The sequence below is a fragment of the Paenibacillus sp. FSL A5-0031 genome, assembly GCF_001956295.1.
Taxonomy (GTDB): domain Bacteria; phylum Bacillota; class Bacilli; order Paenibacillales; family Paenibacillaceae; genus Pristimantibacillus.
This window is the reverse complement of sequence record NZ_MRTD01000016.1, coordinates 1-57,671: the sequence shown is the minus strand read 5'-3', so window position 1 is coordinate 57,671 and position 57,671 is coordinate 1. Positions and strand designations below refer to the sequence as shown.

The following is a 57,671-nucleotide window of genomic DNA, read 5'->3' as shown; positions in this document are numbered from 1 at the left end:
AATAACCGTCAGTGGAATGACCGAGCTCCTCAGAAAGCTCCATCCCTTCGTTTGCAGGCGTTGTTCCAACGTGTTTTGTACTGTTGCCGAGCTTATCGGTTGTCTGTAGTCCTTCCTTCACACGTTTGCCATATTCGGGATCCGCTTCTGTGAAATGCTGAATCATTTGATCACGAATAACTGTGCTGCATGTGCTGAGTGCATCTACCAAATTTTCGATAAGCTCATCCTTCTCCCAGTCCTCGAATTTGCGATAGGTCTCTCCAGCTTGTTTGAAATTGTTTTGGCGATCGATAGGCTGTTTTACGAGTTTTGCGGAATAGGAGGGCTCATGAGGCTCACCCGATTTTGGTGATTCTGTTAATCCGCCCATTGTAGACGGCTCATAATTGACATGCGGATTTTGGCCGGGAGCAATGTCAATATAGAAAGCCATTTGTCCGTCACGCTGATTGGTAGCGACACGTTTCTTCGGTGCGTTGATCGGCAATTGAAGGTAGTTGGAGCCGACGCGGTGGCGCTGAGTATCAGAATAGGAAAAAGTCCGGCCCTGCAGCATCTTATCGTCAGAGAAATCTAGACCATCTACGAGTACGCCTGTGCCAAAGGCCGCTTGCTCGACTTCTGCAAAGTAGTTTTCCGGGTTTTTGTTTAAGACCATCTTCCCAACGGGCAGCATCGGGAATAGTTCAGGGTCCCAAAGCTTTGTGTCGTCCAGCGGGTCAAAATCAAGCTCTTCATGCTCGTCATCACTCATCCACTGCACTTGTAATTCCCAAGCTGGAAATTCACCACGTTCGATGGCTTCATACAAATCTTGGGTTCCGTGATTGAAATTTTTCCCTTGGATTTGCTCTGCTTCACTTTGTTTTAAGTTGCGAATGCCTTGAAGCGGCTCCCAATGGTATTTGACGAGTACGCCTTCGCCTGCGGCATTAACCCATTTGTATGTATTGACGCCGGAGCCCTGCATTTGCCTATAGTTTGCGGGTATTCCCCATGGCGAGAACAAAAAGGTAATCATATGGGTAGCTTCCGGCGATTGAGATACAAAATCAAAAAAACGTTCCATACTTTGTACATTGGTGACTGGGTCGGGCTTGAATGCATGAACCATATCAGGAAATTTCATCGCATCCCGTATGAAAAATATTTTCAGATTGTTGCCGACAAGATCCCAGTTGCCATCTTCAGTATAAAACTTGGTAGCGAACCCGCGTGGATCGCGCAGCGTTTCTGGTGAATGGCCTCCGTGAATAACGCTGGAAAAACGAACGAATACGGGCGTACGCTTGCCCGGCTCTTGAAATAGTTTGGCTCTCGTATATTTTGCAATGGGCTCTTCGCCAAGCTTGCCGTAAGCCTCGAAATAACCGTGCGCACCTGCGCCGCGGCCGTGCACAACACGTTCTGGAATACGTTCTCTGTCAAAATGAGATATTTTCTCGATGAAATGATAGTTCTCCAGTGTCGACGGACCACGATTGCCAACAGTACGAATATTTTGATTGTCTGAGATAGGGTGACCTTGCCGATCAGTTAATGTCGAATCTGGTGTCTCATTCGTCGCCATGATGTTTTCATCCTCCAATTTAATGCAATTGATATTTCTAGCGTATAGTTTAAGTCATACAAGTTTTTATTATTCATACATTAGATATAGTAATGAAATGCTATTTTTGCTCGAAAAATGTGAAGATTATGGTATGATAGAACCATATTTGTACAATAAATGATGGATTTGCTTACGAATTGAATGTTAATTACAAAGTGTGCAGGAGGACCATATGTTAAAATTTAGTCTTTTAATATTCTTATTTTGGTTGTTTGGCAACCCGTTTATAGCTATTCTTGTCATGCTTCTCCTGCTGTATGTGCTTGATCGTCGTTTTGTCGGGTTAATGCCAAGCATATTTAAACCACTAAAAAGAATATCAAGAATAAAAAAACTGAAACAGCAAATTGATCGGTCGCCAAATGATGTGTCCTCCAAGCATGAGTTGGCTCGTCTTTTAATTGAGAGAAAGAAGTATAAAGAGGCTTTGACATGGCTTGTCCCGCTGCAGCCTATGCTTGATGAATCAGCTGAATTTTGGGATGACTTAGGGACTTGTTATTTATATACCGGTGATGAGGAAAATGGGGTTGCAGGCATACTTCGGGGGCTGGAGCTTAATCCACGCGTCAAATACGGTGCACCATACTTGAATCTAGCGGCTCATTTCTCGAATGGCCAAACGGAGCAAGCGCTTAAGCATATCCAATCCTTTCAATCGATAAACTCCTCATCCTGCGAGGCATATGATCAACTTACTACGATATATAAGAAATTAGGCAATACGGCTGAAGCCAAAAAAGCTATTGAAGAAGGACTTCGAATTTATCGTATGCTTCCTCGTTATAAGAAGCGGCAGGAGCGCAAGTGGGCCGTTCGATTGTTTTTCAAAAAATGGACGGTTTAACCTAGAACGAAATACTAGCGCTTTGGTTGATATTCATGTATTTGTAATCATTTGTTAGTGATTGTCATATTGTCGTTTAGTTTAGGATGATCCATAATGGAAGCTATAATAAATAGAAGGGCAAGATGCTTGAGATGCAACGCAACATTTGGCTTGTGGCGATTAGTATTATCGTCGTTTTAGTTTTATTAAATAATACGGCTTATTATTTTCTCACAAAAAAAACGCTGGAAGATTCCTTTAATGAAGAGCTTCTGACACATGCCAAGCGGCTGGAGATTTCGCTCGAGCAATCCCGCGAAGGCTCGGAACAGTTTCAAAACCAGATTGGACGTGAACTTCGCGCCGCCTCGATTGCAATTCAATATGCGCTTGATCCCGATATTGAGAAAGTAACGACGGAGCAGCTCATGGAGCTGCGCGATAAGCTGGACCTAAGCCACATTACCCTTCTCAAAAAATTGCCTGATGACATTGTTTTATACAAATCATCCAATGCTAAGCAAACCAATATTAGTACAAAAGAATGGAAGCCATGGTACGAGGTGTTCAACCAGCTATTCGAAAACAAAAATGCATCGGTTAATTGGCTTGGACAATCCCTTCCGAACTTCTGGAGCGGACCTTATGAGGTATCGGCAACAAATGTTGATAAGCTTAACAAATGGGGTTACTACTACGACGGAGCTACAAACTATATTATTGATCCTTATGTAGATTATGAGCGACAACAAAAGTATGAGAATGCGACAGGTGTTCACCGCATGATTGAAAATTCAATTCAAAGCAGCGATTCATTGCTTGAAATTGCTTTTATTAATCCGGAGACATTTCCTGATGGGAAAAATACGATTAATCCGCAAGGCGAGGTTCAAGGCCATAAAGTGCAGGAACCGATCTTTTACGGCACGTATAATATTAAATCGAAGCAGGATACGAATTTAGTTCGCAAAGCGTACTTTTCTAAGAAGACGGTCACGTTAAGAGAGAATATCGGCGGCAAAGAGATTTTCAAAATGTATATTCCGGTATTTGTTAATGAGCATGGTATTAATATTACCGATCGTGACGGTCAGCCTATGAATAGCTATGTGCTAATGATGACCTCTGATTATCATGTCATTCAGGATAAGCTGGACTCTCAGTTTCTGAATTTAGGCATTATTATTTTAATTGTCACCTTTTTCAGTTTGTTGATAGCTGTGTTTGCGATGAGATATTACAGGCATTCTCGCGACAAGGTTGTTCGCGTCACGCAGGAGACCTATGTGGACGAGATTAATCAAATGTTCCAGTCTATTCGAGCGCAAAGGCATGATTTCTTGAATCATGTCCAGACCATTCACTCTCTCGCAGAGCTTAACAAATCGCATGAGCTCGTTGCTTATACGAAGGAGCTGACTGGTGATATTCGATTGATGAACGATATTATCAATATTGGCAATCCGGCCATAGCAGCTTTGGTTCGTTCCAAAATCTCGCAAGCGGAAAGCAACAAAATTCAATTCAGCTGCTCCTTTACCGGACTGAATATGCAGGAAATGGGCGTTAGAACGCTTGATGTCAATCGTATGCTTGGCAATTTGATCGATAATGCTTTTGATGAGGTATTGAAATACTCGGAGGATAGGCGCCATGTTACGCTTATCGGCAAACAAACGGCGGATATGCTGGAATTTACGGTAACAAATAATTGTGACGATGCGGAGCTTGCCATTTCAAATCCTATATTTGAAGCAGGTTATTCCACTAAGCAGCAGGATCATCAAGGCTTAGGTTTATCGATTGTAAAAACGATTGCCAAGCAATATAAAGGTGATGTTTATGTGGCAGCAGAGCCGACTGGGAAATTAACGTTTACTGTGAAGATGCCATTATAATATTGTTTTGTGCCTTGCCGAGCGGAGTTCTTCGCCGGCAAGGCTTTTTTTATGCTGCCGCTTATTTCATTTGCAATTGTAATCCAGCTTTTAACGTCAAATGATGGCACCAGCCTTATTGGCTTGGTATAATAGTAAGAATGCAAGTGAACGGAAAGGAAGCGGGTGAATGTCTATGATGCACCTCAATGAAAAGCTGCACGCGCTAATTGAGCAACAACTGAACGTCCATGTTGAGACGACGATTATGAAGCGGGGCTGGCATTATTACATGGAAGGTAAAGTGAACAGCGCGAATGAGGGGAGCCATGATCATCTTTATGGGGTCGTGCAAGGATCGGATCTTTATGCGGTCATCCTTGATGCTGGTCAGCTGCGTTATAGCTCATGTACTTGTCCCTATACAGGATTTTGCAAGCATATGGCTGCTGTTTATTTTCAATATTGCAGTCAGCAGGAAGGGGGACATACACTGGCAGAGCGATCCTATTTTCGCTTGCTGGGGTTGTCTTCCGCGAGTGCGCTGCTCAAAAATACACAGGCTGCAGCACCGCCGCCTGAAGCAGCGCCTGCTTTGCCTCGCGAGCCAGGTGAACAAGCGTCAGCTGAGGAGTGGCTGGAATGGATGGAAGCGACACATGGCGACGTTTGGCGGAAATGCCGGCACTCTCTCCATGCCCTTCAACCATTATTGTCCTCATTAAAGGGGCTGGCTAAGGATTGGGAAAAAAGGATGCAGCGTTTGCATTGGTCAACAGCCATCATCTTTGTGCTGGAGCAAGCAGAGCGAGCGATTAATACGGTGGACTCGTTCAGCAGATATTATCATGAAATGTCGTTCATCCGGATGGCAGAGCCTTGGGTGGAGCATTTATATACATTGGTATCCGAGCTAACTCCCGAAGCAATGGAGCTGCGGGAAGAAGCTTGGGCGGATGCATTAATCGCTCGAGTGAAAGTATGGGCATCGAGTACCGAAAAGCAGCTTTTTGACTGGGAGTATATCTATTTAGTTTTATGCGAGAAGCTTTCAGAGAGCCGCAGCTGGTTTGAGCGGGAGTTAGCTTCGATGGTTGAGCTGTCGATGAATGAAGATGTCGAAGACGTCAATAAGGCATTTTTGCATACTGCGATTGGCATCATGTATTTTTTTGACAAACAGGATGAGAAGGCAATTGCAAATTTTGCATTAACAAGCTTTGAGCGCTCTCAAAAAGTGATGTATCCTTGCGCCGCCCAGCGGATGGAAGAAGGAAAATGGGAGCTTGTAGAGCAGTGGATGAGCTTCTTGTTCGAGCGAATCAATAAATCGAAAAACGGCCGTTCGGTGGGACCGTTCGTTACATTATGCCGAAGAGCAGATCTTGACCGGCCTGAGATGCCGATATGGACCGATTATATGAAGCAATTGCTGCCCCATTCTTATTCAGAATTATCTGACCATTGGCTGGGTCAGAAGCGTTATGATGAATGGGCTGATTTGCAAATGCTGATTGGATCAAGCCCTGAGGATGTCGGCGCTCATGCGCTTCGAGAAATTGCTAAGCTTGCGCCTCGCGCGCTAATGCCCATGTATCATCAATCGGTTGAATCGTCTATCCAATCACGGAACCGTCAAGGCTACCGAATTGCGGTTAAGCAGCTTAAGAAGCTGGAGCGGTTATATAAAGCGGATAAAGATGAAGTGAGATGGAATCAATATATTTCTGGACTTGTAAGTAAGCATCAGCGATTGCGAGCATTTCAGGAAGAGCTGTGGAAAGGGAAAATAGTTACATGAGAACTTACATTGGCGCGCGCAAGTTGACGATAGACGGATTTTGGAACGAAGAAGAGGGTACGTCCATTTGGTTAAGCGCTGTCGATCGCAAGGATTCCGCGGATGGCAAGCTGCGATCCTTATTGTTCGCATGGCACAAGGCATCCTGGTATGGAGCGGATGTCGAGGAAGTCAGTGTTGGTGAGCGTAAGATGCTCAAGGTTCCGCCGCTCCTTGCCATTGATTATTTATCCTCGCCTCAGCATGTTCGCTTGCTTCAAGTAGAGTGGACGGAGCGTTTGACGGTCTTGATGCAAATGGCAGAGTTAATAAGAATTGCTCTACTTAATGGTTGGTATATGCCTGATTGGGAGCGTTGGACGGAAGAGAAGCGAAGCTGGAGAATGGCTATTCCTGAGCAGGATACCGAGCGCAACCAGCAATGGAATGCTATTGTAGCAGCTGCTAATCAGAACGGCGATAAAGGAATTGAACAGTGGATTAGCGGAGCAATTGAGCAAATGATTGAAGAAAACGAACAGGCTGCACAGGCTTGGAGAGAAATAGGCAATGCTTCTGGAGAAGCGGTGCTGAGGAGAAAAGCAGTTGATGAGGAAGATTGGCTCATTGCCATTGGGCTTAGGAAGGATGTCCTTCCATTCCGAATTGCGCTTCAGCTGGTGGAGCCGCAGGAATCATCCATTTGGAGGCTTCGACCCGCTCTGCAAAATCGTGATGGAGGACCGTGGCTGCCAATTCGCCAGAATATCAGTGAGGTAGGCTGGGAAGCGGATACGGATGATGGACAAATCATTCCGTCAGAATGGCTTCCGCTTCTAGATGGCAAGCTGGCTAAGGAGCAGCAAAAATGGATGAATGCTCTTCCTGATTTAACAGAAGCGGAAAACGACGGCAAGCTAAGATACACCTTATCGGATAATGAAGCATGGAAGTTTCTTGAGCATGCAAGCGTTCAATTGCTGGAAGCAGGTTGTCCGGTTTTATTGCCTAGCTGGTGGGAAGCGGTACGCAATCGCAAGCTTCGTTTGAAGGCGAAGATGAAATCTTCAGTAGGCTCAGCGGCTCAGCCCATGTTTGGACTTGATCAAATCGTACAATTTGATTGGAAGCTGGCTCTTGGTGATGTGAATTTGACCGAAGCCGAATTTCTGCAATTGGCAGAGCAAAACCGTCGTCTCTTCAATGTCGGAGGCGAATGGGTTCATTTGGACCCACAAGATGTGACGCAGATTAAACAGTGGCTGAAGCGGATGGGTAAGCGCAAAGGACTATCTTTCCGTGATGTGCTGGAAATGCATTTAAGAGGCGGCATCCCGCTCGATGACAGCGGTGAGCTTGATTCGTCTATGGACACGGAAGTTGAGCTGAATGACCATCTAACCGCATGGCTCACGCAGCTGCAGCAAATTAAGGAAATACCGCTGGCGGAAATTCCAGCGACGTTTTTGGGAGAGCTTCGACCATACCAGCATGAAGGCGTATCGTGGCTGCTTTTTCTTAGGAAATTCGGGCTTGGCGGTGTGCTTGCAGATGATATGGGACTCGGAAAAACGATTCAATTTATGGCTTACCTTGTTTATATTAAGGAGAAGAAGCTTCAAATGGGAGGGCCCTCACTGCTTATTTGCCCAACTTCAGTAATAGGCAACTGGGAGAAGGAGCTCGAGCGTTTTGCTCCTTCGCTTAATGTCATGCTGCATTACGGCAATAAACGGGAGAAAGGCGAATCTTTCCGCGATTCCGTTTCAGGGGCAGATTTGGTCATAACTTCTTACTCTTTGGCACAGCTGGATGAAGAAGATTTGTGTTTAGTGGATTGGGATGCTCTTTGCCTCGACGAAGCGCAAAATATTAAAAACGTATATACAAAACAATCTACAGCAATAAGGAGACTGCCTTCGAATCATCGCCTGGCACTGACAGGAACGCCGATGGAAAATCGATTGACAGAGCTCTGGTCGATCTATGATTTTATAAATCCGGGTTATCTTGGCAATATGACCGAGTTCCGCAAGGAGATCGTCACACCGATAGAGAAAACACGAGATGAGAAGCTTATTGCTGGCCTTCAAAGCTGGGTTAAACCATTCATGCTGCGAAGAATTAAGAAGGACCCTTCGATTCAGCTGTCTTTGCCGGATAAAAATGAAACGAAGCTGTATATGACGTTGACAGCTGAACAAGGTGCGATGTATGAGAATTTAGTCGCAGACCTCCTTGAGAATTTGGATAAACTAGGTCCGATGCAGCGCAGAGGTCTCATTCTTGCAGCTTTAACCAAGCTGAAACAATTATGTGATCATCCTTCCCTGCTTAATCATGAGGATACCGCGGCTTTATGGGAAATAGAACGTTCGAATAAAGTAGCAAGGCTGCTTGAAATGTGCGAGGAAATAGCTGCCGAAGGCGAACGCTGCCTTATCTTTACCCAATATATCGATATGGGGCACCAACTGAAGCAGCTGCTTGAGGAGCGTATTGGATTACCGGTTCCGTATTTGCATGGCGGCGTGCCTAAGGTGAAGCGGGATCAAATGATTGAGCAATTTCAAAATGCGGAGGAGCCGTGCTCTGCATTTGTCCTTTCACTAAAAGCGGGGGGAACGGGTCTTAATCTGACCGCCGCAAACCATGTTTTCCATTTTGACCGGTGGTGGAATCCTGCTGTTGAGAACCAAGCGACCGACCGGGCATTCCGAATCGGCCAGACGAAAAAGGTTCAGGTGCATAAGTTTATTACACTCGGAACGCTTGAAGAGAAGATCGACGAGATGATTGAGCGAAAGCAGTCGCTTAACGATCAAGTGGTCGGTCAATCGGAGCAGTGGATTACGGAAATGTCTACTGAGGATCTTAGGGAGCTTTTTGCACTGCGAAAAGGCTGGCTAAAGGGATGAGGGATATAATTGTCAGATGGCAGTTTACGTGCAAAACAAGAAAAATTGCAGCTTGAAGGTCAAAAAACGAATAGTGAAGATAAAACATCACATAATGAAAACAATATTATAGCGGAAAATAACCAAATTCAAGGTTCTATTCCAGAGTGGCAGCGATTTTATGAGGTTGTTAGAGGGATAACGAAGGATATGCGTTACTAAAACGTAAGATTAATTTACATAGCCCGTCGGGAAAAGTAACCCGACGGGCTATAAGATTTTATCCCTCTTTTGAAAAATGAGAGAATTGTCTCCCTAACTCGTCGTTTTTTTGACCTCCTTTGAATTGGTTCTGCAGGACTATAATAAATGTGCGAGGCAAACAAGCAACACCATAAACGAGGAGGTCTTCCCAATGAAAAAGAGATCTACACTAATTGCCACTACGCTGCTTTCCCTTATGATTGTCGCATCGGCGTGCGGCGGTAACAATGCTGGTAAAGGAAATGAAGGCGCTGCAACAAATGCACCAACGAATGCAGCAACGGATGCTCCAGCAACCGATGCACCAGCAAAGGACGTAACATTGTCCCTTCGCCACACTCAAATTAAAGAAACAAGCAAAACTCGTTTGAAAATTCTTGAAGATGTTGTTGCAAAAACACAAGACGAAAATAAAGGCCTTACTTTCAAGCTTGAAGGTATTGACGAGATCGTTAACCGCGATCAAAAGCTGAAAGCTGAAATGGCTGCTGGCAACCCTCCTGATATTTTTGAAGTATTCGGTGGAGCAGACCTTAACCTTTATGTAAAAGCTAACCGCATGCTTGACTTGACACCAATCATTGCAGAACTTGGTCTTACAGACAAATTTGCAAGCTTGGACGAGTTCACTGTAGATGGCAAAGTTTATGGTCTTCCTTTCGGCGGCTATAGCGAAGCGATTTTCTACAACAAGAAAATTTTCTCTGAGCTAGGCTTGGAAATTCCTACAACTTGGACGCAATTGGTTGAAATCTCCGAAAAAATCAAAACAGCTGGCTACACACCACTCGGTTTGGCTGCTAAAGACGGCTGGGTAAACGGTATGCTTTGGAACACAGTTATGGAGCGTAACGTTGGCATCCAAGCATTCAGCGATGTTGTTGCTGGCACTGCAAAATGGACTGATCCTAACTTCGTTAAAGGTCTAACTTCATATGCTGAGCTTGTTAACAAAGATTTCTTCACTAAAGGTGCTCTAGGTCTTGCTTATGCTGATCAAGGCGCGCAATTGCTTTCTGGTAAAGCTGCAATGGTATTCACAGGAACTTGGGATGCTAACCGCTTCTCAGGCGACGAAGCTGGCGATCTTAAAGGTCAAATCGGTTACTTCGGCTTCCCGTCAATCGAAGGCGGCGCTGGCGACCAAACTTCAATCAACGCTTCATACTCAAACGGCTTTGGTTTCTCTGCTACGCTAACTGAAGATCAAATTGCAGCAGTTAAGAAATTTATCGCTAACTTCTATTCCGAAGAGGTTCAAAAACGTACTTTGGTAGAAGACAAATTGCTTCCTTCTTTGAAACTAAGCGATCTATCTGGTGTTGACCCGCTTACAACTGAAATCTTGACGGTTATGGCTAACGCTTCCAGCTCATGGAAAGCTTATGATGCAATCGTTCAACCAGCAGTAGGCGCTGACATTAACGTTGGTATTCAAGAGCTTATCGGTAAAGTAAGCACACCAGAAAAAGTAGCTGCAAAAATTCAAGCATCGCAAGATAAAGCGAACGCAGCTAAGTAATCGCAACACATTACATTCGATCCTGCTATGCAAGAGGGTGTGCTTCCTTCCTGGAGGGCACCCTCTTTTAACGCTAGGACAAAAGGAGGACATTATGAACAGAGCGCTCAAAAATCCGATTACTTACGTGGCGTTCATTATTCCGACGCTTGCTTTATATGCTTTGTTTTTTGTTTATCCCGTTATCGTATCTTTTTTTTACGGTTTCTTTCGTTGGGATGGCATTACTGAGAAGGTGTTTATCGGATTTGATAACTTTACGAGATTGTGGCAGGATGAAATTTTTAGAAAAGCACTTTTAAACAACTTTTATTTCATGGCGTTTTCCCTAATCGTGAACATTCCGCTCGTCTTCTTGATTTCGATCATTATTAGTAAAGTTAGACGGATGCGTGACTTTTACAAATCGGCCGTATTTGTGCCGGTTGTTATATCGACGGCTACTGTAGCCATTTTGTTCGGCGTTTTGTACAACTATGATTCAGGAATGATCAATCAATTAATTCGTCTAGTTGCACCGGAAAGCTGGGCGCGCGAATGGTTGTCGGATCCCAAGCTTGCAATGCTCTCGATTCTTATCGCGAATGCATGGCAAAATATCGGCTTCTTCATAGTACTTTGTTTGGCAGCAATTCTAAACATTCCGAAAGAAATTATCGAAGCTTCTAAGCTGGATGGCGTAACCGGCTGGCAAGAAACATGGATGATCACATTGCCGCTCGTAAGACCAATCCTATTTGTAATGCTGCTTCTTTCTGTTTCGGGAACGATGAAGGTGCTTGATATCGTACAAATCATGACGAACGGCGGTCCTTTCCAATCCACAGAAGTTATGGCGACTTATATGCTTAAAGTTGGCTTCCGCTCTCTTGAACTTGGATATGGCAGCGCGATCGGTGTTGCGATGTTCATTATTATTTTGATTCTTACGGGTATTTTACAACGCATCACAAAAAGCGAGGAGGTGCAGTACTAATGGAACGTTCCCGAGGCACACAATGGTGGATGCATACATTTTTAATGGGGTATGTTGCAGTAGTGCTCTTCCCTCTGTTATGGTTATTCATGTCATCATTCAAAACAAACCGTGAAATAACAGTAAATACATGGTCTTTGCCAACTAGCTTTAACTTCGATAACTATATCGCTGCTTGGGAAACGGCTAATATTGGTAAATATGCGCTGAACAGTACAATTGTAACCGTTGCAGCTTGTGTATTGACGCTCCTTTTTGCAGCGATGACTTCATTTGCGATTGCGCGGATGAAATACACGAAGATGAATAAAGCTGTTTATAATTTCATTTTACTTGGCCTAATCGTCCCAGCGGGTGCATTGTTTATCCCGTTGTACCGTTTAATTCAAAAGATCCATTTGTTTGGACAGCCATTATACGATACGCATTGGTCATTAATTTTGGTATACACCACATATGCTTTGCCGATAACTGTGTTTATTATTTATGCATTTATGCTTTCGATTCCAAATGAGCTTGAGGAAGCTGGCATTATGGACGGGCTAGGCGCAAGCGGTCTGTTCTTCAGAATTATTATTCCGATTTCGATGCCGGCACTAGTTACTGTATTTATTTTAAATTTCATTGGCAACTGGAACGAATATATTTTGTCCCAACTATTTATAACATCTGAATCACTCAAAACACTGCCAACGGGTATGGCAACCTTTAATGATGGCTACCGCACAAACTTTGCATCGCTATCTGCTGCGGTAATCATAAGCATTATTCCGGTCCTGGTTGTGTATGTGTTCTTGCAGCGTCAAATCATTGAAGGTATGACTGCAGGCAGTGTGAAGGGTTAAGAAAGAAGGAGCCTCCTAGATGAACTTGAGACCGAAATTGATGCTTGCATTCATATTTCTGATCGTCATTCCGATGATTGGCCTCGGCATATTCTCATTCATTAACTCTGAGACGCTGCTGGAGAAAAAGTATAGCGAGCAAACCGAAATTTCGCTCAGGGCTGTAGGAGGCAATATTCATTATTTCTTTCGAGAGCTTGATCAGCTATCCGATGGTAATTTAACGAGCACAGAGGTGCAGGATACACTGAAATACAGCTCGTATAATTCTAATGATGCTGGCACGCTCATTCAAATTAACCAAGCAGAGAAAGAAATGAAACGGATTTTGTTCCAACATCCTGCTGTCAGCTTTGTTGTGCTGTACGCGAAGGATGGCACGATGTTTCGCTCTTATCGCAACGATCCGACGACGTTCAAACCTATTTCCTTCGATATGCTCAAACAGCATTCCGTCTATAAGGATGTTATGAATCTTGGCGGACGTCCGCTTTGGATTGGACCTTATGAACAGCGTGAGCTGACAGGTGTTGAACCGCCACTATTTACACAAATTCGAGTCGTTAAGGACATTGAGTCATTTAATGATTTGGGCGTAATGATTACGCAGTACAAAACGGAAGAAATATCGAGCATGCTCAAAACCTTTCAAAACCCGCAATCCAATGCAGCTGAAACAAGATACCTCATTGTCAATAAAGCAGGCCTTATTATGCTAGACAGCAAAAAAAAGATGGATGGTCATAATATAAATGAACAGACCGATTCATTGCCGCAGCACACGAATAACTACAACAGCTCGCGAGAAAAGTTTGAAGGAATAGACAGTCTGGTTTCTTCCTATCAATTGGATCGCAATGGTTGGATACTTGTGTCCATAAAGCCTTGGGATTCACTTACTAACGAAAATGTTCGGTTTGTCCAGTGGATTGGAATGATTACGGTCCTTGGTTTGCTATCGGCGGTGTTGTTCAACGTCTTTTTTGTTAACCGAGTAGCCAAAACGATCATTAAAGTTGTTCGTAAAATGAGATTGGTTGAGCAGGGATTACTTGATATTCGAGTAACAGCTCAAGGTAAGGATGAAACCGTTCTACTGGCCAACAGCTTCAATAGTATGGTTGAGCGAATCGGCAATTTGCTAAGTGAAGTGCGCAGAGAGCAGGCACGTAAGCAGCATGCGGAAATGATGCTTATGCAGGCACAGATTAAACCGCATTTCCTATTTAATACGCTTGAATCAATTAATGCTCTTGCAGCACAAAATGAAGGCGCAAAAATTATGTTAATGGTGCGCAGATTAAGCAATTTGCTTCGCACAAGCATGCATCAATCCGAAGAAATAAGGATCAGCCAAGAAATTGAGCATGTCCGCAGTTATTTGGAAATTCAGAAATACCGCTTCGAGGAGCTTTTCTCATACGAATTGAATGTCCCGGCAGAAGCACTTGATTTCTCCATACTAAAGCTTTCGCTTCAACCGCTCGTAGAAAATAGCATTCAGCATGGGTTTGATGGTTATGAAGACGGACAAGGCAGGATATCGATTGATGTAACTGCTGAGCCTCATCAGATCGTCATTATGGTTCGTGACAACGGATTAGGCATGAGCTCCAGAGTGCTGACTAAGCTGTCAGCAGAGTCAGACTCTGAAAGCAAGCAGACGGATGCTGCGCAAATGGGTGAGAGAAGAGGACTTGGATTACGAAATGTTGCAGATCGCTTGCGCATACATTATGGTCCTGCGTTCGGTTTGTGGATTTGTAGTCAAGAAGGCAGCGGGACCGTTATTCGCTGTGTAATTCCGAAGAGCAGAGGTGATCAGCTATGACGGGTAAAGTACTCCTAGTTGACGATGAGGCACATATTACGAGAAATTTAGAAAAAGTTATTCCCTGGGAAATGCTAGGGCTCACCGTTGGCGGTACAGCTAAAAATGGTGTTGAAGCGTTAGAGCTTATGGAGCAGCAACACTTTGATTTATTGCTGTGCGATATTCGCATGCCGGTTATGGACGGTTTGGAGCTTGTTCGGCATATCCGTGATAAAGCAATGGCTTGCGATATTATTATGCTGTCGGGATATCAGGATTTCGCTTATACGCGAACAGCAATTCAATTTGGCGTCAATGATTACGTCTTAAAGCCGATACCTTATGATGAATTAACAGGTGTTATTGCTAGAGTGATGTCTACTCAGCGCAGTAAGCAGAAGCTGCAGCAGGAAGAGAAGCAGAAGCTTGGCCGGATGATCGATCTCGCTAGCGAGAAAATTTTGTACGATATTATTATGGATTATACCGATGTTACTGCAGATAATTGGCTCTTGACCGGAGATGAACAGCAGCTCAAGCGGCAGCAGTTCGTCTTAATTGTGCTTGATCTTGATGTAAGCTCGGAGAAGACGAAGGATTGGCGCGACTGGTCCGATAAGGAAAGAAAGCTGTGGAATTTTGCTGTATGTAATGTACTGCGTGAGAAGCTGCAGCAAAATGGGCTGCATCATGCGGTTATTCAAATTCGAGATGGTGAGTGGTGTGTACTCATTGAAACGGAGAAAACGGCTGAATTTGATATTGCCTTCATTAAAAACTGGGCAGACATGTTGTTGTCTGCGATTAAGAGCCATGTAAAGCTGAATTTATTTGCAGGTATTTATCATAAGTTTGCAGCGGTTGCTGACTTATCCCAAGCCTATAAGCTAGTACAGCAAGGGATGCAGCTCACGCCTGTCCATGATATTATCGCCATTTATCCATCTGCTCAGCAAAAATCATCGCAAGCAGATCAAGCGTTTTGGGATACTGCAGAGAAATTAATTGGAGCGGTTAAACGCGGGGATACGATAAGCGTGGACAGCGAGCTTCAAAGTATTACGCTGCTGCTGCAGCGAATGAATGAGCCTTCATTAAATCGTGTGAAGCCGCTGCTTCATTTCTTTGTCCTGCATCTTATGCGTGAGATGAAAGAAATGGGCGTATTTACTCGCGAGCAAGAGGATATGCTTTGGCGCAGATTGGATCGCCGCTTTGGCATTAAGGATTTATTATCAGTTATTCGTCAAGTTACGAATACGGTCTCGGAGAAATCTATGGATAAGAAAAAGCAATCGGAACGTTCAATGGCTGAAGCGAAAGCCTTTTTGGACCGCAATCTTTATCGCGATCTAAGTGTAGAAGAAACGGCAACTCATGTCGGTTTAAGCACCTCTTATTTTAGTTTATTGTTCAAGCAGACTTTTGGCGAAACGTTTATCGAATATGTAACGCGGCAGCGGATGGAGCGCGCGAAGGCAATGCTTGGGGAATCGCTCAAGAGTGTTGCACAAATCGCGAAGGAAGTCGGTTATGCGGAGCGGCGATATTTCACAAAAGTATTTATGAAATATACAGGTGAGAATCCTACCGATTATCGTACGAGACGGCAAGAGGGCGGACAACATAACGAGGCTTTAAATGAGCCGTCGTAATAGGGTTGATAAGTGAAGGGACGGGGAAGCATTGACGACAACGCGTGAGTGGGATAACTGGAGCTTGAAGAAGAAGGTTGGACAATTATTTGTATTTGGTTTTCATGGCTTTGAGCCAACGGCGCAAATCAAACAGTTAATTGAAACGAGCGGCATTGGCGGAACGATCTATTTTTCCCGCAATGTGAAGGATGCTAAGCAGGTGCACAAGCTTAGCGGCGAGCTTCAAAGCATCGCAAGAAAAGCTGGCAATCCGCCTCTATTCGTAGCGATCGATCAAGAAGGCGGCATGGTTGCAAGACTAGTTGACGGTGTAACGCTTATGCCGGGCAACATGGCACTTGGTGCAACCGGCGATAAGGAGAGCGCTAGAGAGACAGCATTTGTATGTGGTGAAGAGCTTCGTCAATTGGGTGTTACGATGAATTATGCGCCTTGTATTGATGTTAACAATAATCCGGATAATCCCGTTATTAATGTACGTTCGTATAGCGACCGCTCTGATGTCGTTGCGGAACTCGGAGCAGCCGCAGTAGCAGGCTATCAAGCTGCACGAGTTGCTGCGACAGTTAAGCATTTTCCAGGGCATGGCGATACGGCGGTGGATTCCCATCATGCGCTGCCGATATTGCTGCATGGGCGTGATCGGTTAGACGCGATTGAGTTGAAGCCGTTTCGCGCTGCAATTGAAGCAGGTACGGACTGCATTATGACAGCGCATGTTTGCTTGCCTGCGCTTGATCCATCAGGCGTGCCATCGACTTTGTCAGAGCCTGTCATCACGGGTTTACTGCGCAAAGAGCTTGGTTATGACGGGATTGTTGTGACAGATTGTTTAGAGATGGATGCGATTGATAAAACCTATGGACCAGAGCAAGGCGCTATTAAGGCGCTGCAAGCGGGAGCCGATATGGTGCTGATCAGCCATACATTTGATAAACAATGGGCTGCCCTAGAAGCCGTTGTGCGTGCTGTTGAGAATGGTGAACTTGCAGAAGCTCGTATTAACGAGGCGCTTAATCGGATTATGACACTTAAGGAGAAGCTTGTGCTTGAGGAGCCTTTGCTGCCGTGGTCACAAGTGGAATGGGAAATTGGTACGGAAGTAAATCGAGCTGTTGCAATTAAATGGAGTGAGGCTTCAGTTACGCTAGTAAAAGATGAAGGGCCATTGCTGCCATTAAGCCGCGAGAAAAGCACGCTCGTATTGTGGCCGAAAATAGTACCTGTTTCGGTAGCTGACGAAATGCTTTCAGGCGACGGCTCATTAGGTCACTTTCTTGGAGAGTATGGAGCTAATATCGTCGAGCGTCAAATGGATGATGACCATCCATTCGCTGATTTGGAAACATTCTCACAAATCGTCGTTGTCACTTACGACGCTTCGAAGCATCCCGTAGAGCGCGATATTGCACGCGAGGTCGTAAAATTGGCACCGGAGCGTACGATAGCTGTGTCGGTTCGGAACCCGCTTGATCTATTGCTATACCCGGAAGTAAAAACGTACATGGCAGTGTATGAGTGTCGTCCACTCGCGCTTGCTGCTGCTGCGAGAGTATTGTTAGGTGATCTTAAGCCGCAAGGCAAGCTGCCGTTAGAAATTTCGGCTGCGTACCCATTCGGCTGGAGTGCTGCTGTTCATAGCTAATATAAACCAAAGCCGGGCCGCGAGATATATCTCGCGGCCATTTTGTATGGAACACTTATTGTCCAATTAAATTGGAATAGGTTAAGTCATGCAAAATATAAGCAAGGAAAAAAACAACACAGTCATTCTCATAGCGATGCTGAACCTTAACCAGCTGGTTATAATAAGTATCAGCGTAATGAGGATTATTTCGCATCTCAAGGCTTGCTTTGATTAAGGCGTCCAGCTTGTCAGAAATATCAACGAGCTCACCGTTTGCATCTGCTGACTTGCTGTGCACAATGAACTCGGTCATATCTTCATGAAAAAACGATGGAAGCTTATTAATCATGAACTGAGCGGTTTCTTTCTCGTATTGCTCGAAAGCGTGTTTAATGTCTGGATTATTGTGCTTGAAATTCGATACAACATCGCCGGATAAAGCTTCAGGCAAATCATGAAGGGCAGCTTTGGCGAGCAGCTTATAGAGATCGATATTTTTATTGCCGAAGCGCTCGATTTCAAGCAGCCCATTAAACAAAGCAAGTGAAGCGACTCGGAAGGAATGTGTCGCATCATTGTCTGGAACGAGATTATAGCTGCCGTTCCATCTTTTTACGGTATCGAGATTCATAATATATTGGATAAATTCATAAAAGCCATCATGTTTATCGTACTCATCGAGCAGCCAGTGTATGGATGGAAGCTCTGTGCTTCGCAGCACTTGTTCGAGCTCCTTATATTTGGCATGAAAAAAAGGATTCGTGTCATAACGGGATTCTCTGTGACAATACAAATAGGCATCCAGCGTATCGATGGCATCAACTAAGCGTCCAATAGGTGAATCATCTTGTGCATGGACGATAAAATCGAAGGCTTGAGCCTGTAGAGACTTGGATAGGTACGAGACAATCTCCTTGCTAAGTTCCATCTCGAAGTCTCGGATATGATTCATAACGAGCGATTCTTTTTTGGTGACATGTTTAATGGAGCCGGTGCCCGTGTTTTTGAGATCACCCCATAAGCATCTTCCGACAAGCTTCAGCTTATCTAACGGCTGCTTGAATATTTTTTCTTCAATAATACCAATCAAAATCGACAATGCAGCGCATCTAAAGCTATGAGCGGAGGCGTTATCCTCAAATCGTGGAGCGTATTCGCTCCATCTAGGTACATATTGCATCCGAATGATCGTATTGGTGAATTTACCGTTTTTCATAAATCGGGCTCCTTTTTAGTCGAAGTTCAAGAGTTTCCGTTCATGTGCGGAGTGTCTATGTTATTATATAGCTTATGTACAAAATCGACTAGAAGAGGTAAATGAGGGAAAGATCATGCGTGAATGGGGTTTAGCTTTTAACCAGCAATTTGAGAGATGGATGTTCATCATTATTCCAGGATCGTTGATACTTGGCTTTCTATTTGCAACACAGCTTCAGCCTTTTATTGAAATGGTTCCATACCTATTTGCCTATGTGACGCTAACGATGGCCATTGGCTGCGGATTAGGACAATTGCGAGAGGTATTGAAGCGGCCGGGCATTATGGGGCTTACTTTTTTGATCGCTCATGTCGTATCTCCGCTGGTAGCCTATGGACTTGGGGCACTCGCATTTGGTGCAGATTCGCCCTATGTGGTGGGCCTCGTTTTGTTTACGCTTATACCAATCGGAGTGTCTACCGTGCTATGGGTTGGCATGTCAGGAGGCAGCGTTCCGCTTATGCTAGCCATGGTTGTGCTCGATTCAGCGCTTAGTCCACTGGTTGTGCCGGCGGGTATCCATCTGTTCTTTGACTCCGCTGTTGAAGTGAAGGCAGGACCCATTATTGTTGATTTGCTCGTTATTATTGTACTTCCTACGATCATTGGCGTCGCCCTTAATCAAATGAGCCGAGGACGTATTCAAAGCATCGTGCAGCCGTTTACAGCACCGCTTTCCAAGCTTTGTTTCGTCGGTGTTGTCGCGTTAAATGCATCGGCTATTGCGCCGCATTTAGGAGAACTGAAGCAGGATATGCTGCTGCTCGTTCCGATTGTTGTGCTGCTGGTTAGTGCCTGTTACGCCTTCGGCTACATTGGAACGGCGCCGCTTCGCAAACGCGAGCAGCAGGTGACGGTTTCCTATGCAACAGGAATGCGCAACATTTCTCTTGGCATTGTGCTGGCGCTCGGTTATTTCAGTCCAATAGCGGCTGTGCCTGTTGTGTTGTCGATTCTTATTCAGCAGCCTTTAGCAACCGTGTACCATTATGTTTTACAAAAACTTAATAATCACAAGGGTAGCGAAAGTACTGCGACGCATGTACCATAAACGATGTGTGCATGATTAAACATAAGGAGTGAATGTTAATGAACAGCTTCCGCACTAGGCTGACGCTCATCATGATTGCGATGATCGCATTATCGGTCAGTGCAGCAGGATTATTTATGGTCAAAACGTTCAAAGAAAACCATATCAACGCGCTTGAAGACAATATGGTTCGTGAGATGCAGATCATCTCGGCAAAAATGAATTGGAAATCAGGCGAAATTTCCTCCTTATATGACTATTATACAGATGAGGCAAAGGAGCTCCAGCGTTATGCGGGTGCTCGAGTAACCTTTATTCGCAATGATGGTGTGGTGTTAGGTGATTCAAATGGAGATCCTCGGGATATGGACAATCATCTAAACCGTACCGAAGTTAAGGAAGCATTGGCTACAGGAACAGGAAGATCGATTCGGGCCAGTGAAACGGTTAGACAAAATATGATGTATGTCGCTATTCCTGTGACGGTGGTGCCGGGTCAAGCGCCTGATGTCATTCGCCTTGCGATGAGTTTGAAGGAAGTTGATGAAAGCATACGTCAATTGACGATGATGCTGTTTTTAGGTTTGCTTGTACTTTTCCTTATTGCAGCTTTTATTAGCTATCGCTTGGCACTTGGTCTGACAAGACCTCTGGAGCAAATTACGAAGGTTGCTAAACGCATCAAAAACATGGATTATTTGGCAAGAGTAAAAGTGATGAAGCAAGATGAAATTGGTGAGCTTGGAAATGCTATTAATGCGATGGCAGACAGCTTGCAAGTTCAAATGACGCGTATTCAGCAAAATGAGAATCAGCTTGAGAGTGTTCTCGATAATATGATTAACGGAATCGTCATGATCGACCTAAATGGAAAAATCGTATTGATGAACAGACGTGCAGAGGAAGTGCTCGGCTTCTCCGCTCGTGAGCTCGTTGGCCGCCATTATGCGGAAGCGAAGCAGCAATACGAGCTGTCGCAAATGATTCAAGAGGGTCTTAAAAGCAAACAGCATCTGCGTGAGGAAATTACGTTTTATTTTCCAGAGGAGAGGCTGCTGGAGCTTAATCTGGTGCCGATTCATCCGGAAGGGAATGATTTCTCTGGTGTGCTGCTCGTATTGCAGGACGTTTCCGCTATTCGCAGACTGGAGAGGATGCGCAGTGAATTTGTCGCAAACGTCTCCCATGAGCTGAAGACGCCAATTACTGCAGTAAAAGGTTTTGCTGAGACGCTGCTTGGCGGCGCGGTTAACGATGAGGAAACAGCACGTTCTTTCTTGCAAATTATATTTGATGAGTCAGATCGACTTAACCGATTGATCGGAGATATATTGGAGCTGTCCAAAATCGAGTCACGGCGAGTGCCGCTTGTCTTCTCGCCTGTAGAAGTGGATACATTCGTTCACAAATCGATTAAGCTGATGGAATCAGAAGCGGTACGCAAAAGAATTGAGCTCAGCATGAACATCGAGCCGGGTCTTTATGTTGAAGCCGATGAGGATCGTTTGCGTCAAATCATTATGAATTTGTTATCGAACGGGATTAACTACACGCCTGAAGGGGGCAGAGTATCCTTAAAGGTTGAAGGTTTGGGCGATGATCATATTCGCATTCAAATTAGCGATTCCGGCATAGGTATTCCGAAAAAGGATTTGCCGCGTATATTTGAACGCTTTTATCGCGTAGACAAAGCACGTTCGCGCAGCTCAGGCGGTACGGGGCTTGGATTATCGATCGTTAAGCATCTCGTTGAGCTTCATAAAGGTACCATTACGGTAACAAGCGATGTTGGTGTAGGCTCTACATTCACGATCGAGCTGCCTGTACTGCAATAGAAAAAAAGATTTACCTATTCTTCATGAATCCGTGATAAACTAAAGCTAAACGTTCTAAATATGCGGATGCGGCGTCTTTGGCGCCGCCATTCGCCAGGTTGGAGGTAACATGTCGCATAAAGTGCTCGTCATTGAAGATGAACCGACATTAGCAAGGCTTTTGTCGTACAATTTGACCCAAGAGGGCTATGAAACGACCGTTATCGATCATGGCGGGGAAGGCTTGCAGACGGCTTTGCAGCGTAATTTCGATTTGGTCATCTTAGATATCATGCTTCCTGGCATGAACGGCTTTGAAATATTAAACCGTCTTCGCCAAAATGGCGTAAGAACACCGGTCATTATTTTAACAGCTCGCAATGCGGAGGAAGAGGTTGTGCAAGGACTGAAGCATGGTGCTGATGATTATATTACGAAGCCGTTTGGCGTGGCTGAGCTTCTAGCACGCGTATCCGCGGTGCTTCGTCGGACACAGCTTGATGATAGCAAGCCGATCGAGTCTTCAGAAAAAGTCATTACAGCTGGTGATTTGTCCATCTATCCCGAGAAGTATGAGGTCATCTTAAACGGCGATACGATTCCGCTTAGACCGAAGGAGTTCGAGGTTCTGCTTTATTTAGTACAGCGTCCAGGCATGGTAATTACGCGGGATGATCTTATGAATGTCGTGTGGGGCTTCGATTATATCGGCGGCCAACGTACGGTTGATGTTCATGTGAGCTCATTGCGGAAGAAGCTGGAGCTTGGTCAGCAATCTGTACAAATCGAATCGATCCGTGGTGTAGGTTATAAGCTCGTTATGCCAAAAAAGCTCGTTACCCCGAAATTATAGGGTGGACGAGCTTTTTCTAATAGTTATGAAAGTATATCATTTGCTCCTACTTATCTTATATTTCTCCGTCAAAGCTGCTTCAGCATCCAAAGGACGCTGGAGGCATTTTTACTTGATAAGCAGACTATTGCCGGTTAAGCACAAGCATCTTACGCTGGAATTGCTTAGGCGAGCAGTCGTTGTATTTTTTAAACATTTTATAAAAATGCGCCATATTCGGCATCCCGATTCGCTCGCCAACCTCCGATATGCTCAAATCCTTCGTCAGCAATATGCGTTCAGCCCACTTCACCTTGCGATAATTCACATATTCCGTAAAAGAAAGCCCGATCGTTTTTTTGAAATATTTTACGAAGTAATAATAGCTCATATTGGCGATCTTGCAAACCTCTTCAACTTGGATACGATCTGTCAGATGATTTTCGATATAATCGAGCACCGGTTTCAGGCGTATACGTTCAAAGTTATCTTGCTCAATCAACACTTTGCGACTGTCGTTGCGGAGCAAAAGCAGTAATATTTGCTTGACTAAAACGCTGACTGCCAGCTCGTAGCCATTTTCCTTATGTGTTGTCTCGTGCAATAGCTGATGAATGTAAGAGACAGCTTGCTGCTTTGCGGTGTTGTTTTCTTGGAAAATATAATTCGCTTTACTGAGCGGTGTTTGGGTTTCTGAGAAGTACCGCATATAGGGAATCGTGCTTTGATCAAAAAACGGTTCCAGATCGAATTGAAGCACAATATAATCGAGCAAGTTATGGCTGCGATCGGAGTGCAGCTCCGAAGCTCCGATAAGCACGATGTCGCCGGAAGTCAGGTGAAAGCTTTCTTCATCGACGTAAACGTCCAGCTCACCCTCAAGAATGAGCAGCAGCTCAACCTGTTTATGATAATGCCAGTTTGTGTAACCGTCCAGACTGCGAATGGGGCGAAAAACGCGCAGCGACAGCAATGGGTTTTCGTATGCGACTTTTTCATTTATTGCTTCCAAATCTAATGTTACCCCCTTGGCGCTGCATGACAATATCCTTATTGTAGTGAATGCTTTCGCCATTAGCAATAAGGGAGCAGTATAAATGATGCGCGATTGCTCATTTATCGTTAAAATAGATATAACTTAGCAAGTATACGGAGTAAGGGATTAGCAGAGAGGGCTGGACGACATATGGAACGGGATTCGATAAAGGATTATGGTTTGGAAAATGTGCTGCTGCTCGACCGAATGAATGAGCTGGATGAATTAGATGTGTTATATCCATTTGCGCTGGATGAGCTGCTTTGCAGAAAAACAGGGCAGGGAGGTCCAGCCATTTGCCATATTTGGCGTCACCCAAGAGCGTTTGTTATGGGGCTGCGCGATAGCCGATTGCCAGGCGCTGGCGACGCTGAAATGACTCTTCAATCGGAAGGCTGGTCTACTGCTGTGCGCAATTCGGGAGGAGCTGCGGTACCGCTTGATTTGGGGGTCATTAATATATCGCTGATCATGCCGAAAAAAGCGTTGGACTCTTTTCATTTTCATGATGATTTTGAAAAAATGTATGGGCTGATTCGTCATGCATTACAGGAGACGGGCTGCCAGGTAGATAAAGGGGAAATCAAAGGCGCTTATTGTCCTGGCGAATTTGATTTGAGCATTGGCGGGTATAAGTTTTGCGGGATCGCACAGCGTCGGCAGACGCATGCCTTTATTGTACAAGCTTTTATTGTAGCGGATGGATCTGGCCAGGAGCGGGCCAGCTTCGTTCGATCCTTCTATGATAAAGCTGCGCAGGGGGAAAACGAAAACGATTATCCGCTTGTGGCTGCTGAAAGCACGGCTAGTTTGGAGCAATTGACATCGCTTGGCGCAGGAGCCGGAGAAGCTTTTGTCAAAGCGGTCAAACGAGTCATAGCTTCGCAGCAGACGGAAGCGGGTATGAGAGAAGCAGAGTCGAAGCTTGTAATGCCGACAAAAGAACAAATCATGGAAATGGCCAACTTATTGCGTTCCAGGTATGCGATTCCATCTCAATAAATTACACTAACGTTCCGTTTTGCGGATGAGCTGGTTGACGACCTCTGAGAAAATAAGACCAATGGCAATGGCTCCTGAGAGCATGAATGCTTTTACGGCTAGCTGCACGGCAATGTCATAATTGTCTTCCACGACGTTTCTCATGGCATCGTAGGCGAGTCCGCCGGGAACTAAAGGAATAATGCCGGATACGCTGAAGACGATGATGGGCGTTTTGTACAGCTTTGAGAATAGCTGGCTCACTACGGTCACGATAAAAGCAGCAATTAACGTCGCAGGAATGGTATCCAGCGACAGCTCAGTGCAGGAAATATAAATGAACCAGCCTATCATGCCAACAATACCGCAGTGCACAAGCGTTCGCTTCGGTACGTTGAAGATGAGGCCGAAGGCTGCTGAAGCTATAAAGCTAGTGACTAGCTGTTCTAATATCGACAACGTAATACACCTCCGAATTTTGCGAAATATAAGAAAGTATATCATTTTCTATTACTTGTCTTATATTTCTCCGTCAAAGCTGCTTCAGCGTCTAAAGTACGCCGAAGGCGTTTTTGCTCGATTAATAAAACGAGAGCACTGCGGCGATTCCCGCGCCCACAGCGAATGCCGTGAGAAAAGCTTCTGCTCCCTTCGAAAGCCCTGATACAAGGTGGCCTGCCATCAGGTCTCTGACTGCTGCTGTAATATGCAAGCCGGGCACTAGAGGCATAACAGAGCCGATAATAATTTTATCGAGGTCAAATCCATATCCTTTATGTACAAACAGCACGGACAAGGTGCCGATCAGCAAAGCCGTAATAAACTCGGAGAAAAACTTGATCGGCACGATTCGATGCAGTTTAACTGAAAAACCGAAGCTAATGCCGCTGATGAGCACAACAGGGATGAAGTCGCGCCAGCTGCCTTGGAACATGATAAGAAAACAGCCGCTCGCTATAGCAGCTGCTATGGTCTTCATCCAAACCGGATAAACGAAAGCGTTAGAGTCTATTTCCTGTAAAAGTCGGTGTGCATCGCCAGCAGCCAGCGTGCCGGTGCTAATTTTTCTGGAAATATCGTTGACTAAGGATACCTTAAGCAAATTCGTCGAACGCTCGGAAATACGAATGAGCTTCGTCATCTGGGATGAACCGTCAATGGCAAATATAATACCGGTCGGCGTGACGAAGCTATGGGAGTTCTCTATGCCGTAAGCAGCTGCAATTCGGGACATCGTATCTTCGACACGATAGGTTTCGCCGCCGTTTTGCAAAATGATTTTGCCGGCCAATAAACAAATTTGTGTAATCTCATGGCTATTGATGATGCTTTTATCCATTGCGGCCTGCCTCCCCATTCCGAGCGAAGTTGTTCTTTATCCTGTTCTTACTTGCTGCTTTTGGTTTGGTGCTCGAATTCAGCGCGAATACGTGCGAGCAGCGTAGAATCGGCAAATACGTCGTATGCGGTTGCTGCTAGCATTTTGGCGCCAAATAACATGCCGTCCAGCGCATATTCGGTCATTGCCGCATCACGAAACGCCTCCGTATGAAGCAGCAAACGATCTTGTACCACCTTGACGTAAGGATGAATAGCTGGACAGCGAACGGAGACGTTGCCTAAATCAAGCGAGCCATGATCCTTGCCGATTTCCATATCCTCAAGGCGAATGCCTGCCTCGATTAGATTCGTATTGAACTGCTCGGACAATGCTTCATTAGTAAGCAGCTCGTCATAAGAGTATTCGAAATGATTTGTTGTAACGGTGCAGCCCGTCTGCAATGCGGCTCCTTCTGCACAGCGCAGTACTTTCGCAGTGAGCTCGTTTGTATACGTGCGTGAAGCCGAGCGGACATAAAATTTGGCCGATGCATAATCAGGAATGATGTTCGGCGCCTTGCCGCCGTTGTCAATAATACCATGAATGCGCGCATCGCTGCGTGTTTGTTGGCGCAGCGCATTAACGCTATTGAATAGCTGAAGCACAGCGTCCAGCGCATTAATTCCTTCATATGGACTTGCAGCTGCATGCGCGGCTAGACCATGAAATTCAAACTGCACAGCATCCAGCGCTAGTGATTCGCCTGAACGTTCAAACGTATAGTATGGATGCGCCATTAAAGCGAAGTCGCAGTCATCGAATAAACCTGCCTCTGCCATTGGTACTTTCGCTCCGCGTGTTTCCTCGGCTGGCGTACCATAGATGCGAATTTTTCCGCCAATGCCGCTGTTTATCAAAGCCGCTTTAAGTCCGACAGCTGCTGCCATGCTCATAGAGCAGATGAGATGATGTCCACAGGCATGTCCAATTTCTGGCAAAGCATCATACTCGCATAAGAAGCCAACTGTCGGGCCAGGGCTTCCTGTATCGTAAACACCGATAAAAGATGTCTCAATGCCTAAAATACCACGTTCAACCTCAAACCCGTATTTTACAAGCTCCGTACAAAGCAGCTCAGAAGCAAAAAACTCCTCATGTCCAAGCTCTGGCCGGCTGCCCACCGATCGTGATATCGTGCGAAAAGCGTCCGCATAAAGATCAATTTCATTAAATATAAGTTTTTTATTAGTCATGATGATATGAACCTCCTGAAATGAAGTGAAACCTATGAATTCGGCTGTATGTTCGGAATAGGTCGGCTACAAACAGCGGAAAGTCTGCTATTAGCACGTATGTGTTCTTGCAGCCTCCGAAGTAACCTATCTGAGCGTCCGTAAGAACCTATAGGTTCTTACGGAGCCTGTCAGGCGTGCTGCCAACAGCGGAAAGTTTGCTGTTAGCACGTATGTGTTTTTACAGCCTCCGAAGTTACCTAGCTGAGCGTCTGTAAGAACCTATAGGTTCTTATGGAGCCAGTCAGGCGTGCTGCCAACAGCGGAAAGCTGCTGTTAGCACGTATGTGTTCTTACAGCCTCCAAAGTAACCTATCTATGTGCTTGTAAGAACCTATAGGTTCTTACGGAGCCAACTCCGAGTGGCCCAACTGCCCCCACATCAACGCATGCCGTGAATTTTTTTAAACTGCTCCGGGCTTAATCCTTCAAGCCGTCTAAAGACGGAGCTGAAGTAGCTGGGGGAGTCGAAGCCGACGCGCTGGGAGATTTCGTGCATCTTGATCTCGCTTTCGCGAAACATAAGCTCCTTGCTCCGATTGACGCGCTCCCGGTTAACGTATGCCATTGGTCGCATTTTCAAAGCTTTCTTAAAAAGCAAGCATAGGTACTGCGGCGTTACATCGATACAGCCTGCTAAATCCTTTATCGTAATCAGCTTGCTGTAATTAGCTTCAATATAATGAAGAACAGGTTGCAGCTTCAAGTAGTTTTGTTCTACCGAGTGTGAGCTTACAAGAATAACCTTCATTAAATCAAGTAAAAACATGTAAACCAGCTTTGAGCATTCGAGCCCGAGAAAGGATCGGCCGGATTGCGTCATTGCGTAAATGTTTTTCATGTGGGTAACAATCATATCATGATCAGCAGTCGAATAGACACCGGATTGTGTAATTCCAGCCTGCCTAAACAACTTGTCGGACAAATCGCCTCTAAAGCTCATCCAAATGATTTCCCAAGGCGCTTGTATTGAAAAATATTGATGCTGCTCGTTTGGAAACAGGCAGAACCCTTGCCCAGCTCGAACGGTCATTTGTTGATCGCCAACATGGAGCTCGCCCGAGCCGCTAATGACTTGCAGCCATTGAAAATGAGGATAGCCGTTTGGACGGTCAATCGGCTCTTGATCGCTCCAATGCCCGATACTCGTGAGATAAACCGGGAGTGTCTTGTCTGTCTCTGTCAAAATCGGAAAAACCATCGTGTCGATAGCGGTGGCCTCCTGTTTCATATTTTTATAATGATGCGAAAATACTGTTATATAGTTGGTTCGAGGAACAAGCTATAATATGAATATCATTATAGTATAACCAATAATAGCCGCAAGCAAGACGAAAATGGAGGCAGATGAGATGAGTATGAAATTTCCCCCGATAAGTGCAAAAATTCCGCAAATGCTGCATGGTGCAGATTATAATCCAGATCAATGGCAGAAGTATCCCGAGGTGCTGGAGGAAGACATCCGACTCATGAAGCTTGCACATTGCAACGTGATGTCTGTAGGCATTTTTGCATGGATGGCGATCGAGCCTGAGGAAGGCGTATTTACATTTGAATGGCTGGACACGTTGCTTGATAAATTTGCTGCTAACGGCATCTATGCCTTGCTTGCTACACCAAGCGGAGCACGTCCGGTATGGATGTCTCAAAAATATCCGGAAGTGCTGCGCGTTGCACCTAACGGAATTCGTAATTTGCATGGTGCGCGTCACAACCACTGCTTCAGCTCACCTGTATATCGCGAGAAGGTAACGATCATGAACTCGAAGCTGGCTGAACGTTATTCGGATCATCCTGCGGTCATCGGCTGGCATATATCAAATGAATATGGCGGCGAATGTCACTGCTCGTATTGTGAAGACGCTTTCCGCGACTGGCTGAAAAATAAATACGGTACACTAGAAGCGCTTAACGATGCTTGGTGGACGACGTTCTGGAGCCATACGTATACCGATTGGAGCCAAGTCGAGTCGCCAACCGATCGTGGCGAGAAAGCGGTTCACGGTCAGAATGTTGACTGGAGAAGATTCGTTACGGATCAAACGGTTGATTTCTGCCGCAACGAAATTGCTCCGCTGCGCGCTGCTAACAGCGAGCTTCCGATTACGACGAACTTTATGCTTGATTTTGAGCCGCTTAACTATTGGAAGTTTACAGAACTGCTCGATATGATTTCGTGGGATGCTTATCCAACTTGGCACGACAATGGCGGAGACGACAGCGAGCAAGCGGCATGGATCGGCTTTAACCATGATGTGTTTCGTTCGCTTGGCGGCGGAAAGCCGTTCATGCTGATGGAAAGCACACCTAGCATGACAAACTGGCAGCCGATCAGCAAAGTGAAGCGTCCAGGCATGCATATGCTGTCATCGCTTCAAGCGGTTGCACATGGCTCAGATACTGTTCAGTATTTCCAGTGGCGCAAGAGCAGAGGCTCAAGCGAGAAGCTGCACGGTGCAGTAGTGGACCATGTCGGTCATGAGCATACTCGCGTTTTCCGCGATGTGGCTGAGCTTGGCGAAGCTTTGGAGAAACTCACTGAAGTAGTAGGTACGACTGTGAAGCCAGAGGTAGCGCTCATCTATGATTGGGAAAATCGCTGGGCAGTAAAGGATTCGCAAGGCCCGCGCAATAGCGGACTTCATTATGAGGAAACGGCTAAACGCCATTATCGTCCGTTCTGGGATCTGGGTGTGCCAGTGGACATTATTGATTCGGAATGCAGCTTTGATTCGTACAAGCTCCTTATTGCTCCTATGTTATATATGGTGCGTCCAGGTGTAGGCGAGCGCATTGAACGTTTTGTTGAAAATGGCGGTACTTTCATCGCTACTTATTGGACAGGTATTGTTGATGAGAATGATCTATGCTTCCTTACAGGTTTCCCAGGACCGCTGCGCAAGACGCTTGGGATCTGGTCTGAGGAGATCGATTCGCTGCATGATCATGATTCCAATCAGGTCGTGCTGAAGGACGGAAATAAGCTTGGACTGAGCGGCCGATATACAGCAAGCGAGCTCTGTGATCTCATCCATCTTGAAGGCGCGGAGGCACTTGCTGTATATGGAGAGGATTTCTATGCGGGTCGCCCTGCCTTAACGGTAAATCATTTGGGTGCAGGCAAAGCCTACTATGTTGCATCGCGCAACGAAGCAGCTTTTACAAACGATTTTCTGACTCGAATTATAGAGCAAGAGGGGATCAAGCGAGTTCTTGATTCCGAGCTGCCGCATGGCGTAACTGCACAATTAAGAACGGATGGCGTGAATGACTACGTCTTTGTATCCAATTTCAGTGCAAATAAGGTTTCGGTTGCTTTAGATGCTCAGCAGTATACAGATTTGTTGACGGGTGCGGCTCTAAACAACAGTGTTGAATTGAAGCCTTACGGCTGCCGGATCTTGAAACGAGCTTCGAAATAATACTAGCCTCATAGAAAAGCTGTGTGAAGCGTACAGGAAACTGGACGTGGATCACAGCTTTTTTGATGTTTAGTCATAAAGACTCTCTTATTGGAAAATACAATAGGCATGTTTTTACGGAAATTAAAAAATATATTGTCGAATTTAACATTCCGATAACATTTCTACCTAATTCAATTGATGCTTGCGACCTATAGTGAGTGCATAAGGAAAAAGAAGGAAGGGTGAGGGTGAAGTGACAGCGACTGTTCTAGATAAAGAAAAACAATCAGCTATCGAGAAAAATGAGCGTACTGCTCCAAACACACCACTTAACGGAAACGTACAACAATCAATTGAGGTAAAAGGAACCGATGAAAGGACTGTTAAGCAAGCGGAGCAGCGTGCTGATGAAATAACCATTCATCCGGTAAAAGCAGAAGCAACGCGCCTGCATCATTTTTTGCGTCAGGCTCCAACAATAGACGCAGAGCATACATGCCGGCAGACGATCGCTGTGTTTAAGAAGCATCCGGAAAGTGAGTGCATTATCGTAACTGGGGAGCAAGGGGCTCCTTTCGGTCTGATGATGCGCAATCGTTTCTTCCTGAAGCTGGGCCATCGCTTTAGCGCAGATTTGTATGATGACAAACCGATTACAAAGCTTATGGATGCGAGTCCGCTCGTAGTCGATTATGATTATGCACCGCAGCAGCTCATTGACAGCGCATTAAGCCGCCACGAGAGTGTGCTTTACGATTGTGTCATCGTTACGTTAAAAAATAAGCTTGCAGGTATATTAACTGTGTCGGACATGCTCAAGATTTCTCGGCTGCTGCAGCAGGAAGCCGTTGATGCGCAAATGAGTACGATTCGCTCAGCAGAGCAGCGGGTGAGAGAGATCGAACAAGCCGTCAGCAGCGTTCGCAAGTCAACTGAACATGGCGAGTCAATGTCTGTAAATATGGTCGATTTGACCCTAACCGGCAAAAACGAGCTGGATAAAGTAACAAAAGCTTTTAACGCTATGACGCTGAATTCTGAGCTTCAGGAGAAACGGATGAATGAGCTTCAATCTGAGGCGGGGTCAATCAGCAAAGTTTCTTTATTAATAAAAGAACTGGCAGAGATGAGTAATCTGCTCGCGCTGAATGCTTCTATAGAAGCAGCCCGTGCAGGGGAGCATGGGCGCGGGTTTGCAGTAGTAGCTGGTGAAGTGATGAAGCTGGCAGGCCAAACGAAGCAATTTGCGAACGAAATTACGACGTTGACGAAAACGATAGTTGATGCCATTACGCAAACAACAAGTCTTGCTCATTCGGGACGAATGGAGACGATCGCAAGCGAAGCGAATATCAATGAAGCCGTGGAGGTCTTTAATCATCTTTTCCGAGCGGCTGCTGATAATCGCAATAGCGCGAAGCAAATTGGCGTGTTATCGGAGCAAGCACATCAGCAAGCCGTTCATATCGCAGTCGAAATGAAAAAATTACAGCAATCTTATTTTTAACATGGAGTTTACAAAAACAGAATACGAGGTTTACAAACGGCTAGTAGTATAAGAGGCACGGGGATGAACCCTTACAGACATAATAAGAGGAGTGGTAGAGTTGTTAAAGAAAAAAGGGTTTAAAGGAATTCTAATGTTGTCGATGGTGACGCTGCTCGTATTCGCAGCTGCATGTGGTAATAATAGCGGAAATAAAGGTTCTGAAAATACAGGATCTAAGAATAACACTGCAACAAACGCACCAGCTGGTGAAGATGTGAAATTATCAGGCGAGATTAAAATTGATGGTTCAAGCACAGTGTTCCCACTTACAGAAGCTGCAGCTGAAGAATTCAACAAAGAGCACAAAGATGTACGAGTACCGGTTGGCGTATCTGGCACAGGCGGCGGCTTCAAACAATTTTGCGCAGGCGAAATTGCCATTGCAGATGCTTCCCGTCCTATTAAAGAAGAAGAAGCAGCAGCTTGTAAAACAGCTGGCATCGAATATACAGAGCTTTCTGTAGCATTTGACGGTTTGTCTGTCGTTGTAAGCAAAGACAATGACTTCATCGACCACTTGACAGTAGAAGAGTTGAACAAGATCTTTACAACTGGCAGCACAGTAACTACTTGGAAAGACGTTCGCGACACTTTCCCTGCTGAGCCGATCGTAATGTTCTCACCAGGCGCTGATTCCGGAACTTATGACTACTTTAATGAAGCTATTCTTGAAAAAGCAGGCATTCGCAATGATAAAGCAATCAGCTTCTCTGAAGATGACAACGCACTTGTTCAAGGCGTAGCAGGCAGCAAATACGGCATTGGCTACTTCGGTTTTGCTTACTTTGAAGAAAACCAAGATAAATTGAAAGTTGTTCCTGTAGACGGCGGCAAAGGCGCTATTGCACCAACTTATGACACAATTAAAGACGGCACTTATGCTCCATTGTCCCGTCCACTCTTCATCTATGCAAACAATAAAGAGCTTGAGCGTCCAGAAGTGAACGCATTCGTTAAATACTATATCAACAACATCGGTACTTTTGCTGGCGAAGTTGGTTATGTATCACTTCCAGATGAGCAATACGCAACAGAAGCAGCAAAAATTAAATAAGCAACAAACGACCTGATGAAAATGTGTGGTGTCTCGAGGGACATCACCTTTTTATCGGCACAAATGTAAACGAATTGTAAAGGCAAGAAGGAGGACGCTGCAATGCCAAGCCAAGGGCTGCAAACGGTCAGTAAGGCTCAAACAAACAGCAAGGAAGTCTATGATTTCAAAAATAAACGCGTAAGCATCATGAACAAATTGATGCCAATCCTATTGTTCCTGTGTGCATCCGTATCTGTTCTAACTACAATAGGTATTGTCGTCACACTCATCTCAGAGACCTATCAGTTTTTTCAAAAAATACCGATTTTTGATTTCTTGTTTGGGACCAAATGGTCACCGTTAATTCCGCCCAAAAGCTTCGGCGTTTTGCCGCTCCTGTCAGGCACGCTCATGATTACGTTTATCGCTTGTTTAGTCGCTATCCCACTAGGGCTTGCAAGTGCCATTTACTTATCAGAATATGCACCGAAGCGGGTTCGTAAAGTAATTAAACCGATATTGGAGGTACTCGCAGGAGTTCCAACCATCGTATATGGTTACTTTGCTCTTAGCTTGGTTACACCGCTTATTCAAAGTATTTTTCATAGCGCCGGCGTGTTCAATGCATTAAGTGCCGGTATTGTTGTGGGTATTATGATTATTCCTATGGTTTGCTCGCTAAGTGAGGATGCGATGTCCTCTGTACCGCGCAGCTTGCGTGACGGCGCTTATGCGCTTGGCGCAACACGGTTCGAGGTTGCTTTGAAAATCGTTGTGCCAGCAGCCTTCTCGGGTATCGTGGCTTCTGCCGTACTTGCTTTCTCAAGGGCGATCGGCGAGACGATGATCGTTACGGTAGCGGCAGGCTCTACACCTAATATGACGGCTAATCCGCTCGAGAGCATCCAGACGATGACCGCTTATATCGTTCAGGTCAGCCTTGGGGATACGCCGCATGGAACGGTTGAGTATGGATCGATCTTCGCGGTCGGCATGACGTTGTTCGTCATTACATTCCTACTCAATATTCTTGCCCAGTACATTGCAAGAAGATTCAGAGAGGAGTACTAAGATGAACATATTTCTAGATGCAAACCGCAAACAAATTGCTAATCGTAGGAAAAAGGATTGGATGCTTCATATCCTGTTCGTCGCCGCCACTTCCATCGGCGTTCTCGCGCTTTGCGCGTTAATCGTAGATATTTTGATCGACGGTATTGCAAGGCTCCAGCCTGATCTATTCACGAACTTCCCGTCTCGCAAAGCGGACGGTTCCGGAATGAAGTCGGCGCTGGTTGGTACAATTTACATGCTGCTTATTATGGCGCCTATTTCCTTTATTTTTGGAGTAGGAGCTGCGATTTTCTTGGAGGAATATGCGAAAAAGGGCCGGATTACCCGAATGATTCAGCTTAATATCAGTACACTAGCGGGCGTTCCGTCCATCGTATACGGTATTTTGGGCTTAACCTTGTTCGTACGATTGCTCGCGCTTGATCGCAGCCTCATTGCAGGGGCGCTCACAATGACGCTGCTTGTGCTTCCTATTATTATCGTATCTGCACAAGAAGCAATTCGTGCCGTTCCGAAATCACGCCGTGATGCTTCGTTCGCTCTAGGCGCAACCAAGTGGCAGACCGTTTCTCGCTCTGTTATGCCCTCAGCTCTTCCGGGCGTACTAACTGGCGTCATTCTTGCTATGTCTCGTGCAATTGGAGAGACGGCACCGCTAGTTATGATCGGAGCATTAACGTATGTTGCCTTTTTGCCAGAAGGTCTTAAGGATTCGTTTACGGTTATTCCTATTCAAGTGTACAACTGGTTGTCTAAGCCACAGCTTGAATTCAAGGAGCTTGCGGCCAGCGGTATTATCGTTTTACTAGCGCTGCTGTTGCTAATGAACTTTTCGGCTATTTTGCTTCGCAACAAGTATCAGAAGAATATTTAGGAGGAAAACGATATGGAAGCACTTATTAATATTAACAAGCTGAATTTGTTTTACGGCGCTTTCCACGCTTTGAAGGATGTAACGCTAACGATACCTGAGAAAGCAATCACTGCATTCATCGGTCCATCCGGCTGCGGAAAGTCAACTTTGCTTCGTACACTAAACCGTATGAACGATATGATACCGGGCACTCGGATTGAGGGAGGTATCGCCATTGGCGGTACTGAAATTTACTCGAATGAAGTGGATGTTGAAACACTGCGCAAAAAGGTCGGCATGGTATTCCAACAGCCGAACCCATTCCCGAAATCAATTTATGATAACGTGGCATACGGTCCTCGCCTGCATGGTATTACTAGCAAGCGCGAGCTCGATGAAATTGTAGAAACAAGCTTGAAATCCGCGGTATTGTGGGAGGAAGTAAAGGATCACTTGAAACGTTCCGCGTTCGGTTTATCTGGTGGACAGCAGCAGCGCCTTTGTATTGCCCGCGCACTTGCAGTAAACCCAAATATTTTGCTTATGGATGAGGCGACATCAGCGCTTGACCCGATTTCCACGCTGAAAATTGAAGAGCTTGCTCAAGAATTGAAAGATAAATACACAATCGTGATGGTTACTCACAACATGCACCAGGCAGCCCGCGTATCCAATCAAACGGTGTTTTTCTTGAATGGCGAGGTCGTTGAATACTCGGATACGGAGAAGCTGTTCTCCAATCCAACCGATCAGCGCACAGAAGATTATATAAGCGGACGTTTCGGCTAAGCCGGACGGATCGTGGGAGAAAACTTCTATTCAAGAGGCTGAATCATATGATTTTGGCTTTGCGAATGATGTTGTTTTACAAACCTTGTAGGGGGAATGCCGTTCATGATGACCACGCGTAAAGAGTTTGACCAAGGACTAGAGCATCTTCATAATTTGCTGATTGATATGGGTACTTTTGTTGAAAAAGCGCTCGTAGAATCGATGGAAGCATTAAAAACCGTTGATGTTGACCGTGCGAAGCAGGTCATAAAGCTGGACCCGTCGCTTAACCAAATGGAAGAAAAGATTACGGAAATCGGCTCGAAGCTGATCGCTACGCAGCAGCCTGTTGCCAAGGATTTGAGAAGAATTCTGTCCTCGTTTAAGATTGCAAGCGATTTGGAGCGTATGGGCGATCTCTCCGTTGATATTGCTAAGGTTGTATTGCGTTTAGAGGGTCAGGAGCTAATAAAACCGTTAATCGATTTGCCGCGTATGGCAGAAATTGTTCAGCTTATGACATACGAGTCCATTCAATCGTTTATTCAAGAAAACGTGGACCTTGCTTACAAAATGGCGAAGGACGACGATCAGGTTGATGCCCTGTATGGACAAATTACGCGCGAGCTTTATTCCCTTATGATGGAAAACCCTCGCAACATTACACAGTCATCGCTACTTACTCTCGTCGGACGTTACCTCGAAAGATTCGGTGATCACGCGACGAACATCGGTGAGAGCGTCGTTTATCTCGTAACGGGCAATCGTCCGGATTTGAACGTATAACCTACTGAAAACATACTTAAGACCGCCCACGCTTAGCTGCTGGACGGTTTTTTTGTTTAGGAGAAAAGAACTAAGAAAAATGTCGAATTTTACCGCAAGTTAATCCTTTTATGCATCTCTATTCACAATTGGCTGGTAAAGTAATACATAAAGGAACTGAAATAGACGATAGTCGATTGAGGGGATTGGCATGAATGGAGTCGGGGTTGGTTTATTCAATCGAGATATGCTCCGCAGCATAAAAGAGCGCTGGCATGAAGGCGGAATCGGTGTCATTTACGTCCGTTTTCGCCTCGGGAACACAGCAGCAGAATCAGCATTGCAGCTATGGGAGGGCACGGAGGCAAGGCTTTTCTGGCGTCAGCGCCTTGAATGGGATTACTTTTATTTATTTGATCGGCAGCAGAAGGATGAACCGATCATTCGAGTGGTCGAGAAAGCGATGGAGCGGCTTATTGATAGGCTAAGGAAGTCTGATGCAAAAAAGGAAGACGGGGCTTTCTCAGACACCGATCTGGAGGTAAGCATAGGTCTTTCAACTGCATACCCTCCAGCAACCGGCCGTTCCTCGGAGTCGGTTGTTTATCGGATGATTCTTGATGCAATGGAGCAAAGCGCATATAACGTTACTCTCGGAAGGAACCGCCAAGAATCTCTAGCCGAAGGCAAACCGAAAATAGAAAACTACAGTCAGATCATCGGAGCAGGCGAGCCAGTGCAGCAGCTGCATTTGCCGGGGAACTATAGCCGAACCGTTCGAATTGGCGGGATTGCCGCACCTTTTCCGATATTTCCTGCCCGGGCCAGGGTGTCCGAGGTTGCTTATTTTTTCGATACGAATGCGAAGGCGCAAGGCGCGGTCATTGTCGATAAAGGCAGACCGATAGGCATCTTAATGAAAGAGAAGCTGCATCAAATGTTAGCTGGGCAATTCGGGCTGCCTCTTTATTGGAACAGACCGATTGAGCGGATTATGAACAATCAACCGCTTATTGTGGATGAGCAGCTTACTGTCGAGCATGTATCTCAGCTGGCAATGGCAAGGGATTTCTCGCAGCTATACGATGTCGTTCTCATTACGAAGGATGGGCAGATGGCAGGAGCAGCTACGATCAGGTCTATTTTGGAATGCATGACGGCGCTTCGCACGGAGGCAGCACGAACAGCTAATCCGCTTACGGGACTGCCGGGGAACGAGGAAATTCAGCTAGAATTGAGCCGGCGGATCGGACAAGGTGAGCCGTTTGCTGTCGTCTATGCGGACTTGGACTATTTTAAATGGTATAACGATTCCTTTGGTTTTGGGCTCGGTGATAATTTGATTCGCTATTTGGGAGATATTCTGCGCATGGAGCTTGATCAGCTCGGAGCATGCGACGACTTTGTCGGACATATAGGCGGTGATGATTTCATCGTGGTAATGAGAGCAGATTCGGCGGAGCAACTATGTCAGGCTATGATTAAGCGTTTCGATAGCGGGATTAAAGCATTTTACGGCGGCGCCCAAGTAACGACGGTTGAGGATAGAGAGGGGAATCTCATTGATCAGGAGGGTGTAACGCTTTCTTTGTCACTCATGTTATGGGATGGCAGAGTAGCGCTTGCGGCAGATGATATTCCGAGGATTGCGGCAAAGCTGAAGAAACAAGCGAAAGCTCTTAAAGGCAGCGTCTATGTCATGGATCAAATTATAGGAATGCATCATGGAGAGGAACGGAACGGAAATTGAGACAACTACGGGACATATGGCGGCTAAACGATACGGAAAACGTGAGCTCGGGTCATCTTGGTATTATTTATTTATCATGGCAGTTTCCTACGGATGTTCGGAAAAATCATTTATCCGCGCAGCATGAGAAATGGCGTGTTTTTGCAGAGAATGAGGTGAAGGCTGCATTTGGAAGCTCTCTACTATATGAAGGGCTGCAGTGGATGAAGGAGGATTTATTTATCCATATGCGTTTGCCGGCCGGGCATCAAATGCTGCAGGAGGACTGGCTGCTTGAGCTGGCCTATAAGCATACCGCTGATTGGGAGAAACAATTTGCAGAGGAGATTTGCTTTGAGGGGCTATCTGATGTGCTTGGGAAGCTTCATGTTGGTGTATCTGTCGTACCCAATGACAATGACCCTGTGGATGGCCTCGTCTGGTATGATGCGATGAAAAAAGCAATTTTGCACGGGCAATCCGCTGGATCGATGGAACGAAGCTTGAAGCGCCGAGCTCTGGAACGAGTCATTAGCGAGCGGCTTATTCAGCCAGTATATCAGCCTATCGTATCGCTGCTGCGCGAAGGAGAGGTATTTGGCTTCGAAGCGCTATCGCGTACGCAGGATCAAACTTGGTTTAATGGACCTATGGAGCTCTTTCAGTGTGCTGAGCAGGAAGGATTGACTTATAGCTTGGATAGACTGGCGAGAGAAAAGGCGATAGACGGCTGTCTGAGGCTCATGCCAGGGCAAAAGCTATTCATCAATGTGATGGCGCAAATTATGGAGGATCCAAGCTTCTCGCCTGGCCAAACGCTCAGTCTGCTGGAGCAGCATAAGCTATCGCCCCATCATGTCGTATTTGAAATTACAGAACGAAGCTCAATCGCGGATTTTGGCTCTGTGAAAAAGGCGTTGGAGCATTACCGAAGCCAAGGTTATCAAATTGCAATTGATGATGTTGGAGCGGGTTATTCGTCCTTACAATCAATCGCTGAGCTGCGTCCTGATTATTTGAAGGTGGATCGGTCGATTATTCAGAATATCCACTTGGATGAGATGAAAGAGCATATTTTGTACACGCTGGTTCAGATTGCAGCAAAAATGGATATTTCCATTATCGCCGAAGGCATAGAACTTGAAGCGGAGCTTGCGAAGGTGCGTGAGATGGGGATTGAATACGCTCAAGGTTATTTATTAGGCAGGCCTGCTCCTTTTCACTCCATGATGTAACAGATACAAAAAAGGGCTATCCCATCGCAGCGATGCTTGGGAATAGCCCTTTTTGTGGTATACTTAAAGGTATGAATGTTACATAAAGAAGGTGTTGATTCCTTATGGAAAAATGGATGCTAATTGACGGAAACAGTATAATCTACCGTGCGTTTTTTGCTTTGCCGCCGCTCACGAATTCGGCGGGCAATCACACGAATGCGATTTTTGGGTTTACAACGATGCTGCTTAAGCTGCTTGAACAAGAAAAGCCGACTCATGTGCTGGTTGCATTTGATGCCGGCAAGGTCACTTTTCGCCATGAAGGTTATGCAGAATATAAAGGCGGAAGACAAAAGACACCGCCAGAGCTGTCAGAGCAATTCCCAGTGCTTAAGGAGCTGCTTCAAGCCTTCAGCATTTCGCAGTTTGAGCTGTCTGGTTACGAGGCCGATGATATTATCGGTACGCTAACGAAGGCAGCCGACGAGAAAGGTGTAGAAACTTTTGTCGTTACTGGAGATAAAGATATGCTGCAGCTTGCTTCAGACAAAGTAACCATTGCGGTAACACGCAAAGGCGTTAGTGATGTTGAACTTTACACACCAGAGACAATCCAAGAGAAATACGGCCTTGTGCCGATGCAAATTATCGATCTTAAGGGGCTCATGGGGGATACCTCAGACAACATCCCTGGAGTTCCGGGCGTAGGCGAGAAAACGGCGCTTAAGCTGCTTCATGAGCATGGATCGGTTGAAAGCGTGCTTGATAACTTGGACAAGCTGAAGGGCAAGCTGAAGGAAAACATTGAGAGCCATAAAGATGATGCTACGATGAGCAAGCGCTTGGCGACGATCTTCCGTGAAGTGCCTATAGAAAAGTCTATCGATGACATTCGTTATGCCGGGTATGATGGTTCGAAGCTGGCTGAGGCGTTCCGCAAGCTGGAATTCAAATCATTAATTGATCGCTTGGAGCTAGGTGCTGAAGCAGGCGATATGGATAAGGAAGCCGAAGCTGCTGCTGCTGATTTGAATATTAATGTGATCGAATCAGAAAAAGACGCAGAGATGCTGGAGAAGCTTATTCAGCTGCTCCAGCAGTCGGACAAAAATGGCTTGTATATCGAAGCCATTGGGGAGAATCCGCATCATGCCGAGCTGATTGGCCTTGCTATCGCCACCGATGAAGCGGTGTATGTAATGCCATATTCAGTGCTTAAGCAGCCTTTCGCAGCGAAGCTTCGCGACTGGCTCGAACAAGCGGACAAGCCGAAATACGGCTTTGATCTCCATAAGGTGGAGCTCGCACTCAAATGGAGCGGAATCAGCTTCGAGGGTTCTGCTTTTGATGTGCAGCTGGCAGCCTATTTGCTCGATCCTACAGAAGCAAGCCAGACATTAAGCGGCATTAATGAGAAGCAGGGGCTGTCGACACTGCCGCCGGATGAAGCTGTTTATGGCAAAGGCGCGAAATTCAGAGTGCCTGATGCCGATACGCTTTACCGCCATTTATCGCTGAAAGCGGAAGCGGTTCGGAAGCTCGTGCCTCTGTTAACCGAAGAGTTAAGCAATACGGGCATGAGCAAGCTTTATTTTGACATGGAGCATCCATTGTCCCGCATTCTTGCAGGGATGGAGTTTCAGGGCATTAAAGTAAAGTCCGAGGAGTTGGAGGCGCTTGGCCGTAACTTGGAGAGTAAGTTGACAACAATCATTAGCAGCGTGTACAAGCTTGCTGGTACGGAATTTAATATCGGATCGCCAAAGCAGCTGGGTGAGATTTTATTCGAGAAGCTTGGCCTGCCTGCTAAGAAAAAGACGAAAACAGGTTATTCGACGGATGCTGAAGTGCTGGAGGAGCTTGCGCCTTATCACGAGATTATTCCGCTTATCCTGCATTATCGTCAGCTCTCGAAGCTGCAATCCACGTATGTGGAAGGCTTGCTTAAAGAGGTGCGCAAGGAAACAGGCAAAATACACACGTATTATCGCCAGACCATTGCTGCTACCGGTCGTCTAAGCAGTCAGTTCCCTAACCTGCAGAACATTCCGATTCGTCTTGAGGAAGGACGCCAAATTAGGAAAGCCTTTGTGCCGTCCGAGCCGGGCTGGTCCATCGTAGCAGCTGACTATTCACAAATTGAGCTTCGTGTGCTCGCACATATTGCTGATGATGAGAATATGAAGGAAGCGTTCATTAAGGACATGGATATTCACACCAAAACAGCGATGGATGTATTCGGCGTAACTGCCGAAGAGGTTGATTCCAACATGCGTCGTTCGGCAAAAGCGGTCAACTTCGGCATCGTGTATGGCATCAGCGATTTTGGCTTATCGCAAAACCTTGGCATTTCCCGTAATGAAGCAGGAAAGTTTATTGCGGATTACAAGGAAGTTTTCAAAGGCGTTCGCCAATATATGCACGATATCGTTCAGCAAGCGAAGCGCGACGGGTATGTGGCCACACTGCTGGAGCGCAGGCGTTATCTGAATGACATCAATGCTTCTAATTTCAACTTGCGATCCTTTGCTGAACGTACGGCGATGAATACACCGATTCAAGGTACTGCGGCAGATATTATTAAGCTGGCCATGGTCCATATGGACGCTGCGCTGCGCGAACGCAAGCTGAAGAGCCGCATGTTGCTGCAGGTGCACGATGAGCTCGTGTTCGAAGTGCCGCAAGAGGAGCTGGAGCTGATGAAGACGCTTGTGCCTGAAGTGATGGCTGGAGCGCTCAAACTTGATGTTCCTTTGAAGGCCGATATGAGTTTCGGTGACAATTGGTATGAAGCAAAGTAACCCACTGGCGGGCAGTTTCGGGTATAATGGTTGTTGAGGTGAGGAGAAATGCCTGAATTGCCAGAGGTAGAAACAGTTAGAAGAACATTAATTGAACTTGTAGCGGGAAAACGAATCCAATCAGTAACCGTTAGACTCCCGCGTATTATACAGCGTCCAGCAGAACCTGAACAGTTCGCGGATGCGCTTGTCGGACATACGATCCAGACGGTTGAGCGACGCGGCAAATTTTTGCGGATCATCTTGGACGGGCTCGTACTTGTATCGCATTTGCGAATGGAAGGCCGATATGGGGTTTTCCCATCTGAAGAGCCGATTGAGCTGCATACCCATGTTATCTTTCATTTCGAAGATGGCACGGATTTGCGTTATAAGGACGTTCGCCAGTTCGGTACGATGCATTTATTTGAAGAAGGGCAGGAGCTTGAGCTTCCGCCGCTTAACAAGCTTGGTATAGAGCCGCTTGAGCCAGCCTTTTCGCTAGAAGCGCTTCGCGGAAAACTCGAGAAACGCGCGACTAAGATTAAGCCGCTATTGCTTAATCAAGAGCATATTGTTGGTTTGGGCAACATTTATGTAGACGAAGCTTTATTTCAAGCACGTATCCATCCGGAGCGAACACCTAACACATTGAAGCCGGCCGAATGGAAGCGACTTTATGAAGCGATACGCTCGACACTTGGAAATGCAGTTGAAGCAGGCGGTTCGTCCATTAAATCGTACGTTAATGGACAAGGCGAAATGGGAATGTTTCAGCATCAGCTGCTTGTATACGGCAAGAAGGATGAGCCTTGTCCAACCTGTTCAAGACCGATCCATAAATTTGTCGTTGGCGGCCGTGGTACGCATATTTGCAATAAATGCCAGACACTGCAAGCATCAGCAAAATAATACGAATCGCAGCAAATGTTAACCAGCATGCACAGTCAAATACTCCCCGCATATGATAAGTGTGTTACGAACAATAGGCGGATGTCTACTTACAGCTTCTTGTAAGCCGGATCGCCGCTGTGCGGGGAGGGACTAAAACATTGTTCGCGCATGTAGTTTCACTATTAGTTCTTGCTGTTGCTGTTAGCGTAGACGGTTTTGGTGTAGGCGTTACTTACGGTTTGCGGAGGATCCGCATACCGATCGTGTCAATACTGATTATTGCTTGCTGCTCTGGTATTATTATTTATTTGTCCATGCAAGTTGGCGGATTGATAACCACGTTCCTGTCTGAATTCGTTGCGCGTCTCATTGGCGCATGTGTCCTCATGCTGATTGGTGTCTGGGCGCTATTGCAGCTTAGACGAAACAAACAGCAGCAGGATGATGTGAGGCATGAGCACGTAGAAACCGCAGTACAAGAAAGTGCTGCTTCGGCAGAAGCTGGTGCAAAAACACATGCCGGAGAGATCGCGAGTGCTGCGCTTGTCGTTATGGTAGAGCTGAAGCGTCTAGGGCTCGTTATTCAGATTTTGCGCACGCCACAGTCGGCTGACGTCGATAAATCAGGCACCATCTCTGCATCGGAGGCCGTCATGCTTGGCTTTGCATTATCACTTGATGCATTTGGAGCTGGACTTGGGGCTGCGTTGATCGGATTGCCTTCCTTACTTACGGCTTTAACCATAGCGGCGGCGAGCGCGCTTTTTCTTGTAGGCGGCATCCGTTTTGGCTTTCGTTTCTCCGCTTGGAAAGGGATGCAGACATTAGCTATGCTGCCAGGCATATTATTAATCATAATCGGAATCATGAAGCTGTTATAACTTGAGGTGAAAAGGATGATAATCGGATTAACCGGCGGTATTGCCAGCGGCAAAAGCACAATCGCAAACATGCTCGTCGAACGCGGTGCGCTGCTGGTCGATGCCGATCAAGTCGCAAGGGAGGTTGTACTTCCCGGGGAACCAGCATTAGAGGCAATCGCCTCTACGTTTGGACAAGCTGTCCTTGAAACGGACGGTTCTCTTAACCGCAAAGCTCTCGGCGAAATTGTGTTTCGCGATAAACAATCATTAGCAAAGCTTGAATCCATAACCCATCCAGCTATACGGGCGCGGATGCAGCAAACCATACATACTTACGCAGAGCATTATCCAGAACGATTAGTAGTAGCTGACGTGCCGCTGCTGTACGAGACGAAGCAGGAGAATCTGTACGAAGGCATTTTGGTCGTATATGTACCCGCTGAGCTTCAGAAAAAACGCTTAATGGAACGAAACCAATTGCCTGAAGAAGAAGCAAGCCGGCGCATCGCACTGCAAATGGACATTGAACAAAAGAGACTGAAAGCGGATTGGGTCATCGATAACAGCGGATCGCTGGAGGAGACGAAGCGTCAGCTGGATGAATTTTGGAAAAGTAAGTGTTTGCCATGAGGGTATTCCAAAAGAAAAGGGTGCTGCTCGTCCTGCTGCTCGGTTTATTGACAATTTTATTTCTCAAATCAGATTGGCTTGCGGAGTGGATGTATCCGGTTCATTACAAAGAAGACATTCGTGCAAGTGCTTCTAACTATGGCGTTGAGTCGCATTTAGTCGCCGCGATTATTCGCAGTGAAAGTAATTTTCAGACAGGCAAGGAATCGAAGAAGGGTGCACTGGGCTTAATGCAAATTATGCCTGATACGGCTGCATGGGTCGTTCAAAAAGCAGGATTTCAAGCCGTAACGGATGACATGCTTATGAATCGTGCAGATGTTAGCATTGAGGTTGGCGCGTGGTATTTAAGATCTCTTAGTCAACAATTTGATCAAAATAAGATAGCTGCAATTGCTGCATACAACGCGGGTCCAGGAAATGTTCGCAAGTGGCTTGACTCGGGGACTTGGGATGGAACGATCGAATCGGTTAAAGAAATTCCGTTTGGAGAAACTAGACACTATGTGCAGAGAGTCATTTACTATTATAATAAGTATAAGGACTTATATCCGAGTCTTTAATGGATGATCCTTAACGATAACGAAAATAAATGAAGCCTTGGAGGCTCGTCTCTTCATGGACGAGCCCTGCCAAAGCTTCGGTTATTCATACAACTTTTAATGAATCATTATTTGTATTGACCTGCAAGGGATTGCTCGGCAATTTGCACTAGGCGACGGGTAATGTATCCCCCGATGGAGCCTGCGTCTTTTGTAGCCATGTTGCCGTAGTATCCGTCTTGCGGAATTGCGATGCCTAGCTCTTGAGCAACTTCATATTTCATTTGGTCAAGGGCAGCTGTCGCTTGTGGCACTACCAATTGGTTACTGCTGCGGGATGCGCTCATGTATGTTCACCTCCTTGCGGTTGGTAAAAGTATTATGTGCAAAAATCTGAACTTCATTACAGGAATTACATGGAAATTAAAATTTTTTTTCGAAGAGTCCATTTAGAGGCTCTAGCGACTAAGAAAGGAGGCAATACGCATCATGAAATGCCCATACTGCGACTATGCCGGAACGAAAGTATTAGATTCCAGACCAGCTAACGAAAACAAATCCATTCGTCGCCGCCGTGAATGCGAAAAGTGCAGCCGCCGCTTCACGACATTCGAAATGATTGAAGAGACGCCTCTGATCGTCATCAAAAAAGATGGCAGCCGTGAAGAGTTCAGCCGTGACAAAATATTGCGGGGTCTTATCCGCGCCTGCGAGAAGCGTCCGGTTCCTGTGGAGCGCCTAGAGGTAATCGTATCCGAGGTTGAGAAGGAGCTGCGCACAACGGCACATGCCGAGGTTGATAGCAGCGATATTGGTGGAATCGTTATGAACGAGCTTTATCCTGTAGATGAGGTAGCTTATGTCAGGTTCGCATCTGTTTATCGCCAATTCAAGGACATTGATATGTTCATGAAGGAGCTCAATAATTTGCTGTCCAAGCACCCGCTCAATGGTATGATAGATAAGGATTGACAGTTTTGACGACCCTATGCTAAGATCAATCTTGTCGTCATTTGGGGCCTTAGCTCAGCTGGGAGCACGCCATGTAGTGTTCGCACAACCCAAGAAATAAAAACGAGCAATAAGATTTAACTTGGGGGCTATACTCAAGTTGTTGAGTTGGGTCACAACTAAATAAGGGGCTATAGTTTAGGGGGAAAATAGGTCGCTGGCAGCGATCAGTCGGCGGTTCGATTCCGCCTAGCTCCACCATACCTTATCATCAGAACGGCAGAAATGCCGTTTTTTTTTATTTGATTTTGTGCTTGTATATATTTCAAATCCCTAAGTGAGAACATTTGAACAGTTTAGGTATGTATGTTGAAATTCAGCAATTATTTTACTTAGTTACTAAAATGAAATTCATACGCATTTTAGCAAGTTCAATACGAGCAGTACGCAGAAAATCATCTCGTGGGATGTCGTCAACAAGGCACGGGCAGCAATCTGTTCGATCCGAACAGCAAGATCTCGCGTCAAGACATGATGGTCATCGCGGCGCGCGGCGAAAGCCGCAGGCAAAGCGTTGCCGACAGGCGGCACTTTGGGTGCGTTCAGTGACGAGGCTTCGGTAGCTTCTTACGCGAAAGACAGTGTTGCAGAGTATCGTGCAAGGCTCGAGGGGCAAATTGGCGCTGAACAGCTTCCTCACTCGCACCGAATCGGCAGTTATCCAGCAACGGATTTGGAGTAAATAAAGATTTCATTAACTAATAAGAGGATGGCGAAGAGGTTGTTTCTGCGCCATCCTCATTTTGTTGTGGTCTGTTACAGCCTACATATTTTCCAAAATGAAAATGCAATAACTACTATTATGTTCATTTATGAGATATATCTTTTTAATTGTATTTAGCTGGTGGTTCATAAGTTCGGATCTAATATCTTCTTTAATTTTTATAGTAGAATCTCTACTTCGTTAGGTGCCGCCTTATTAAAACGCTCCTTATAATTGAAGATACGGGAAGGAGAAGTCATTCAACACCAAGATTGAAAGCGCTTTAGGTAACATCAAAATCTATTCTAGGGGGAAGGACATCAAATGAGTAGACGCTTTAAACAGCTATTGCTGTCACTGTTAGCCGCTGCACTGTTAGTGCCGCAATTTTGGTATGCTCCAAATGCGAATGCAGCGAGCGCAACGATACCTGTCATCCTGTACCATGTAATCACCGATAATCCATCCGGAGATTATCAATACAGCACTGCCAACTTCAAAAAACAAATGAAGTATTTGAACGATAACGGCTATACCACCGTATCCGCGGAACAGTACGTCGACATTATCGTGAACGGGGCAACCGCTCCTTCGAAACCGATTCTGCTGACGTTCGACGACGCAACACCGGATTTTATTACAAACGCGCTTCCTGTATTGACGCAGTACAATATGAAAGCGGTATCTTTCGTCATCCAGGACAATATCGGTTCTTGGGGAATGACGCTGAGCCAATTGAACACGCTGAAAAACAACCCGAACATCAGTCTTCAAAACCATACAAAGACGCATGATCAAGCCGTATGGACGACTAGCATCACCAAAGCGACCGCGGCCGCGGAAATCCAATCCGCTAATACGTTCTTGAAAGGAATTACCGGCAAAGATCCAATCCTTCTTGCCTATCCTTACGGCAACTACAACGCGGACGTAAAAGCAGCCGCCACGGAGAACGGAATTAATGTCGGTTTCAAAGCCTGGAGCGGCGATGACGACGCCTTGGCGATGGGACGTATTCTCATTAAGAAAGACGATACTTTAAATACCTTCGCAGCCGCGATCGGCGGACCTACGCCTCCCACACCGGAAGCGATCGGGAACATCGTCGTTTCGAACGACTTCGAGAACGGCACGCAAGGATGGTTTAAGCGCGGTACCGAGACGGTAACGGCTTCGACCAATGCCGCTAAGAGCGGAACTGGCAGTCTCTTAGTGCAAGGAAGAACGGACAACTGGAACGGCCCGGGCTTTAACCTAGCCGCCACCGGCATACTGAACAAGGAATCAGTTTACGAGCTTTCCGCATGGGTTAAACTCAAAGAGGGAACGACCGGCTCTGAGACCATCCAATTCGGCGCTCAACAGACTGGGGCAGCCAACGAGTACCTGAATCCAGGCTCCGCGGCAACGGTAACAGCAGACGCATGGGTACAAGTCAAAGGCGAGTATACATACGACATGAACGCCAATGCCCTGCAAATCTACTTACAGAGCAACAGCAGTAAAACCGCTAGCTTCTACGTCGACGATTTCCAAGTGAAAGTCGTCAAACCGGCCGTTCTTGTCGAGAAATTCGAAAACGGCATAAATGGGTGGACCGGCAACGGCGCTACGGCGACCGTAACGAATGCCGTCTCCCACTCCGGATCGAACGCGCTTCTCGTGACGGGACGCGCCCAAAATTACCACGGGCCTAGCCTAGCGTTGACGAATACGCTTGAAAAAGGCGCAGAATACGAAATTTCCGCCTACGCTAAGCTGGATACCGGAGCGGCTTCTACGCAGCTAAAGGCATCGATTGAGCAATCTGGCTTAACCGGCAACGACCAGTTTAAGGAAGTAATCGGGTTGACGACGGTCACCGACGGCGCTTGGGTGAAACTAAGCGGTATTTATACGTATAACACCGCCGCTACGGGAATTAAACTCTACTTCGAATCCGAAGACGCCGGTAAAAATACAAGCTTCGCGATCGACGACATCGTCATTCGTCAGACAAGCGCAGCTCCTCCTCCAGGATTCCTCGTCCTGTCCCAAAGTTTTGAGGATGGTCAGCTCGGCGGTTGGACGGATCTGGGATGGAACGGCACCGGTACTGCGATTGTATCGTCTGACTACGCATCCGAGGGAACGAAATCGCTTCTGTATAAGGACCGTTCGGACAGAAAGAGCGCCGTATCGCTCAATTTGACCAGCAAGTTGGTATCCGGTCATAAATACGATATCTCGTTCAAACTCCGGTCCGCTCATGGAACCGATAACTACCACTTAGGCGCGAAAGTCAAATCCGGCGGTACGGATAGCTACCCATGGATTATCGGCAACCAAGCTGTTACGGACTCCGCTTGGAAGACGTTCGAACTGAAAGGCTACGAAGTACCTGCCAGCACGACCGAATTCCTAGTTTGGATTGAAGCTAACATCTACAGTCCAGATGAAACCGCCACGGCGAAAGCCGACTTCTATATGGACGAATTCGTAATTAAAGACGTTACGCCTGGCGCCGAGCCTCCAAGAACTCCAGCTGTGCCATTCACTACTATTACGTTCGAGGATCAATCGCAGGGCGGCTTTGTCGGTCGCGCGGGAACGGAAACGTTGACCGTTACGAATGAAGCCAACCATACCGACAACGGTTCTTATGCTTTGAAAGTAGCAGATCGTACGGACTCTTGGCACGGTCCGACGATTCGCGTCGAGCAGAACGTAGACAAAGGCAGCGAGTACAAAGTAACGGCATGGGTCAAGCTGATCTCGCCGACCAGCTCGCAGCTTCAGTTGTCCACGCAAGTCGGCAACGGCAGCACCGCCAGCTACAACACCATACAAGCAAAAACCGTGAATGCTGCCGACGGATGGGTGAAGCTTGAAGGCACCTATCGTTACTCCAGCGTAGGCGACGAATATTTGACCATCTACGTCGAGAGCTCCAGCAACAAGACCGCTTCTTTCTACATCGACGATATCAGCTTTGTGAACACGGGCTCGATCCCTATCTCCGTACAAAAAGACTTGACGCCAATCAAGACAAAGTACCAAGACGATTTCTTGATCGGCAATGCGGTATCCGCGGCGGATTTCGATGGCACTCGCCTGGAGCTTCTCAAATTGCATCATAATGTCGTAACGGCGGAAAACGCCATGAAACCGGATGCAACGCAGGCGGTGAAAGGTACTTTCACTTATGCGGATTCGCTTGTCGATAAAGCGATCGCCGCAGGGATGAAAGTACACGGCCATGTGCTCGTTTGGCATCAGCAGACGCCTGCGTGGATGACTGCTTCGAACGGTTCGCCTTTGAGCCGCGACGAGGCACTCGCCAATATGAGAACGCACATCCAAACGGTTATGACGCACTACGCTGAGAAATACGGCAACAATTTGATTTCTTGGGACGTCGTCAACGAAGCAATGAACGACAATCCTTCTAATCCGACGGATTGGACTGCTGCCCTGCGCACCTCTCCTTGGAAAACGGCGATCGGTAACGATTACGTGGAGCAAGCGTTCTTAGCGGCAAGAGAAGTGCTGGACGCAAACCCGTCTTGGGATATCAAGCTCTATTACAACGATTACAACGATGATAACCAGAACAAAGCTACAGCCATTTACAATATGGTCAAAGAACTCAACGACAAGTACGCACTTACGCATCCGGGCAAGAAGCTGATCGACGGCGTCGGCATGCAGGCGCATTACAACGTCAACACGAAGCCGGACAATGTTAAAGCGTCGTTGGAGCGGTTTATCTCCTTGGGCGTTGAAGTCAGCATTACCGAGCTGGACGTAACGGCCGGCAACGGCGGCACGATCACCGAAAAGGAAGCAATCGCGCAAGGCTACTTGTACGCGCAGCTATTCCAAATTTACAAAGAGCACGCCGCGAATATCGCCAGAGTCACCTTCTGGGGTCTGAACGACGCGACGAGCTGGAGAAAAGAACAACCGCCGTTGCTCTTCGATAACAACCTGCAAGCGAAGCTTGCCTATTACGGCGTTATCGATCCGAGCAAGTTCATAGCGGAGCACCCGCCGGCTTCGGCAACCGCTAGTCAAACTTCCGCTAAATACGGTACGCCGGTCATAGACGGAACCATTGACGCGATCTGGAGCGATGCGCCTGAAGTCTCGATCAACAAGTTCCAGATGGCCTGGCAAGGTGCACGCGGTGTAGCCAGAGCGCTCTGGGATGATCACAACCTGTATGTGCAAATCCAAGTTACTGATAATGCGGAACTGGACAGTACTAGCCCGAATGCGCATGAACAAGATTCCGTCGAAGTGTTCATAGACGAGAATAATGGTAAGACAGCTTCCTATCAGTCGGATGATGGACAATACAGAGTAAACTATATGAACCAGGCAACTTTCAATCCGTCAAGCAAAGCAGCCGGTTTCGAGTCAGCCACCTCTCTTTCCGGAACGAACTACACGGTAGAAATGAAAATACCGTTAACATCGATCACGCCGGAAAACAACATGAAGCTAGGCCTTGACGTGCAAATCAACGACGGTAAAAACGGCGCTCGTCAGAGCGTTGCCGCATGGAACGATTTGACCGGCCAAGGTTATCAAGACACGTCCGTTTTTGGAGTGCTTACGCTTTCCGGTAAGAATTCTCCTGCAACGCCACCGGCGGCGCCTGCGAACGTAATGGCTTCCGCCGTGAACGCTAGCTCGATCAAGTTGAATTGGAACACCGCTTCAGACACGAGCGTAACGTTCTCCGTCTATCGCGGAACGTCCGAATCCGGTCCTTTCACGGTAATCGCTTCCGGCGTACCGGTTTCCGAATTCACGGATACGGGTCTGGTGGCTTCAACGAAGTACTACTACTACGTGAAGGCAGTTAAAGGGGAATTGGTGTCGGATGCATCCGCAGTCGTAAATGCAACGACGAGCGCCACTTCGCCTCAGACCGGTACAGACACGCCTCCTCCGGTGACTGAACAACCGGTTGAAAACGGCCAGATCACAGCAAAAGTTACCGTGAATAACGGTAAGGCATCGTCCATCATCTCTGCCGGCAATCTGCAGAAAGCGTTCGATCAAGTTGTAACTAACGCTGCTGGCAAGAAAAAAGTTACAATCGACATTCCTGCAACGGCAGGCGCAAATTCATACGACGTGCAATTGCCGCTTCAAAGTCTGAAAGATTCCGGATCGACAGTACTTGTGATCAAGACGGTGAACGGCACGGTCGAGCTTCCTGGCAACATGCTGGCAGGCACGAGAGTCGGCAGCTCCGAGTTCGTATCGGTTCGCTTGGGCAAGGTCTCGACTGAAGCACTCAGCAATGATCTCCGCCAGCAAATCGGTACCCATCCGGTCATTAGCCTCGAAGTTTTGGCAGGCGACTCCGTTGTCGCTTGGAACAACCCGAACGCGCCTGTAACGGTATCCGTACCTTACACGCCGACGGCTGAAGAGCTGAGCAACCCGGATCACATCATCATCTGGTACATCGACGGCAGCGGCAAAGCGACACCTGTGCCTAATGCCCGCTACGATGCAGCAAGCGGTACGGTTAAATTCTCGACGACTCACTTCAGTAACTATGCAGTTGTGTTCGTTGTGAAATCGTTCGGAGATCTTCAGTCCGTACCATGGGCGAAGAAAGCAATCGAAGCGATGGCATCTCGCGGTATCATTAACGGCACGAGCGAGAACGCGTACGATCCGAATGCTTCCATCAAAAGAGCGGACTTACTGTCGCTGCTCGTTCGCGCATTGGAGCTAAAAGGTAACAATGCTTCCGTAACGATGTTCTCCGACGTGGATTCCTCCGCATACTACTACGATGCGGTCAAGATCGCTGCGCAGCTCGGCATCATTCAAGGCACGGGCAGCAATCTGTTCGATCCGAATAGCAAGATCTCGCGTCAAGACATGATGGTCATTGCGGCGCGCGCGGCGAAAGCCGCAGGCAAAGCGTTGCCGACAGGCGGCACCTTGGATGCGTTTAGCGACGAGGCATCGGTAGCTTCTTACGCGAAAGATAGCGTTGCAGCACTGGTCAATGCCGGTATCGTGCAAGGATCGAACGGCAAATTGGCGCCGAACAGCTCTCTCACTCGCGCCGAAGCGGCAGTTATCCTGCAGCGAATTTGGAGTAAATAAGAGTTTCAGATAGCCTAAAGAGGCTGTTCTGCAGATTGAATCTTGATATGCTCCCCATACGGTAGACAGGTGAAATAATATAACCTGTATGCTGTGAGGGGAGCATTTTTCATGCCCGAAAATAATCTTAGTGGCTCAGAGAAATTAGCCATTGTGCAACAGATTGAGAGCTATAAACACGATCGAAATATACTTAATCATTCGATTGGGCCAGTTACTGTTATTGCCTCGACACATGTGAGGAATTCAGCATAGTGGAGGCGATGAGAGTTCAAATCCCCTCGTCTCCACCAATACCATCAGAGAAGACACCGTGTTAGGTGTCTTTTTTGCGTTGTGTAGAAATGAGACACGGGATCGCTTTTATCAGGGGTTCAGTCCGTGCCTTATTTACTGAATCTGCTTGACAACATCATAGAATAATATGTTATTCTTTAAAAGAAAGATTAATAGACAGGCAGTCGGTCGGTTTGTTGAGGAGATGTAAAGATGAGAGTTGTAAAAGAAGCTGAGGAACGCAGGAACGAAATCATTGACGCAGCTGATGAGCTTTTCGGCCAGAAGGGCTTTGACGGCACAAGTACAAACGATATTCTCGAAAAGGTCGGCATTGCGCGAGGAACATTATATCATCACTTTAAGTCGAAGGTGGATATCATGGACGCGCTGATTGAGCGGTATAGTGTCCGTCTTTTAGGCACGGCGCAGGAAATTGCAGCAGACAAGTCCATACCTGTAGTCGAGCGCATTATTCGTGTTGTTATGGCACTGAACTTAAGCGGCGGAAGCAGCAAGGAAATTATGGAGCATATTCACAAGCCGCAGAACGCGCTTATGCATCAGAAAATAGAAAAGGTCATTATTAATGGCGTTACGCCGATACTGACGGGAATCATCCACGAGGGCATCCAACAGGGACTGTTCCACACGCCATACCCGTATGAATGCATGGAAATGGTCGTGATTTATGCGAATACCGTTTTTGATGATGATATGGTTCAAATGACGAACGAGGAGCGTGCTTCACGCATACAGGCCTTTGTTTTTAATGTAGAAAGGCTGCTTGGTGTCAAAAGCGGAGGCCTTATAGATGTAATGCAGATGTTTGACGGTGGATAGAGGAAGCGACGAATAAATCTGGAAAATCCTTAGGGAAATAATACAGAGGTGAGTTATGTTTAGCAGAATAATCCGCAATGACATTTTTAAGAGCAAAGCGATAACGGTGACAACAATGGTATTTGTCGCTGCCTCAGCTATGCTTGTTTCACTCGCGGCGATACTCGTTGTCAATCTCTCTGGCGCGCTGGATACGCTAATGACACAAGCTAAAACTCCACATTTTATGCAGATGCATTCGGGTGAGATTGATACTGCGAGGCTTACGGCTTTTGCGGAGCAAAACAGCAGCGTCGATGAATTTCAAGTGGCGGAATTTCTGAACATTGACGGAGCGGAGATTATATTGGGCGATAATTCGCTTGCGAACAGCGTTCAGGACAACGGTTTAAGCGTACAGAGCGGAAAATTCGATTATCTTCTAGATCTGGACGGGAACGTCATCAACGTATCTGACGGTGAGATTTATGTTCCGGTAAGCTATTTGAAGGATAACACTGCAAAGATTAGTGACAAGGCCGTAATAAGTGGAAAAGAATTTACCGTTAAGGGATTTCTCCGCGATTCGACAATGAATTCTTCGCTTTCCGCATCAAAGCGATTTCTTGTAAGCAGCAATGACTATGCGGAAATAAAAAGCCTTGGAAACATAGAGTATTTGATTGAATTCAGATTAAAGGATATGTCGGCGTTAGGCGCATTTGAAACGGCATATGCCTCCGCAGGACTTGAAATGAACGGGCCAACGGTTACATATTCGCTTTTTAAAATGATGAATGCCATTTCCGACGGGATGATGATTGGGGTTATCCTTCTGGTAAGCCTGCTTGTCGTGGTCGTCGCATTCATGTGCATACGCTTTACGCTTCTTGCAAAAATCGAAGACGATTATCGCGAGATTGGTGTTATGAAAGCTATAGGGCTGCGTGTCTCGGACATCAAGAAGATTTATCTAGCGAAATACATGGCAATTGCGGCGGCAGGCTCTATTCTCGGTTTTGTTCTTTCATTTGTTTTCAAAGGCATGCTTCTTGAAAATATACGGCTTTATATGGGGGAAAGTAAAAACTCTTCTTTTGCCGTGGTTTTAGGAATTATCGGTATATTGTTAGTATTCCTTGCCATTATGGCCTATGTTAACGGAGTGCTGAAACGCTTTCGGAAAATTTCAGCCGCGGAAGCCATACGCTTTGGCACTTCCCAGGACAAAAACAGGGGTGCTAAGCGTTTTACCCTGAGCGGAAGCAGACTGTTTAACACGACGAATATTTTTCTCGGTATCAAAGATGTTCTCTCAAGGAAAAGACTATACGCCACAATGCTAGCTGTGCTGGTGATTTCGGCATTTATCATGATTGTTCCGCAGAACCTGTACAACACGATTTCCTCAAAAAGCTTCATCAGTTATATGGGGATTGGAAACTACGATCTACGCATACAGACCAACAATATCGATAATATCTCTGGAAAAGTCACTGAAATCGTTGAGACGATGAAAAGCGATCAAGCCATATCAAAGGTTGGCGTTCTTACTACAAAAACATTCAAGGCAAAAACGGAAAACGGATCAGAGGAAAATATTAAAATTGAGCTTGGCGACCATTCGATATTTCCTATCGTATATTCCAAGGGCAAAGCACCCGCAGCAAATGATGAAATTGCATTTTCGACTATATATGCCGATGAGATGAACAAAAAAATTGGCGATGTCATTACGCTGGTGATTGAGGGACTGGAGAAAGATCTCACGGTTAGCGGAATCTATTCCGACATTACCAACGGTGGCAAAACCGCCAAGGCTGTATTTGCTGACAATTCAGCGGGCATTATGTGGAGCATTGTCAGCGCTGAACTTTCGGATAAATCCCTTGTTGACGTGAAGGTTGCGGAATATGCGGACAAGTTTGATTTTGCAAAGACTTCAGATATTGATGAATTCGTTACACAGACCCTTGGCTCTACAATAAGCTCCGTCGAAATGGCCTCCTACGCCGCCGTCGCCGTTGCGTTAGTTATAACGGTACTAGTTACATTGTTATTTATGAAAATGCTTGTGGCAAAGGACCGATATTCGATTGCCGTACTGAAAGCATTCGGTTTTACAAACTCGGATATTAAGGCGCAGTATGTTTCGCGTACGGTATTCGTTCTGATTGTCGGAATTGTTCTCGGCACGCTTCTGGCAAACACTCTCGGAGAGATGCTTGCGGGTTTGATTATTTCGTCGTTAGGAGCGTCCACGTTTAATTTTGCAGTAAATCCTCTTTCGGCGTATCTGTTTAGTCCGCTAATGATGATTTGCGCGGTACTTATCGCAACAATGATCGGCACATCGGGCGCGGGACAAATAAAAATATCCGAAAATATAAAGGAGTAGACATATGACTAAGATTATTATCGGTGATCATATAGTAAAGTCTTTTGGCGAGGGCGATGAACAGCGTAATGTTCTTGATGAAGTGTCCGTTGAAATAAACGAGGGAGAGTTCGTTTCGGTTATGGGACCTTCTGGCTCGGGAAAATCGACGTTATTGTTTGCATTGAGCGGAATGGACAAAGTTGACAGTGGAAAGGTCGTTTTTGACAGCAGGGAATTATCGGCGGCCTCTGAGAATGAGCTTTCAGATATACGTAGAACAAAAATGGGATTTGTTTTTCAACAGCCGACTATGCTAAAAAATCTAAATATCCTCGACAACATCATTCTTCCATCAATGCGCGACAACAGAAAAAACGCCGAAAAAATATCAGAGAAGGCAAGAGTGCTTATGAAAAGAGTGGGCATTGCGGAGCTTGAAAAGCGAGATGTTACACAGGTTTCGGGCGGTCAGCTTCAACGTGCGGGAATATGCCGCTCACTTATGAACAGCCCAAAAATCATTTTCGGAGATGAGCCGACGGGTGCGCTCAACTCAAACTCTGCGGAGCAGATTATGGATATATTTTCTGAAATTAACGCAGACGGCACTGCGGTTATGCTTGTAACTCACGATGCAAAGGTTGCGGCGAGGACAGAGCGCATTATGTTTATGCGAGACGGAAAAATCGTAAGTGAACTAAACTTTCCAAAGTTTGACGGGACAGATATGGATGGCAGGGTCGATAAAGTATTGGTGAAAATGTGGGAAATAGGAATATGATTTGTTTAAAAATAAATGATCTAACCGGACTCAAATATACAAACGACTCAAGGAGGTCCGTTATGTTAGCGGAATTTATCCTAAGAGGTAGATGAGGAGCATCGTATGGAAGATAAAATAACATTGATTAAGGTTATTGCTGACACAAATTCACAAGGAACTGTTTTAGAAGAGCTTCCTGCAGAATACCTAAGCGATCAAAAA

At 46.2% G+C, this 57,671-nt stretch carries 42 protein-coding genes, 1 tRNA gene and 2 pseudogenes (1 of these 45 running past the window's edge); 37 read left to right on the top strand and 8 right to left on the bottom strand.

The genetic code is table 11. The features are described 5' to 3' along the window. Positions 1–1,564 (bottom strand): annotated as a pseudogene (locus BK120_RS24940) (catalase) (its annotated part extends 2 nt beyond the left edge of the window); the annotation flags it as partial. Between the two features lie 223 nt (positions 1,565–1,787). Between BK120_RS24940 and BK120_RS24935 the strand changes: the two are divergent. From BK120_RS24935 to BK120_RS24885, 11 genes are all read left to right on the top strand, one after another. Then, on the top strand, positions 1,788–2,462 hold the full coding sequence (locus BK120_RS24935) for a tetratricopeptide repeat protein (protein WP_076270211.1): 675 nt from the start codon (positions 1,788–1,790) through the stop codon (positions 2,460–2,462). A gap of 125 nt (positions 2,463–2,587) precedes the next feature. Further along, complete coding sequence (locus BK120_RS24930) at positions 2,588–4,342, top strand: sensor histidine kinase (protein WP_256711015.1); 1,755 nt, start codon at positions 2,588–2,590, stop codon at positions 4,340–4,342. Between the two features lie 169 nt (positions 4,343–4,511). Continuing rightward, on the top strand, positions 4,512–6,122 hold the full coding sequence (locus BK120_RS24925) for an SWIM zinc finger family protein (protein WP_076270210.1): 1,611 nt from the start codon (positions 4,512–4,514) through the stop codon (positions 6,120–6,122). Continuing rightward, the gene (locus BK120_RS24920) at positions 6,119–9,019 is read left to right on the top strand and encodes a DEAD/DEAH box helicase (protein ID WP_076270209.1); all 2,901 of its coding nucleotides are present in this window, start codon (positions 6,119–6,121) and stop codon (positions 9,017–9,019) included. Before BK120_RS24925 ends, BK120_RS24920 begins: the two co-directional genes overlap by 4 nt. Before the next feature lie 9 nt (positions 9,020–9,028). Beyond that, positions 9,029–9,220 (top strand): hypothetical protein, encoded by a 192-nt coding sequence (locus BK120_RS24915; protein ID WP_076270208.1) that lies wholly within the window; start codon positions 9,029–9,031, stop codon positions 9,218–9,220. 193 nt (positions 9,221–9,413) lie between these two features. After that, positions 9,414–10,784 carry an extracellular solute-binding protein gene (locus BK120_RS24910; protein WP_076270207.1) on the top strand — a complete coding sequence of 457 codons (1,371 nt, stop codon included), beginning with the start codon at positions 9,414–9,416 and terminating at the stop codon, positions 10,782–10,784. A gap of 94 nt (positions 10,785–10,878) precedes the next feature. Further along, entirely contained in the window at positions 10,879–11,760 is an 882-nt protein-coding gene (locus BK120_RS24905; RefSeq protein WP_076270206.1) for a carbohydrate ABC transporter permease, read from the top strand. Further along, positions 11,760–12,605 (top strand): carbohydrate ABC transporter permease, encoded by an 846-nt coding sequence (locus tag BK120_RS24900; protein WP_076270205.1) that lies wholly within the window; start codon positions 11,760–11,762, stop codon positions 12,603–12,605. Before BK120_RS24905 ends, BK120_RS24900 begins: the two co-directional genes overlap by 1 nt. A gap of 19 nt (positions 12,606–12,624) precedes the next feature. Further along, positions 12,625–14,436 carry a cache domain-containing sensor histidine kinase gene (locus BK120_RS24895; RefSeq protein WP_076270204.1) on the top strand — a complete coding sequence of 604 codons (1,812 nt, stop codon included), beginning with the start codon at positions 12,625–12,627 and terminating at the stop codon, positions 14,434–14,436. Next, the gene (locus tag BK120_RS24890; protein WP_076270203.1) at positions 14,433–16,073 is read left to right on the top strand and encodes a response regulator transcription factor; all 1,641 of its coding nucleotides are present in this window, start codon (positions 14,433–14,435) and stop codon (positions 16,071–16,073) included. The genes BK120_RS24895 and BK120_RS24890 overlap by 4 nt, the downstream gene beginning before the upstream one ends. A gap of 31 nt (positions 16,074–16,104) precedes the next feature. Continuing rightward, entirely contained in the window at positions 16,105–17,721 is a 1,617-nt protein-coding gene (locus BK120_RS24885) for a glycoside hydrolase family 3 protein (RefSeq protein ID WP_076270202.1), read from the top strand. A gap of 55 nt (positions 17,722–17,776) precedes the next feature. Here BK120_RS24885 and BK120_RS24880 read toward each other — a convergent pair whose 3' ends face one another. Continuing rightward, positions 17,777–18,919 (bottom strand): YfbR-like 5'-deoxynucleotidase, encoded by a 1,143-nt coding sequence (locus BK120_RS24880; RefSeq protein WP_076270201.1) that lies wholly within the window; start codon positions 18,917–18,919, stop codon positions 17,777–17,779. A 115-nt stretch (positions 18,920–19,034) separates the two neighbouring features. Here BK120_RS24880 and BK120_RS24875 point away from each other — a divergent pair, with 115 nt between their 5' ends. The 3 genes from BK120_RS24875 (at position 19,035) to BK120_RS24865 (ending at position 22,658) form a co-directional block, all read left to right on the top strand. Continuing rightward, the gene (locus BK120_RS24875; RefSeq protein ID WP_083682411.1) at positions 19,035–20,012 is read left to right on the top strand and encodes a bile acid:sodium symporter family protein; all 978 of its coding nucleotides are present in this window, start codon (positions 19,035–19,037) and stop codon (positions 20,010–20,012) included. Between the two features lie 38 nt (positions 20,013–20,050). After that, a complete protein-coding gene (gene pnpS / locus BK120_RS24870; RefSeq protein ID WP_076270200.1) occupies positions 20,051–21,826 on the top strand; it encodes a two-component system histidine kinase PnpS in 1,776 nt (591 codons plus the stop codon). Between the two features lie 109 nt (positions 21,827–21,935). Further along, the gene (locus BK120_RS24865; protein WP_076270199.1) at positions 21,936–22,658 is read left to right on the top strand and encodes a response regulator transcription factor; all 723 of its coding nucleotides are present in this window, start codon (positions 21,936–21,938) and stop codon (positions 22,656–22,658) included. A 124-nt stretch (positions 22,659–22,782) separates the two neighbouring features. Here BK120_RS24865 and BK120_RS24860 read toward each other — a convergent pair whose 3' ends face one another. Further along, complete coding sequence (locus BK120_RS24860) at positions 22,783–23,649, bottom strand: AraC family transcriptional regulator (protein ID WP_076270198.1); 867 nt, start codon at positions 23,647–23,649, stop codon at positions 22,783–22,785. A gap of 174 nt (positions 23,650–23,823) precedes the next feature. On the opposite strand from BK120_RS24860, the gene BK120_RS24855 reads away from it, so the two are divergent. Then, on the top strand, positions 23,824–24,675 hold the full coding sequence (locus BK120_RS24855; protein ID WP_076270197.1) for a lipoate--protein ligase family protein: 852 nt from the start codon (positions 23,824–23,826) through the stop codon (positions 24,673–24,675). Positions 24,676–24,681: 6 nt separating this feature from the next. Here the strand turns inward: BK120_RS24855 and BK120_RS24850 are convergent, their stop codons facing one another. The 4 genes from BK120_RS24850 to BK120_RS24835 all read right to left on the bottom strand — a co-directional run bounded on the left by BK120_RS24850 (position 24,682) and on the right by BK120_RS24835 (position 28,498). Then, on the bottom strand, positions 24,682–25,158 hold the full coding sequence (locus BK120_RS24850; RefSeq protein ID WP_083682409.1) for a threonine/serine exporter family protein: 477 nt from the start codon (positions 25,156–25,158) through the stop codon (positions 24,682–24,684). 76 nt (positions 25,159–25,234) lie between these two features. Then, positions 25,235–25,993 (bottom strand): threonine/serine exporter family protein, encoded by a 759-nt coding sequence (locus tag BK120_RS24845; RefSeq protein ID WP_076270196.1) that lies wholly within the window; start codon positions 25,991–25,993, stop codon positions 25,235–25,237. A gap of 47 nt (positions 25,994–26,040) precedes the next feature. Next, complete coding sequence (locus tag BK120_RS24840; RefSeq protein WP_076270195.1) at positions 26,041–27,228, bottom strand: M20 family metallopeptidase; 1,188 nt, start codon at positions 27,226–27,228, stop codon at positions 26,041–26,043. Between the two features lie 421 nt (positions 27,229–27,649). Beyond that, entirely contained in the window at positions 27,650–28,498 is an 849-nt protein-coding gene (locus BK120_RS24835; protein ID WP_083682407.1) for a helix-turn-helix transcriptional regulator, read from the bottom strand. 121 nt (positions 28,499–28,619) lie between these two features. Here BK120_RS24835 and BK120_RS24830 point away from each other — a divergent pair, with 121 nt between their 5' ends. The 14 genes from BK120_RS24830 to BK120_RS24765 all read left to right on the top strand — a co-directional run bounded on the left by BK120_RS24830 (position 28,620) and on the right by BK120_RS24765 (position 45,395). Continuing rightward, the gene (locus BK120_RS24830) at positions 28,620–30,689 is read left to right on the top strand and encodes a beta-galactosidase (protein WP_076270193.1); all 2,070 of its coding nucleotides are present in this window, start codon (positions 28,620–28,622) and stop codon (positions 30,687–30,689) included. A gap of 235 nt (positions 30,690–30,924) precedes the next feature. Beyond that, entirely contained in the window at positions 30,925–32,178 is a 1,254-nt protein-coding gene (locus BK120_RS24825; protein WP_076270192.1) for a methyl-accepting chemotaxis protein, read from the top strand. 100 nt (positions 32,179–32,278) lie between these two features. Then, positions 32,279–33,274 (top strand): PstS family phosphate ABC transporter substrate-binding protein, encoded by a 996-nt coding sequence (locus tag BK120_RS24820; protein ID WP_076270191.1) that lies wholly within the window; start codon positions 32,279–32,281, stop codon positions 33,272–33,274. Between the two features lie 189 nt (positions 33,275–33,463). Next, complete coding sequence (gene pstC / locus BK120_RS24815; protein WP_256711019.1) at positions 33,464–34,327, top strand: phosphate ABC transporter permease subunit PstC; 864 nt, start codon at positions 33,464–33,466, stop codon at positions 34,325–34,327. A gap of 1 nt (position 34,328) precedes the next feature. Next, positions 34,329–35,204: a phosphate ABC transporter permease PstA gene (gene pstA, locus BK120_RS24810; RefSeq protein WP_076270190.1), complete on the top strand. Its 876-nt coding sequence runs from the start codon at positions 34,329–34,331 to the stop codon at positions 35,202–35,204. Between the two features lie 12 nt (positions 35,205–35,216). Then, positions 35,217–35,972, top strand: coding sequence for a phosphate ABC transporter ATP-binding protein PstB (pstB, locus tag BK120_RS24805; protein ID WP_076270189.1), 756 nt, complete (start codon positions 35,217–35,219; stop codon positions 35,970–35,972). A gap of 108 nt (positions 35,973–36,080) precedes the next feature. Next, a complete protein-coding gene (gene phoU, locus BK120_RS24800) occupies positions 36,081–36,740 on the top strand; it encodes a phosphate signaling complex protein PhoU (RefSeq protein WP_076270305.1) in 660 nt (219 codons plus the stop codon). A gap of 190 nt (positions 36,741–36,930) precedes the next feature. After that, positions 36,931–38,469: a GGDEF domain-containing protein gene (locus BK120_RS24795; protein ID WP_076270188.1), complete on the top strand. Its 1,539-nt coding sequence runs from the start codon at positions 36,931–36,933 to the stop codon at positions 38,467–38,469. Beyond that, positions 38,466–39,683, top strand: coding sequence for an EAL domain-containing protein (locus BK120_RS24790; protein WP_076270187.1), 1,218 nt, complete (start codon positions 38,466–38,468; stop codon positions 39,681–39,683). The genes BK120_RS24795 and BK120_RS24790 overlap by 4 nt, the downstream gene beginning before the upstream one ends. Positions 39,684–39,787: 104 nt before the next feature. Further along, entirely contained in the window at positions 39,788–42,466 is a 2,679-nt protein-coding gene (polA, locus tag BK120_RS24785; protein ID WP_076270186.1) for a DNA polymerase I, read from the top strand. Between the two features lie 48 nt (positions 42,467–42,514). Next, positions 42,515–43,357, top strand: coding sequence for a DNA-formamidopyrimidine glycosylase (mutM, locus tag BK120_RS24780; protein ID WP_076270185.1), 843 nt, complete (start codon positions 42,515–42,517; stop codon positions 43,355–43,357). 140 nt (positions 43,358–43,497) lie between these two features. Continuing rightward, positions 43,498–44,220 (top strand): MntP/YtaF family protein, encoded by a 723-nt coding sequence (locus BK120_RS24775; protein ID WP_076270184.1) that lies wholly within the window; start codon positions 43,498–43,500, stop codon positions 44,218–44,220. Positions 44,221–44,235: 15 nt separating this feature from the next. Further along, on the top strand, positions 44,236–44,832 hold the full coding sequence (coaE, locus tag BK120_RS24770; RefSeq protein WP_076270183.1) for a dephospho-CoA kinase: 597 nt from the start codon (positions 44,236–44,238) through the stop codon (positions 44,830–44,832). Beyond that, positions 44,829–45,395, top strand: coding sequence for a lytic transglycosylase domain-containing protein (locus BK120_RS24765; RefSeq protein ID WP_076270304.1), 567 nt, complete (start codon positions 44,829–44,831; stop codon positions 45,393–45,395). Before coaE ends, BK120_RS24765 begins: the two co-directional genes overlap by 4 nt. 107 nt (positions 45,396–45,502) lie before the next feature. On the opposite strand, the gene BK120_RS24760 is transcribed toward BK120_RS24765, so the two are convergent. Next, complete coding sequence (locus tag BK120_RS24760) at positions 45,503–45,721, bottom strand: alpha/beta-type small acid-soluble spore protein (RefSeq protein ID WP_053377233.1); 219 nt, start codon at positions 45,719–45,721, stop codon at positions 45,503–45,505. 142 nt (positions 45,722–45,863) lie between these two features. On the opposite strand from BK120_RS24760, the gene nrdR reads away from it, so the two are divergent. The 8 genes and pseudogenes from nrdR (at position 45,864) to BK120_RS24690 (ending at position 57,467) form a co-directional block, all read left to right on the top strand. After that, complete coding sequence (gene nrdR, locus BK120_RS24755) at positions 45,864–46,346, top strand: transcriptional regulator NrdR (RefSeq protein ID WP_053377232.1); 483 nt, start codon at positions 45,864–45,866, stop codon at positions 46,344–46,346. Between the two features lie 166 nt (positions 46,347–46,512). Then, positions 46,513–46,586 (top strand) — tRNA-Ala (locus tag BK120_RS24750). Positions 46,587–46,899: 313 nt separating this feature from the next. Further along, positions 46,900–47,067 (top strand): hypothetical protein, encoded by a 168-nt coding sequence (locus BK120_RS35520; RefSeq protein WP_179089887.1) that lies wholly within the window; start codon positions 46,900–46,902, stop codon positions 47,065–47,067. Positions 47,068–47,412: 345 nt separating this feature from the next. Further along, positions 47,413–49,020, top strand: a pseudogene (locus tag BK120_RS36530) (carbohydrate binding domain-containing protein); the annotation flags it as partial. Next, positions 49,009–53,208 carry an endo-1,4-beta-xylanase gene (locus BK120_RS36100; protein WP_483874405.1) on the top strand — a complete coding sequence of 1,400 codons (4,200 nt, stop codon included), beginning with the start codon at positions 49,009–49,011 and terminating at the stop codon, positions 53,206–53,208. The pseudogene BK120_RS36530 and the gene BK120_RS36100, both read left to right, overlap by 12 nt. A 489-nt stretch (positions 53,209–53,697) precedes the next feature. Then, a complete protein-coding gene (locus BK120_RS24700; protein WP_076270182.1) occupies positions 53,698–54,327 on the top strand; it encodes a TetR/AcrR family transcriptional regulator in 630 nt (209 codons plus the stop codon). 55 nt (positions 54,328–54,382) lie between these two features. Then, a complete protein-coding gene (locus BK120_RS24695) occupies positions 54,383–56,704 on the top strand; it encodes an ABC transporter permease (RefSeq protein WP_076270181.1) in 2,322 nt (773 codons plus the stop codon). A 4-nt stretch (positions 56,705–56,708) separates the two neighbouring features. After that, positions 56,709–57,467: an ABC transporter ATP-binding protein gene (locus BK120_RS24690; RefSeq protein WP_076270180.1), complete on the top strand. Its 759-nt coding sequence runs from the start codon at positions 56,709–56,711 to the stop codon at positions 57,465–57,467. Positions 57,468–57,671: the final 204 nt, after the last annotated feature.

Bases quoted from the DNA above. Each gene is read 5' to 3' on its own strand.
- BK120_RS24920 (WP_076270209.1), top strand. From the start codon at position 6,119: ATGAGAACTTACATTGGCGCGCGCAAGTTGACGATAGACGGATTTTGG.
- nrdR (WP_053377232.1), top strand. From the start codon at position 45,864: ATGAAATGCCCATACTGCGACTATGCCGGAACGAAAGTATTAGATTCC.
- coaE (WP_076270183.1), top strand. From the start codon at position 44,236: ATGATAATCGGATTAACCGGCGGTATTGCCAGCGGCAAAAGCACAATC.
- BK120_RS24760 (WP_053377233.1), bottom strand. From the start codon at position 45,721: ATGAGCGCATCCCGCAGCAGTAACCAATTGGTAGTGCCACAAGCGACA.
- BK120_RS24935 (WP_076270211.1), top strand. From the start codon at position 1,788: ATGTTAAAATTTAGTCTTTTAATATTCTTATTTTGGTTGTTTGGCAAC.
- pstC (WP_256711019.1), top strand. From the start codon at position 33,464: ATGAACAAATTGATGCCAATCCTATTGTTCCTGTGTGCATCCGTATCT.
- BK120_RS24690 (WP_076270180.1), top strand. From the start codon at position 56,709: ATGACTAAGATTATTATCGGTGATCATATAGTAAAGTCTTTTGGCGAG.
- BK120_RS24930 (WP_256711015.1), top strand. From the start codon at position 2,588: ATGCTTGAGATGCAACGCAACATTTGGCTTGTGGCGATTAGTATTATC.
- BK120_RS24845 (WP_076270196.1), bottom strand. From the start codon at position 25,993: ATGGATAAAAGCATCATCAATAGCCATGAGATTACACAAATTTGTTTA.
- BK120_RS24895 (WP_076270204.1), top strand. From the start codon at position 12,625: ATGAACTTGAGACCGAAATTGATGCTTGCATTCATATTTCTGATCGTC.
- BK120_RS24905 (WP_076270206.1), top strand. From the start codon at position 10,879: ATGAACAGAGCGCTCAAAAATCCGATTACTTACGTGGCGTTCATTATT.
- BK120_RS24890 (WP_076270203.1), top strand. From the start codon at position 14,433: ATGACGGGTAAAGTACTCCTAGTTGACGATGAGGCACATATTACGAGA.
- BK120_RS24865 (WP_076270199.1), top strand. From the start codon at position 21,936: ATGTCGCATAAAGTGCTCGTCATTGAAGATGAACCGACATTAGCAAGG.
- BK120_RS24835 (WP_083682407.1), bottom strand. From the start codon at position 28,498: ATGAAACAGGAGGCCACCGCTATCGACACGATGGTTTTTCCGATTTTG.
- BK120_RS24765 (WP_076270304.1), top strand. From the start codon at position 44,829: ATGAGGGTATTCCAAAAGAAAAGGGTGCTGCTCGTCCTGCTGCTCGGT.
- BK120_RS24875 (WP_083682411.1), top strand. From the start codon at position 19,035: ATGCGTGAATGGGGTTTAGCTTTTAACCAGCAATTTGAGAGATGGATG.
- pnpS (WP_076270200.1), top strand. From the start codon at position 20,051: ATGAACAGCTTCCGCACTAGGCTGACGCTCATCATGATTGCGATGATC.
- BK120_RS24695 (WP_076270181.1), top strand. From the start codon at position 54,383: ATGTTTAGCAGAATAATCCGCAATGACATTTTTAAGAGCAAAGCGATA.
- BK120_RS24855 (WP_076270197.1), top strand. From the start codon at position 23,824: ATGGAACGGGATTCGATAAAGGATTATGGTTTGGAAAATGTGCTGCTG.
- BK120_RS24880 (WP_076270201.1), bottom strand. From the start codon at position 18,919: ATGAAAAACGGTAAATTCACCAATACGATCATTCGGATGCAATATGTA.
- polA (WP_076270186.1), top strand. From the start codon at position 39,788: ATGGAAAAATGGATGCTAATTGACGGAAACAGTATAATCTACCGTGCG.
- BK120_RS24900 (WP_076270205.1), top strand. From the start codon at position 11,760: ATGGAACGTTCCCGAGGCACACAATGGTGGATGCATACATTTTTAATG.
- BK120_RS24795 (WP_076270188.1), top strand. From the start codon at position 36,931: ATGAATGGAGTCGGGGTTGGTTTATTCAATCGAGATATGCTCCGCAGC.
- BK120_RS24910 (WP_076270207.1), top strand. From the start codon at position 9,414: ATGAAAAAGAGATCTACACTAATTGCCACTACGCTGCTTTCCCTTATG.
- BK120_RS24850 (WP_083682409.1), bottom strand. From the start codon at position 25,158: ATGATATACTTTCTTATATTTCGCAAAATTCGGAGGTGTATTACGTTG.
- BK120_RS24700 (WP_076270182.1), top strand. From the start codon at position 53,698: ATGAGAGTTGTAAAAGAAGCTGAGGAACGCAGGAACGAAATCATTGAC.
- BK120_RS24830 (WP_076270193.1), top strand. From the start codon at position 28,620: ATGAGTATGAAATTTCCCCCGATAAGTGCAAAAATTCCGCAAATGCTG.
- mutM (WP_076270185.1), top strand. From the start codon at position 42,515: ATGCCTGAATTGCCAGAGGTAGAAACAGTTAGAAGAACATTAATTGAA.
- phoU (WP_076270305.1), top strand. From the start codon at position 36,081: ATGACCACGCGTAAAGAGTTTGACCAAGGACTAGAGCATCTTCATAAT.
- pstA (WP_076270190.1), top strand. From the start codon at position 34,329: ATGAACATATTTCTAGATGCAAACCGCAAACAAATTGCTAATCGTAGG.
- pstB (WP_076270189.1), top strand. From the start codon at position 35,217: ATGGAAGCACTTATTAATATTAACAAGCTGAATTTGTTTTACGGCGCT.
- BK120_RS24840 (WP_076270195.1), bottom strand. From the start codon at position 27,228: ATGACTAATAAAAAACTTATATTTAATGAAATTGATCTTTATGCGGAC.
- BK120_RS24925 (WP_076270210.1), top strand. From the start codon at position 4,512: ATGTCTATGATGCACCTCAATGAAAAGCTGCACGCGCTAATTGAGCAA.